General features: G+C 64.6%; 63 protein-coding genes and 1 riboswitch (1 of these 64 cut by a window edge). Of the genes, 20 read left to right on the top strand and 43 right to left on the bottom strand.

Translation table 11 applies throughout. The features are described from left to right. The 4 genes in view from IVB36_RS15195 to IVB36_RS15180 are tightly spaced (at most 38 nt apart) and all read right to left on the bottom strand, a layout consistent with a single transcriptional unit that may run on beyond the window. Positions 1–602: the start of a GMC family oxidoreductase gene (locus IVB36_RS15195; protein ID WP_085350087.1), read on the bottom strand. 967 nt of this gene lie to the left of the window's left edge; only the first 602 of its 1,569 coding nucleotides appear in the window; the start codon lies at positions 600–602; its stop codon lies beyond the left edge, outside the window. Between the two features lie 29 nt (positions 603–631). Beyond that, entirely contained in the window at positions 632–1,180 is a 549-nt protein-coding gene (locus IVB36_RS15190) for a hypothetical protein (protein ID WP_018453474.1), read from the bottom strand. 38 nt (positions 1,181–1,218) lie between these two features. Beyond that, the gene (locus IVB36_RS15185; RefSeq protein ID WP_018453475.1) at positions 1,219–1,614 is read right to left on the bottom strand and encodes a VOC family protein; all 396 of its coding nucleotides are present in this window, start codon (positions 1,612–1,614) and stop codon (positions 1,219–1,221) included. Beyond that, positions 1,615–2,001: a c-type cytochrome gene (locus IVB36_RS15180; protein ID WP_247392032.1), complete on the bottom strand. Its 387-nt coding sequence runs from the start codon at positions 1,999–2,001 to the stop codon at positions 1,615–1,617. It abuts the gene before it with no gap. Positions 2,002–2,426: 425 nt separating this feature from the next. Here IVB36_RS15180 and IVB36_RS15175 point away from each other — a divergent pair, with 425 nt between their 5' ends. Then, positions 2,427–2,615: a hypothetical protein gene (locus IVB36_RS15175; RefSeq protein WP_240544164.1), complete on the top strand. Its 189-nt coding sequence runs from the start codon at positions 2,427–2,429 to the stop codon at positions 2,613–2,615. Between the two features lie 62 nt (positions 2,616–2,677). On the opposite strand, the gene arfB is transcribed toward IVB36_RS15175, so the two are convergent. The 7 genes from arfB to IVB36_RS15140 all read right to left on the bottom strand — a co-directional run bounded on the left by arfB (position 2,678) and on the right by IVB36_RS15140 (position 11,822). Further along, complete coding sequence (gene arfB / locus IVB36_RS15170; RefSeq protein ID WP_018453479.1) at positions 2,678–3,094, bottom strand: alternative ribosome rescue aminoacyl-tRNA hydrolase ArfB; 417 nt, start codon at positions 3,092–3,094, stop codon at positions 2,678–2,680. Positions 3,095–3,207: 113 nt separating this feature from the next. Beyond that, on the bottom strand, positions 3,208–4,575 hold the full coding sequence (locus IVB36_RS15165) for a pitrilysin family protein (protein WP_247369078.1): 1,368 nt from the start codon (positions 4,573–4,575) through the stop codon (positions 3,208–3,210). Beyond that, a complete protein-coding gene (locus IVB36_RS15160; protein WP_018453481.1) occupies positions 4,572–5,966 on the bottom strand; it encodes a pitrilysin family protein in 1,395 nt (464 codons plus the stop codon). Before IVB36_RS15160 ends, IVB36_RS15165 begins: the two co-directional genes overlap by 4 nt. A gap of 199 nt (positions 5,967–6,165) precedes the next feature. Next, positions 6,166–6,891 (bottom strand): hypothetical protein, encoded by a 726-nt coding sequence (locus IVB36_RS15155; protein WP_018453482.1) that lies wholly within the window; start codon positions 6,889–6,891, stop codon positions 6,166–6,168. A gap of 97 nt (positions 6,892–6,988) precedes the next feature. Then, positions 6,989–7,483, bottom strand: coding sequence for a signal peptidase II (gene lspA / locus IVB36_RS15150; RefSeq protein WP_026232539.1), 495 nt, complete (start codon positions 7,481–7,483; stop codon positions 6,989–6,991). Positions 7,484–7,639: 156 nt separating this feature from the next. Beyond that, positions 7,640–10,648: an isoleucine--tRNA ligase gene (gene ileS / locus IVB36_RS15145; protein ID WP_247392031.1), complete on the bottom strand. Its 3,009-nt coding sequence runs from the start codon at positions 10,646–10,648 to the stop codon at positions 7,640–7,642. Between the two features lie 202 nt (positions 10,649–10,850). Then, positions 10,851–11,822, bottom strand: coding sequence for a bifunctional riboflavin kinase/FAD synthetase (locus tag IVB36_RS15140; protein WP_018453485.1), 972 nt, complete (start codon positions 11,820–11,822; stop codon positions 10,851–10,853). Positions 11,823–12,050: 228 nt separating this feature from the next. Between IVB36_RS15140 and IVB36_RS15135 the strand changes: the two genes are divergently transcribed. Then, complete coding sequence (locus IVB36_RS15135; RefSeq protein ID WP_007596883.1) at positions 12,051–12,446, top strand: response regulator; 396 nt, start codon at positions 12,051–12,053, stop codon at positions 12,444–12,446. Between the two features lie 120 nt (positions 12,447–12,566). Here the strand turns inward: IVB36_RS15135 and IVB36_RS15130 are convergent, their stop codons facing one another. The 9 genes from IVB36_RS15130 to uvrC all read right to left on the bottom strand — a co-directional run bounded on the left by IVB36_RS15130 (position 12,567) and on the right by uvrC (position 21,348). After that, positions 12,567–13,421, bottom strand: a complete 855-nt coding sequence (locus IVB36_RS15130) for a TIGR01459 family HAD-type hydrolase (protein ID WP_018453486.1) — start codon at positions 13,419–13,421, stop codon at positions 12,567–12,569. 15 nt (positions 13,422–13,436) lie between these two features. Next, positions 13,437–14,909 (bottom strand): EAL domain-containing protein, encoded by a 1,473-nt coding sequence (locus IVB36_RS15125; protein ID WP_247392029.1) that lies wholly within the window; start codon positions 14,907–14,909, stop codon positions 13,437–13,439. A gap of 142 nt (positions 14,910–15,051) precedes the next feature. Further along, entirely contained in the window at positions 15,052–16,182 is a 1,131-nt protein-coding gene (locus tag IVB36_RS15120) for a YihY/virulence factor BrkB family protein (RefSeq protein WP_026232540.1), read from the bottom strand. 2 nt (positions 16,183–16,184) lie between these two features. Further along, the gene (locus tag IVB36_RS15115; RefSeq protein WP_018453489.1) at positions 16,185–16,784 is read right to left on the bottom strand and encodes a hypothetical protein; all 600 of its coding nucleotides are present in this window, start codon (positions 16,782–16,784) and stop codon (positions 16,185–16,187) included. Positions 16,785–16,874: 90 nt separating this feature from the next. Then, entirely contained in the window at positions 16,875–17,834 is a 960-nt protein-coding gene (gene prmB / locus IVB36_RS15110) for a 50S ribosomal protein L3 N(5)-glutamine methyltransferase (RefSeq protein ID WP_018453490.1), read from the bottom strand. Next, positions 17,834–18,310 carry a molybdenum cofactor biosynthesis protein MoaE gene (locus IVB36_RS15105; protein ID WP_018453491.1) on the bottom strand — a complete coding sequence of 159 codons (477 nt, stop codon included), beginning with the start codon at positions 18,308–18,310 and terminating at the stop codon, positions 17,834–17,836. Before IVB36_RS15105 ends, prmB begins: the two co-directional genes overlap by 1 nt. 3 nt (positions 18,311–18,313) lie before the next feature. After that, the gene (moaD, locus tag IVB36_RS15100; protein WP_018453492.1) at positions 18,314–18,565 is read right to left on the bottom strand and encodes a molybdopterin converting factor subunit 1; all 252 of its coding nucleotides are present in this window, start codon (positions 18,563–18,565) and stop codon (positions 18,314–18,316) included. Then, positions 18,562–19,179, bottom strand: a complete 618-nt coding sequence (pgsA, locus tag IVB36_RS15095; protein WP_007596859.1) for a CDP-diacylglycerol--glycerol-3-phosphate 3-phosphatidyltransferase — start codon at positions 19,177–19,179, stop codon at positions 18,562–18,564. Before pgsA ends, moaD begins: the two co-directional genes overlap by 4 nt. A gap of 99 nt (positions 19,180–19,278) precedes the next feature. Next, positions 19,279–21,348: an excinuclease ABC subunit UvrC gene (gene uvrC, locus IVB36_RS15090; protein ID WP_018453494.1), complete on the bottom strand. Its 2,070-nt coding sequence runs from the start codon at positions 21,346–21,348 to the stop codon at positions 19,279–19,281. A 249-nt stretch (positions 21,349–21,597) separates the two neighbouring features. Between uvrC and IVB36_RS15085 the strand changes: the two genes are divergently transcribed. Continuing rightward, entirely contained in the window at positions 21,598–22,221 is a 624-nt protein-coding gene (locus tag IVB36_RS15085) for an outer membrane protein (protein WP_018453495.1), read from the top strand. A 71-nt stretch (positions 22,222–22,292) separates the two neighbouring features. On the opposite strand, the gene IVB36_RS15080 is transcribed toward IVB36_RS15085, so the two are convergent. The 4 genes from IVB36_RS15080 to IVB36_RS15065 all read right to left on the bottom strand — a co-directional run bounded on the left by IVB36_RS15080 (position 22,293) and on the right by IVB36_RS15065 (position 24,948). Further along, positions 22,293–22,508, bottom strand: a complete 216-nt coding sequence (locus IVB36_RS15080) for a cold-shock protein (protein ID WP_007614865.1) — start codon at positions 22,506–22,508, stop codon at positions 22,293–22,295. A gap of 250 nt (positions 22,509–22,758) precedes the next feature. Next, on the bottom strand, positions 22,759–23,619 hold the full coding sequence (rlmJ, locus tag IVB36_RS15075; RefSeq protein ID WP_018453496.1) for a 23S rRNA (adenine(2030)-N(6))-methyltransferase RlmJ: 861 nt from the start codon (positions 23,617–23,619) through the stop codon (positions 22,759–22,761). A gap of 52 nt (positions 23,620–23,671) precedes the next feature. Continuing rightward, positions 23,672–24,364: a ribonuclease T2 gene (locus IVB36_RS15070; RefSeq protein WP_026232541.1), complete on the bottom strand. Its 693-nt coding sequence runs from the start codon at positions 24,362–24,364 to the stop codon at positions 23,672–23,674. A gap of 119 nt (positions 24,365–24,483) precedes the next feature. Then, positions 24,484–24,948, bottom strand: coding sequence for a hypothetical protein (locus tag IVB36_RS15065; RefSeq protein WP_018453498.1), 465 nt, complete (start codon positions 24,946–24,948; stop codon positions 24,484–24,486). 182 nt (positions 24,949–25,130) lie between these two features. Here IVB36_RS15065 and IVB36_RS15060 point away from each other — a divergent pair, with 182 nt between their 5' ends. Then, positions 25,131–25,424, top strand: a complete 294-nt coding sequence (locus tag IVB36_RS15060) for a hypothetical protein (protein ID WP_026232542.1) — start codon at positions 25,131–25,133, stop codon at positions 25,422–25,424. A gap of 43 nt (positions 25,425–25,467) precedes the next feature. Then, entirely contained in the window at positions 25,468–25,998 is a 531-nt protein-coding gene (locus IVB36_RS15055; RefSeq protein ID WP_018453500.1) for a DUF3617 family protein, read from the top strand. Between the two features lie 169 nt (positions 25,999–26,167). Here IVB36_RS15055 and IVB36_RS15050 read toward each other — a convergent pair whose 3' ends face one another. From IVB36_RS15050 to IVB36_RS15040, 3 genes are read right to left on the bottom strand one after another with little or no spacing between them, the layout of a single operon-like run. Next, on the bottom strand, positions 26,168–27,556 hold the full coding sequence (locus IVB36_RS15050; RefSeq protein ID WP_018453501.1) for an ATP-binding protein: 1,389 nt from the start codon (positions 27,554–27,556) through the stop codon (positions 26,168–26,170). A 17-nt stretch (positions 27,557–27,573) separates the two neighbouring features. Continuing rightward, positions 27,574–28,305: a response regulator transcription factor gene (locus IVB36_RS15045; RefSeq protein WP_018453502.1), complete on the bottom strand. Its 732-nt coding sequence runs from the start codon at positions 28,303–28,305 to the stop codon at positions 27,574–27,576. Continuing rightward, positions 28,302–28,841, bottom strand: a complete 540-nt coding sequence (locus tag IVB36_RS15040; RefSeq protein ID WP_007596846.1) for a MarR family transcriptional regulator — start codon at positions 28,839–28,841, stop codon at positions 28,302–28,304. The genes IVB36_RS15045 and IVB36_RS15040 overlap by 4 nt, the downstream gene beginning before the upstream one ends. A gap of 338 nt (positions 28,842–29,179) precedes the next feature. On the opposite strand from IVB36_RS15040, the gene IVB36_RS15035 reads away from it, so the two are divergent. The 5 genes from IVB36_RS15035 (at position 29,180) to IVB36_RS15015 (ending at position 33,518) form a co-directional block, all read left to right on the top strand. Then, positions 29,180–30,262, top strand: a complete 1,083-nt coding sequence (locus IVB36_RS15035) for a branched-chain amino acid aminotransferase (RefSeq protein WP_026232543.1) — start codon at positions 29,180–29,182, stop codon at positions 30,260–30,262. Positions 30,263–30,530: 268 nt separating this feature from the next. After that, positions 30,531–31,055, top strand: a complete 525-nt coding sequence (locus IVB36_RS15030; protein ID WP_018453504.1) for a DUF2314 domain-containing protein — start codon at positions 30,531–30,533, stop codon at positions 31,053–31,055. A gap of 50 nt (positions 31,056–31,105) precedes the next feature. Continuing rightward, positions 31,106–32,626, top strand: coding sequence for a histidine--tRNA ligase (gene hisS, locus IVB36_RS15025; RefSeq protein ID WP_247392027.1), 1,521 nt, complete (start codon positions 31,106–31,108; stop codon positions 32,624–32,626). A gap of 55 nt (positions 32,627–32,681) precedes the next feature. Continuing rightward, positions 32,682–32,930, top strand: a complete 249-nt coding sequence (locus IVB36_RS15020) for a tautomerase family protein (RefSeq protein WP_083926322.1) — start codon at positions 32,682–32,684, stop codon at positions 32,928–32,930. Positions 32,931–33,113: 183 nt separating this feature from the next. After that, on the top strand, positions 33,114–33,518 hold the full coding sequence (locus IVB36_RS15015; RefSeq protein WP_018453507.1) for a hotdog domain-containing protein: 405 nt from the start codon (positions 33,114–33,116) through the stop codon (positions 33,516–33,518). A gap of 99 nt (positions 33,519–33,617) precedes the next feature. Here the strand turns inward: IVB36_RS15015 and proC are convergent, their stop codons facing one another. Beyond that, positions 33,618–34,445, bottom strand: a complete 828-nt coding sequence (proC, locus tag IVB36_RS15010) for a pyrroline-5-carboxylate reductase (protein ID WP_018453508.1) — start codon at positions 34,443–34,445, stop codon at positions 33,618–33,620. A gap of 193 nt (positions 34,446–34,638) precedes the next feature. After that, on the bottom strand, positions 34,639–35,139 hold the full coding sequence (locus IVB36_RS15005) for a YbjN domain-containing protein (protein WP_018453509.1): 501 nt from the start codon (positions 35,137–35,139) through the stop codon (positions 34,639–34,641). Positions 35,140–35,550: 411 nt separating this feature from the next. Then, positions 35,551–35,708: riboswitch (FMN riboswitch) on the top strand. A 76-nt stretch (positions 35,709–35,784) separates the two neighbouring features. Here IVB36_RS15005 and IVB36_RS15000 point away from each other — a divergent pair. Continuing rightward, positions 35,785–36,348 carry a 6,7-dimethyl-8-ribityllumazine synthase gene (locus IVB36_RS15000; protein ID WP_026232546.1) on the top strand — a complete coding sequence of 188 codons (564 nt, stop codon included), beginning with the start codon at positions 35,785–35,787 and terminating at the stop codon, positions 36,346–36,348. A 75-nt stretch (positions 36,349–36,423) separates the two neighbouring features. On the opposite strand, the gene IVB36_RS14995 is transcribed toward IVB36_RS15000, so the two are convergent. The 8 genes from IVB36_RS14995 to IVB36_RS14960 form a co-directional block, all read right to left on the bottom strand. Then, positions 36,424–37,458, bottom strand: a complete 1,035-nt coding sequence (locus IVB36_RS14995) for an ATP-grasp domain-containing protein (protein ID WP_018453512.1) — start codon at positions 37,456–37,458, stop codon at positions 36,424–36,426. Then, positions 37,455–38,483 carry a putative zinc-binding metallopeptidase gene (locus IVB36_RS14990; RefSeq protein WP_018453513.1) on the bottom strand — a complete coding sequence of 343 codons (1,029 nt, stop codon included), beginning with the start codon at positions 38,481–38,483 and terminating at the stop codon, positions 37,455–37,457. Before IVB36_RS14990 ends, IVB36_RS14995 begins: the two co-directional genes overlap by 4 nt. Positions 38,484–38,722: 239 nt before the next feature. Then, a complete protein-coding gene (locus tag IVB36_RS14985) occupies positions 38,723–39,676 on the bottom strand; it encodes a ribose-phosphate pyrophosphokinase (protein ID WP_007614838.1) in 954 nt (317 codons plus the stop codon). Positions 39,677–39,869: 193 nt separating this feature from the next. Continuing rightward, positions 39,870–40,478: a hypothetical protein gene (locus tag IVB36_RS14980; protein ID WP_018453515.1), complete on the bottom strand. Its 609-nt coding sequence runs from the start codon at positions 40,476–40,478 to the stop codon at positions 39,870–39,872. A 113-nt stretch (positions 40,479–40,591) separates the two neighbouring features. Continuing rightward, positions 40,592–41,359, bottom strand: coding sequence for a peptidoglycan editing factor PgeF (gene pgeF / locus IVB36_RS14975; protein ID WP_018453516.1), 768 nt, complete (start codon positions 41,357–41,359; stop codon positions 40,592–40,594). Then, the gene (locus IVB36_RS14970) at positions 41,356–42,474 is read right to left on the bottom strand and encodes an SAM-dependent methyltransferase (protein ID WP_018453517.1); all 1,119 of its coding nucleotides are present in this window, start codon (positions 42,472–42,474) and stop codon (positions 41,356–41,358) included. The genes pgeF and IVB36_RS14970 overlap by 4 nt, the downstream gene beginning before the upstream one ends. Before the next feature lie 21 nt (positions 42,475–42,495). Next, on the bottom strand, positions 42,496–43,341 hold the full coding sequence (lgt, locus tag IVB36_RS14965; RefSeq protein WP_018453518.1) for a prolipoprotein diacylglyceryl transferase: 846 nt from the start codon (positions 43,339–43,341) through the stop codon (positions 42,496–42,498). A gap of 8 nt (positions 43,342–43,349) precedes the next feature. Then, entirely contained in the window at positions 43,350–44,087 is a 738-nt protein-coding gene (locus IVB36_RS14960) for a dienelactone hydrolase family protein (RefSeq protein WP_018453519.1), read from the bottom strand. A gap of 169 nt (positions 44,088–44,256) precedes the next feature. Between IVB36_RS14960 and IVB36_RS14955 the strand changes: the two genes are divergently transcribed. From IVB36_RS14955 to ychF, 4 genes are all read left to right on the top strand, one after another. After that, on the top strand, positions 44,257–44,508 hold the full coding sequence (locus IVB36_RS14955) for an accessory factor UbiK family protein (RefSeq protein WP_007596812.1): 252 nt from the start codon (positions 44,257–44,259) through the stop codon (positions 44,506–44,508). Positions 44,509–44,691: 183 nt separating this feature from the next. Beyond that, positions 44,692–45,411, top strand: coding sequence for a 50S ribosomal protein L25/general stress protein Ctc (locus tag IVB36_RS14950; protein WP_018453521.1), 720 nt, complete (start codon positions 44,692–44,694; stop codon positions 45,409–45,411). Between the two features lie 58 nt (positions 45,412–45,469). Next, entirely contained in the window at positions 45,470–46,075 is a 606-nt protein-coding gene (gene pth, locus IVB36_RS14945) for an aminoacyl-tRNA hydrolase (RefSeq protein ID WP_018453522.1), read from the top strand. Positions 46,076–46,080: 5 nt separating this feature from the next. Then, positions 46,081–47,178, top strand: a complete 1,098-nt coding sequence (ychF, locus tag IVB36_RS14940; RefSeq protein WP_247392026.1) for a redox-regulated ATPase YchF — start codon at positions 46,081–46,083, stop codon at positions 47,176–47,178. 29 nt (positions 47,179–47,207) lie between these two features. Here ychF and IVB36_RS14935 read toward each other — a convergent pair whose 3' ends face one another. Further along, on the bottom strand, positions 47,208–47,504 hold the full coding sequence (locus IVB36_RS14935) for a DUF4282 domain-containing protein (protein WP_018453524.1): 297 nt from the start codon (positions 47,502–47,504) through the stop codon (positions 47,208–47,210). A 178-nt stretch (positions 47,505–47,682) separates the two neighbouring features. Between IVB36_RS14935 and IVB36_RS14930 the strand changes: the two genes are divergently transcribed. From IVB36_RS14930 to IVB36_RS14920, 3 genes are all read left to right on the top strand, one after another. Continuing rightward, positions 47,683–48,135 (top strand): MaoC family dehydratase, encoded by a 453-nt coding sequence (locus tag IVB36_RS14930; RefSeq protein WP_018453525.1) that lies wholly within the window; start codon positions 47,683–47,685, stop codon positions 48,133–48,135. Beyond that, entirely contained in the window at positions 48,135–48,617 is a 483-nt protein-coding gene (locus IVB36_RS14925; RefSeq protein WP_018453526.1) for a MaoC family dehydratase, read from the top strand. Before IVB36_RS14930 ends, IVB36_RS14925 begins: the two co-directional genes overlap by 1 nt. 198 nt (positions 48,618–48,815) lie before the next feature. Beyond that, the gene (locus IVB36_RS14920) at positions 48,816–48,962 is read left to right on the top strand and encodes a hypothetical protein (RefSeq protein WP_007596790.1); all 147 of its coding nucleotides are present in this window, start codon (positions 48,816–48,818) and stop codon (positions 48,960–48,962) included. A 28-nt stretch (positions 48,963–48,990) separates the two neighbouring features. Here IVB36_RS14920 and IVB36_RS14915 read toward each other — a convergent pair whose 3' ends face one another. The 5 genes from IVB36_RS14915 to IVB36_RS14895 form a co-directional block, all read right to left on the bottom strand. Then, positions 48,991–49,128: a hypothetical protein gene (locus IVB36_RS14915; RefSeq protein WP_018453527.1), complete on the bottom strand. Its 138-nt coding sequence runs from the start codon at positions 49,126–49,128 to the stop codon at positions 48,991–48,993. Positions 49,129–49,408: 280 nt separating this feature from the next. Next, on the bottom strand, positions 49,409–49,831 hold the full coding sequence (locus tag IVB36_RS14910; RefSeq protein WP_018453528.1) for a hypothetical protein: 423 nt from the start codon (positions 49,829–49,831) through the stop codon (positions 49,409–49,411). Between the two features lie 240 nt (positions 49,832–50,071). After that, a complete protein-coding gene (locus IVB36_RS14905) occupies positions 50,072–50,989 on the bottom strand; it encodes a hypothetical protein (RefSeq protein ID WP_026232548.1) in 918 nt (305 codons plus the stop codon). A 212-nt stretch (positions 50,990–51,201) separates the two neighbouring features. Further along, a complete protein-coding gene (locus IVB36_RS14900) occupies positions 51,202–51,639 on the bottom strand; it encodes a nuclear transport factor 2 family protein (protein ID WP_247392024.1) in 438 nt (145 codons plus the stop codon). 217 nt (positions 51,640–51,856) lie between these two features. Next, positions 51,857–52,309 carry a nuclear transport factor 2 family protein gene (locus IVB36_RS14895; protein ID WP_247299169.1) on the bottom strand — a complete coding sequence of 151 codons (453 nt, stop codon included), beginning with the start codon at positions 52,307–52,309 and terminating at the stop codon, positions 51,857–51,859. Between the two features lie 277 nt (positions 52,310–52,586). On the opposite strand from IVB36_RS14895, the gene IVB36_RS14890 reads away from it, so the two are divergent. Continuing rightward, entirely contained in the window at positions 52,587–52,826 is a 240-nt protein-coding gene (locus IVB36_RS14890; protein ID WP_018453532.1) for a hypothetical protein, read from the top strand. A 120-nt stretch (positions 52,827–52,946) separates the two neighbouring features. Further along, positions 52,947–53,264, top strand: a complete 318-nt coding sequence (locus IVB36_RS14885; RefSeq protein WP_245288369.1) for a hypothetical protein — start codon at positions 52,947–52,949, stop codon at positions 53,262–53,264. The last annotated feature ends 155 nt before the right edge of the window (positions 53,265–53,419 follow it).

The following is a 53,419-nucleotide window of genomic DNA, read 5'->3' as shown; positions in this document are numbered from 1 at the left end:
TGGAAGCAGAAGCCGATCTGCTGACAGGCGCCGCGTCCGTCGCGCGGCTGGCTGTTGATCGCCATGTTGCCGGTGTGCACCGTCTTGTAGCCGAGCTTCTTTGCGCCGGCCTCCATCACTCTGAAGTTATTGTTGCCGGGAAGTCCGGGAATGCCGTTGGTGCGGGTCACGCCCATCTTGTTCTCGGCCTTGGCGTACCACGGCTCCATCTCCGCGAGCGTGACCGGCCAGTCCAGCAGGTTGGCGCCGGGAATGTTGCCGTAGGTGCTCTTCACCTTGAACTCGTGCTCGTCGAACCGCAGCGACGCGCCAGCCCAGTGTGTGGTCGAGCCGCCGACCGCCTTGACGATCCAGGCGGGAAGACCCGAGAAGTCTTTTGCGACGCGCCATGATCCCGATGTGGTGCGCGCATCGGTCCAGGCGAGCTGCGAGAAACTCTCCCACTCGTCATTGACGAAGTCCTGATTCTCGATGCGGGGACCTGCTTCGAGAATCACGACCTTGACGCCCTTCTGTGCGAGCTCGTTACCCAGCGTGCCGCCGCCGGCACCGGAGCCGACGATCACCACAACGCTGGAGTCGTTCAGATCGAATTTTGCCATATGCGTTCTCCTGAACCGTTGGGTGAGCCTTAAGCCTTCGGCAGCCAGTCGATGTCGGCGAAGCCGCGGTTGATGTAGCCGCCGTGTTCGGCGGAGGAGCCCTCGTAGCCGAACCGCGGCCAGACCTCTTTCTGGTTGTAGAGAGAGACGACGAGGTCGCCGCGCACCTTCTGGAAGAAGTCGCTCTGCTCGATCTCCTTCAAAAGCACCACGCGGTCGGCTTCCCAGGGCACTTCGACATAGGGCGCCTTGTGGCGATCACGCGCGTTCTGATCGAGCCTGGTGATGCCGTCGCTGATTAGCGCCTTGACGGCGGGGTCCTTGGCGGCCTTTCCGTCCCACGGCTTGATCGCGGTGATGTAGTAGCTGTCGCCGAGGACGTCGTGTGGATAGATATCGCGCGCGACTTTCAGCAGCGTCTTCATCGTCGCGGGCGAAAGCGCGCTTGCCTCGTCGGCCCAGGCGCCCTCGATGCTGACGGCGACGCTGGTCGCGACTGCCGCGACCGGCACGGCGGCCGCGGCGCCCTTGAGAAAGATGCGGCGGCTGTGCCTGCTTCGACGATCGACTTCTCTCATGGCATTCCTCCTTTTATGATTTTGATTTTGTGGTTCGATCAGTTGAAACGTCCGCCGCGCTGGATCACCTCGATCTTGTAGCCGTCGGGATCGCTGACGAAGAAGAAGCGCGCCAGCGTTTTGCCGTCGTGCTTGAAGTCGCGCAGCGGACCCGGTGCGAGCTTCTCACGCTCGAAGCGGGCATGTTCGGCATCGAGATCCTCGACCACCACGGCGAGATGTCCGTAGCCGTCGCCGAGCGCATACGACTCCTTGCGATCGAAATTGACCGTCAGCTCCAACTCGAAGGGTGAGGAGGGGTGACGCAGATAGATCAGGGCAAAGTCTGCGAACTTCAGACGGTCGGTGACTTCCAGGCCAAAGGCCCGTCTGTAGAAGTCGAGCGAGCGCGCCTCGTCGAGTGCGCGGATCATGGAATGGACCGGCTTTGCCACTCAGTTCTGCTCCTTAAGAAAGGCGATGATGGCGGCGCGCGTCTCCGGCTTCGCCTGCCGGTAGACCATGACCACGCCGGGAATCACGGCTTGCGGATTGGTCGGCCATGCGTCGAGCTTCGTCTCGTCCCAGGCGAAGGCTGCTTTTGCGAGGGGCTCTGAATAGTGAAAGCCTTCGACCTTGCCGGCGGGCCGCCCGACGATCCCGACCAGCGGCGGACCCTGCCGCACCGGTTCTGACAGGTTCGTGGTGTGGCACACCGCGCATTGCTGCTTGAACAGTGTTGCGCCATCCGGCGGCTTTGCAGCCGGCAAGGGCATCTGCGCCTCGGCCACCCGCACCACCAGCACCACCGCGGTGCACAATCCCAGCACGATCGCGCGCATCGTCAAAAGTCCGCCCGTCGACGTCAATTCAGCGTGCGCAAACTCTAGGCGCGGCAAAACATGCGGTGGTAGTAGCGGGCTGTTTCGCTGCGTGCGGAGGTGCACGCGGGTGCGTTGTTCCGCGCTGCCGTATATGCGGAGGACAATTCCGCGAAACCGCCGTCAAATCCCTAAACGATCACCACACGAGACAGGTTGCATTGCGGTCGCGCCGTTCGAGCTCGTAACGCGATGGACTGGTTCGGCTCAGACGGACGGCGCATCAAGCCGCCGAACCGATCATCGCGAAAATCCAGGAGAAATGGATGAAGTTGGTGAAGACCTCCGCAATCGCATGCGCCGTCTCGGCTCTCATTGTGACACCGGTTCTCGCGCAAGGTACGTCGTCTGGCGCGAGGCCTAGCGGCGCCGTGCAAAGCAAACCCATGCAAGGCAGCACAATGGGCAGCGGCGACGAGGAGATGAGCGCCCAGCCGGGCGCGGCGGGCGAGACGACGGGCATGAAGCCGACGAAGGGCACCAGGGGCACGGTTGGCACCACGGGCAGTGCTGCACACAAAGGGACCGCCGACGATTCCGCGACGGGCGGTGCAGCCACGGGCAAGCGCTACTAGCCAATGGAGTGAGACGGCAGAACTCCGGTCGCCCTGCGGCCGGAGTTCTTTTGCAGTCTCTGCTAGTCGTCGAAACCGCGCCCGCGCTTCGACTTGATGTCGCTGCGGTGTTTCTTGCCCTCGAGCCGGCGCTGCTTGGAGCCAAAGGTCGGCTTTGTCGCGCGCCGCGGCTTCGGCCGGATCATGGCTTCGCCGAGCATCTCCGTAAGGCGGTCGATGGCGTCCTGGCGGTTGCGCTCCTGGGTGCGGAAGCGTTGGGCCTGGATCACGATGACGCCGTCCTTGGTCATGCGCTGCCCTGCGAGCCGGGCGAGGCGCAACGCGGCATCCTCCGGAAGCGTCAGCTTCCGGGTGTCGAAGCGCAATTGCGCCGAGGTCGCGACCTTGTTGACGTTCTGCCCGCCCGGGCCGGAGGCGCGGACAAAGCCGATCTCGATGTCGTCCTCGTCGATGACAAGATCGCGGGATATCCGCAGCATGGTGGCACCATTCGTGATGCCCGGACATATCCCGGACGCCCAAGTTCGGCAATGGCGCCCCCAAATGCAAATGGCCGGGCGAGCCCGGCCATTTCAGAAGGGTATGGAAGACGTCAGTTCGACTTCGTCGCCGGTGCGGCTGCCGGTTGCGCCGCGGCCTGCGGAGCGCGGCCGACGACGACGGTCAGGAGGCCCTGGCCCCAGAGGCGCTTTGCGGCCGCCTTGGCGTCGTCCATGGTGACCGCATCCACGACGGCGTTGCGCTTCTCGATATAGTCGATCGGCAGCTCGTCCTGCTGATATTGCAGCAGCGCCTGCGCGAGCTTCGAGGAGGTGTCGAGCGCCAGCATCTGCGAGCCCTTGAGGTAGGATTTGGCCTCGTCGAGCTCCTTCTGCGTCGGGCCTTCCTCGGCGATCCGGCGCACCTCCTTGTCGATGGCATCGATGGTGTCGCCGGCACGGTCGGCGCGGGTGCCGGTATTGCCGATGAAAACCGCCGAATGCTCCATCCAAAGCAGTGATTCGAACACCGAATAGGCGAGCCCGCGCTTCTCGCGCACCTCGCGATAGAGCCGCGAGGACAACCCGCCGCCGCCGAGGATGTGGTTGACGACATAGGCCGCCATGAAGTTCGGATCGCTGCGCTTCACCCCGGGACCGCCGAAGGTGATCACGGTCTGGGGCACGTCGAGCGTCACGAAGGCGCGTTGCGGCGGCTTGGCGGCCTCGACGTCGGGGACGGGCACGAGATTGGCCTTGGCCGGCAGGCTACCAAATGTGTGGTCGAGCAGCTTGCCGAGCGTATCGGGATCCACGTCGCCAACCACCGCGATCTTGAGCGTGTCCTTGGCGAGCACGCGGCCGACATAATCCTTCATGTCGGCAACCGTAATGGTCGGAACGCTGTCGAGGTTGCCGTTGGACTGCCGACTGTAGGGATGATCGCCAAAGGCAACCTCCAGGAATTTGCGGCTCGCGAGCGAGGTCGGGTTGGTTGTCTCGCGGCGCAGGCCCGAGATCACCTGCGAGCGAATGCGTTCGACGTCGGCAGTTTCGAAATGCGGCGAGGTCAGCGCGCTCCGCAGCAGGTCGAAGGCCTCGTCCTTGTTGTCGCGCAGCATGCGCAGGCTGCCGCGGAACGTGTCGCGGGTGGCGCTGAAAGAGAGCTCGATGGCACGGCGATCGAGCCGCTCATGGAAGGTCTTGGAATCGAGATCGCCGGAGCCTTCGTCGAGGAGATCGCCGACCAGATTGGCGACGCCCGATTTGTCCTTGGGATCCTGGGCCGAACCGCCGGCAAAGGAATATTCCATGGCGATCAGCGGCACGGTCGCATCCTGCACGAACCAGGCCTCGATGCCGCCCGGCGAGGTCAAATGCTGGATCTTCGCCGCCGCCTGTGACGGCGAGACGGTAGCGAGCGCGAGTGCCGCGCCGGTGGCAAAGGAGAATGCAACGCGTCGAAGGAAGGGATAGGTCACGAACGCTTCTCCTCGCGCTTGGTGGTCGCGGTGTCTTTGATCAGATAGCCCGTCACCGAGCGCTTCTTCTCGAGCCATTTCTGCGCGACGGTGCGGACCTGCTCGGCGGTGACGGCGCGGATGCGATCTGGCCAGCTCCGGATGTCCTCGATCGACAGGCCCGTGGTCAGTGCGCCGCCATACCAGCGCGCCAGCACCGCCTGGTTGTCCTGGGCGTAGATCGCCTCGGCGATGAGCTGGGTCTTGACCCGCTCGAGATCCTCGGCGCGGATCGGATTCTGCGCGATGTCGGCAATGACGCCGTCGACCACCTGCTCGACCTCGGCGAAGCTGACCCCGGATTTGGGCGAAGCCGAGATCGCGAACTGGGTCGGGTCGAGCGAGATGCTCGAATAGCTGGCGCTGGCGGAGACCGCGAGCGGCTTGTCCACCACGAGCGCGCGGTAGAGATAGGAATTGCTGCCGCTGCCCATCAGCTGCGCCAGCACGTCGAGGGCCGCGCTTTCGCCGGCCGCAGCCGTGGTCGCCGAGGGCACTAGGTAATAGCGTCGCAGGCCGGGTTGCTCGACGCGCGGATCGGCCAGGGTCACGGTGCGCGGCGCCGCGGGTTCCGGCTCCTGCGGGCGGACGCGGCGCGCCGGGATCGCGGGCTGCGCCGGGATGGCGCCGAAATTGCGCTCGACCAGCGGGCGGATGTCGGCGGGCTCGACGTCGCCGGCGATCACCAGGATCGCGTTGTTCGGCGCATAGAAGCGGCGGTAGAAGGCGAGCGCATCCTCGCGATCGAGCTTCTCGATCTCCTGGTGCCAGCCGATCACCGGCCGGCCGTAGGGATGGTTGAGATAGAGCGCGGCCATGATCTGCTCGTTCAGCCGCGCGTCCGGATTGTTGGCGACGCGCATGTTGTATTCTTCGAGCACGACGTCACGCTCGGGCAACACGTTCTCGTCCTTGAGGATCAGGCCGGTCATGCGGTCGGCCTCGAATTCCATCATGGTCGGCAACTGCTCGCGCGGCACGCGCTGGTAGTAGTTGGTGTAGTCGACCGAAGTCGAGGCGTTCTCGTTGCCGCCGACGCGGAGCACGGTCTGGGAGAATTCGCCGACCGCATGCTTCGATGTGCCCTTGAACATCAGGTGCTCGAGGAAGTGCGCGAGCCCGGACTTGCCGGGCGTCTCGTCCGCCGAGCCGACCTTGTACCAGATCATTTCCGTGACGACGGGCGTGCGGTGGTCGGGAATCACCACGACCTGCATGCCGTTTCCAAGCGTGAAGCTGGCGGGCGGAGCCGATGTCACCGTGGTCTGCGCAAGGGATGCGCCGGCCGTGAGGACACTCGTCGAAAGCAGCGCGGCAAGGAGGCGGGCAGCCGATCGGTAAGAGGACATCATGATCCTTATGAAAGGCCGAGCCCGGATGTCCGGCTCGGAGGCACGGCATGGTACACCGTGCGGCAAACGCTTCGCGTCACGAAGCAGAGAACTCAACTCGGGCGCAAGTTACTGATCAGCAATTAAAGACCGCGTCCGGCGCGCACGAGCCGCCGGCGCGGGACCGCGTCTGTCGCGATATCGCGAAGGGACAGGAGCGCTATTGTTCCTTGTCCTTGCCGGACATGATGTCGAAATAGGTCCGCCGGGTCTTGTCCTCTCCGGCGCCATAGGCATAGCTCGGTGACGGTGTCTGGTAGCCCGGCGGCGGCTCGACCAGCGACTGGCGCGGCGGCTCGGTCGTGAATTGCTTGGCCTCGCCTTTGTTGTTCGACATCATGCCCCACAGACCGCCGGAGAAACCGAGCTGGGCCGGGCTGAGCGACGGATTGCCGTTGGTGCCCGGCTGAATAGGATCATTGCTCGTGCGCTCGGGTGCGGCTGTCCTGCCGACCTCCATCTCGGCGGGCGACAACGCCCGGCCTGCCTGCCAGCTCTCCGTGGCCTTGACGGCCTTCTTCCGCTGCGCGATGGCCTCCTTGCGGCGTCTCTCGTCAGGGTCCTTCGGCCAGTTCGGCGCGTTCTTGGCTTCAACGCCGGCGGGCGGCGGCAGGTCGAGCTTGGGCGGCACCACCAGCGGCGACCGCTCGCGGTATTCGATACCCTTCTTCTCCATGCTCTTGGCGCCGATGCCCGACATCAGATTGTCGATGAGCTTCTCTTCGAAGGTCATGTCGTCGTCGTCCTCGCCGTCGTCACCGGCGCGAGCGACGCCAGCCGACATGACGAGACCGATGCCGAGCGCGACAGCGGACAATTTCAACGCCCGCCAGAACCCCTGCCGGGGGTCTTCAACCATCGAACCGCTGGTCTTCGAGCTGCGCATCACTGTACCTGTTCCAAAATGTGGCAGTTTGCCGCTCTCGCGCGGCATAATCCCTCGCAAAAGCAAGGTTCCGCCTGCCGGTCCGTATCGGCCGGGATCAGGGCGCTTTTGCGGCGGGTACCCCCAGGAAGGAATCATACAATAGCGCCGCCACGCCAGCAACGATGGCCACGTCCGCGAGGTTGAACACGTACCAATTATAGGTATTTTCGCCGATATTGATGTGAAACAGGGCGAAATCGACCACCGCGCCATAGGCGAGGCGATCGATCCCATTGCCGATGGCGCCGCCAATGATCAGGCCAAGCGCGATGGTTGCCAGCAGGGTGTGCGAGCGGGCCATCCAGATCGCCAGCGCAACCACCGCGACGACCTTCACGGCCATCAGCGCCATTTGCGCCGCCTGACCGTCGTTCTGGAGCCAGCCGAAGCTGATGCCGATGTTCCAGGCCAGCACCAGGTCGAAGAACGGGGTCACCTCGACCGCGCCGCGACGGGCGAGGTCGAACACGTTCAGCAGCCAGAGCTTTGAAGCCTGGTCGGCCACGAGCGTGAGCAGGGCCGCGAGGATGCCGGCGCGGAGCGGGGTCATGGGCAGTCGGCCACAACACGCTCCGTCGTCGTCCTGGCGAAAGCCAGGACCCATAGTCCGAGGCGGTCGTTGTTTGAAAGACTTGCGGTCATCAGCCTTCGTCGCAATTGGCGGCCGTGGAATGGGTCCTGGCTTTCGCCAGGACGACGGTGAGACCTAGATGCTGACCCCCAGCGCCTTCCATTCGCGCAGCGCCTTGGCGTCGCGCGGGGTGACGTCGGGATATTCGGGGTCTTCACCCACCGTCGGCGAAATCTTCCAGGAACGGGCGCATTTGGTGCCGACCGCCTTCTCCACCACGACAGCGACGCCTGGAACGGCATCGAGACGGAATGCGGAAGCCGGCACCTCGCCCTCGCGCACCTCGTAGTTCGAGGTGATGCAGATCTCGGCGAGATCGGTGTCGAACAGCGTCGCAAGCATGTCGCGGTCGGCGACATAGATGACCGGTGATGCCTCCAGCGACGAGCCGATGTTCTTGGCGGCGCGTTCGAGCTCCAGCGCACCGGTGACGACGCGGCGGACATTGCGGATCGCTTCCCACTTCGCGGCGAGCTTGTCGTCGCGCAGGCTTTCGAGGTCGTCGGGAAACTGCGTCAGGTGCACCGAGGGCTCGGCGTCGGGCCTGTACATCCGCCAGGCCTCCTCCGCGGTGAAGCTGAGGATAGGCGCCAGCCATTTCAGGATCGAGCTGCACAACAGGTCGATCGTGGTCAGCGCCGCCTTGCGCGTCGGCGAGGACGGCGGATCGCAATACAGCGTGTCCTTGCGGATGTCGAAATAGAACGCGGAGAGCTCACTGTTCAGGAACGCGGACAAGGTTGCGACCACGGTCTTGTAGTCGAACTCCTGATAGGCTTTGCGGACGACGGCAGCACGGACCGCGAGCTCGTGCAGCATCAGCCGTTCGAGTTCGGGCATGTCGGCGGGCGCGACTGCGTCGGCCGGCTTGTAGTGATCCAGCGTTCCCAGCATCCAGCGTACGGTGTTGCGCAGCTTGCGATAGGTCTCGATGGTGTTCTTCAGGATCTCCGGGCCGATGCGCTGGTCGTCGGCATAGTCGGTGGCGCAGACCCAGAGGCGCAGGATATCCGCGCCCGAATCCTTGATCACCTTCTGAGGCTCGACGGTGTTGCCGATCGACTTCGACATCTTGCGGCCGTTCTCGTCGAGCGTGAAGCCGTGGGTGAGCACGATGTCGTAGGGCGCGCGGCCGCGCGTGCCGGCGCTCTCCAGCAGCGACGAATGAAACCAGCCGCGATGCTGGTCGCTGCCTTCGAGATACATCACGGTGTCGTCGCCGCCGTCGACCTTGCGAACGATGTTGCCGAGCTGCGGGATGTTCTGGCGATCCTCGAGCACGAAGGCATGTGTGGAGCCGGAATCGAACCAGACGTCGCAGATGTCGTCGATCTTCTTCCAGTCTTCCTTCGCGCGGGATCCAAGGAAGCGCTCGCGGGCGCCTTCCATGTACCAGGCGTCGGCGCCTTCCTCCATGAAGGCCTCGGTGATGCGCTGGTTGACGATCTCGTCCTGCAGGATCTCGGCCGAGCCGTCGCTGTTCTCGCGCACGAAAACGGCGATGGGAACGCCCCAGGCGCGCTGGCGCGAGATCACCCAGTCCGGACGGTTGGCGATCATGCCGTTGATGCGGTTCTCACCTGACGGCGGCACCCATTGCGTGACCGAGATAGCATGCAGCGCGCGAGCCCGCAGCGTATCGCCCTTCCTGGCGTGGCCATCTTCGCTGATGTCCTTGTCCATCGCGATGAACCATTGCGGCGTGTTGCGGAAGATCACCGGCTTCTTCGATCGCCAGGAATGCGGGTACTGGTGCTTGAGGCGGCCGCGCGCGAGCAGCTTGCCGGCCTCGACCAACGCCTTGATCACGGCTTCATTGGCATCGCCCTTCTCGCCCTTGTCGTTGAGCACGCGCTTGCCGGTGAAGCCGGGGGCCTGCGCGGTATAGGCGCCGTTCTCGTCGACAGTGTAGGGGGTCGCGGTCGAGATGCCGCGCTCATCGAGCTCGCGGGTATTGGCCATCCAGACGTCGAAATCCTCGCGGCCGTGGCTCGGCGCGGTGTGCACGAAACCGGTGCCGGTATCGTCGGTGACATGCTCGCCGGCGAGCAGCGGCACGATAAACGCGTAACCGCCATCGAGGCCGCGCAAGGGATGGGCGCACTCCACGGCGTCCAGCGTATCGCCGGGAATGTCGCGCAGCTTCTCATAGGCCGTGACGCGCGCCTGCTTGAACACCTCTGCTGCAAGCGCATCGGCCAGGATCAGGAGATCGCCGGTCTTCGCCCAATTGTCCGCGGCCGCATCCGTCACCTTGTAGAGGCCGTAGGCGATCTTCGGTGAGAACGAGATCGCGCGATTGCCGGGCAGCGTCCAGGGCGTGGTGGTCCAGATCACGACCGATGCATTGGCGAGCGCACCATGTGCCGGGGACGTGACGGGAAACTTCACCCATACCATGTCGGATGTGTAGTCCTCGTACTCGACCTCGGCCTCGGCGAGGGCGGTCTTCTCGACCACGCTCCACATCACCGGCTTGGAGCCGCGATACAGCGTGCCGTTGGCGGCGAACTTCATCAGCTCGCGGGCGATCTGCGCTTCGGCGGGATAGCTCATCGTCTGATAGGGATGATCCCAGTCGCCGATGATGCCGAGCCGCTTGAATTCCTCGCGCTGCACGTTGATCCAGTGTGTCGCATAGGCGCGGCATTCCTTGCGGAACGCCACCATCGCAGCGGAGTCGCGGAAGTCGGGCTTCTGCTTGCCCTTGGAACGGTAGTTCTCTTCCTCGATCTTCCATTCGATCGGCAGGCCGTGGCAGTCCCAACCGGGCACGTAGTTGGAGTCGAAGCCGAGCATCTGCTGGCTCTTGGTCACGACGTCCTTGAGGATCTTGTTCAGCGCGTGCCCGATATGGATGTTGCCATTGGCGTAGGGCGGGCCGTCATGCAGCACGAATTTGGCGCGGCCCTGGGCTTCCTGGCGGAGCTTGTCGTAAAGGCCGATGTCGTTCCAGTATTTCAGCAGCTCCGGCTCGCGCTGCGGCAGGCCGGCCCGCATCGGGAATTCGGTCTGCGGCAGGAACAGGGTTTTCGAATAGTCTTTGGCTTCGGATTTTTGGGACTTTTGTGGCTTGTCGGACATGAGGCTGACTGGCTCGGAAGGGCGCGGGAACGGATGGCGATGCGGTATCGCGGGTGAAACGACGACATCCCGGTCTTGCGCCGAGCCGAAGGCTCAGGCGGAAGCCGGGCCGCTAATCCCTATGATGCGCCGCGCAAACATGGGCTCTCCATAGCAGGGGGGCGGGGGAAGCGCAAAAGGTTCGGCGGGCCGGTTTCCGGCCTCAATCGATGACGCCAAGCCGCGGAAACGCGTCCGGGGCGGCGGCGAGCATGGCGCGGGCGCGGGCGGAATCGTTGTCCATCTGGCGGATCAGGGCATCCAGGCCCTCGAATTTCAGCTCCTCGCGGATGAAGCCGATAAAGGCGCAGTCGAGCGTCTGCCCGTAGAGATCCCCCTTGAAGTCGAACAGGAAGATTTCCAGCAGCGGCGCACCATTGTCGAACGTCGGGCGGCGGCCGAAGCTTGCGACCCCATCCAGCCGCTCCGCGCCGCGGCCGACCCGCACCGCATAGATGCCGTGCTTGAGGCCGCAATTGGCATCAAGGCGGATATTGGCGGTGGGATAACCGAGGTCGCGGCCGCGCTTCTCTCCGTGGATGACCTCGCCGGTGATAAACCAGGGCGCGCCGAGCATGGCCGTGGCCTCGTCGAGTTGGCCTTCGGCGAGCGCGATTCGGATCGCGCTGGACGAGACCGGCCGCTCGTCGATATCGACATGCGGCTGCACGTCGACCTCGATGCCGAGCCGGGGCGCCTCGTTGACGAGGAGGCTCGGCGAGCCGACCCGACCCTTGCCGAAGTGGAAGTCGTAGCCGACGGCGATTCCGCCGATGCCCAGGCGCCCGATCAGGTCGTGGTGAATGAAGTCTTGCGCGCTGGTCCCGGCGCGGGACTTGTCGAAGGTCATGACCACGGCGCCGTCAAGTCCGGTGCCGGCCAGAAGCCGCAGCTTGGCACGCTCGTCCGTCAGGCGGAATTGCGGGGTGTTGGGGCTGAAAAACCGGCGCGGATGCGGCTCGAAGGTCAATGCCAGCGCAGGGCGGCCATGTAGCCGGCCCATTTCCAGCGCCGCAGCGATTACGGCGCGATGGCCGAGATGAACGCCGTCGAAATTGCCCATGGCGACCACGGCACCCCTTGCAATGGCGGAGTCCGGCGTGGTGTCGCGGATAACGGTAAAATGCGGGGCCATCAGGGGAATCTCGAACCGGCGGGACCGGCCGGGACCGTGGCGCGACGGGCCGGATGAAGTCAAGCAGGAGGGGGCGGCCGCATCGAGTGCGATTTCAGTCCACCGGGGGCGTTCCCAGTTAACGCGCTGTTTAACGCCTTGGTGCTAGTCCTTGGGCGTGGAACCGCGGGGCTCCGGCCCGGCAGGTCCGATCGTAATATTTCCTGGGTTTGCGTTGGGGGAGTCGAGATGGCGGTTGATTTGTCGATGTCGGTTCTGGTGGTTGACGACTACAGCACCATGATCCGTATCATCAGGAACCTCCTGAAGCAGCTTGGCTTCGAGAATATCGATGATGCAAGCGACGGTTCGGCAGCGCTGAACAAGATGCGTGGCAAGAAGTACGGGCTCGTGATTTCCGACTGGAACATGGAGCCGATGACGGGTTACGACCTGCTGCGCGAAGTGCGCGCGGATCCGAACCTCGCCACCACGCCCTTCATCATGATCACGGCCGAATCAAAGACCGAGAACGTGATCGCGGCCAAGAAGGCCGGCGTGAACAACTACATCGTCAAGCCGTTCAACGCGGCGACGCTGAAGACCAAGATCGAGGCGGTCTTCCCGGACATGGCGAGCGCGTAAGGCGCGATCGAAGCCATCAGTTGAATTCGGAAAGCCCGGGCGATTGTCCCGGGCTTTCTGCGTCGGGTTCGTCGTTCCGGAATCGACGCCCCACATCAACCGGGAATGACGATCAACTCGCTACCACTTCAGTTCGCGCATCAGCGCCTTCGGGGGATGGCCGAACAATTCCAGCACCGACGCCGGGTCGAGCTGGTCGAGACCCTCGAACTCCTCGGCATGGATGCCGCGGGTCACGAACAGGCAATCGATGCCGAACTCGCGCGCGCCGGTGAGGTCGGTCCGGACGGAATCGCCGATCGCGAGCACCTTTTTGCGGTCGATCTGGTGGCCTTGGCGTTCGCCGGCGAGCGCCATCGCGCGCTCGTAGATCGGCCGGTGCGGCTTGCCGTAGAAGATCACCTCGCCGCCGAGCTCGCGATAGAGCTCCGCGATCGCGCCGGCGCAATAGATCAGGCGGTCGCCGCGTTCCACCACGATGTCGGGGTTGGCACAAACCAGCGTCAGCTTGCGCTCGCGCGCCTTCAGCATCATGCCGCGATAGTCTTCCGCCGTCTCGGTCTCGTCGTCATAGAGGCCGGTGCAGACGATGTAATCCGCCTCTTCCAGCGGCGCGGTCACCGCATCGAGGCCGCGATAGATCGAGTTGTCGCGCTCGGGGCCGAGCCAGAACATCTTGCGGCCGGGATGGTCGGCGACATAGAGCCGCGTCAGGTCGCCTGAAGACACGATCGCGTCATAGGTCTCGTCGGCGACGCCGAGCTTGCGCAATTGCCGCTGCACGGAGTCGGCCGGGCGCGGCGCGTTGGTGATCAGGATGACCGTACCGCCGCGGCTGCGGTAGGTGTGCAGCGCCTCGCAGGCTTCGGGGAAGGATTCAAGACCGTTATGGACCACGCCCCAGATGTCGCTGAGCACGACGTCCACGCCCGCCACGAGTTCACGCAGGCTTTCGGCGAAATGCAGTGTGGTCATGATGCGTGCGGCCGATCAGATACGTCGCGCGAGCGCGGCGTTGCCGGTGACGCGCTGTGGCGCAGACGCAGCCGACGTCGCGCCTGAGCTGGATATGCCGGAGCCATTGGATCCCTGAATGTCCTGTGCCTGGTTCGGCGCGGCGGTAGCAGATGACCCCTCCGGCCGCAATGGCCGGGGCGGCGCGAACAGGAACCCCTGGCCGAACCGCACGTCATAATCGAGCAGGTCGATCACGGCGCGCTCGCCCTCGATTCGCTCGGCGATCAGATCGATGCCGAAGCGGCCGAGCAGGTCGGAGAGATCGGACGGGTGGATGTCCGAGGCCGAAGCCTGCCTGGGGTCGAGCAGGAGCGAGGCCGGCACCTTGATGAAGCGCACGCCGCGATCGGCGAGCTCGCGCGGTTCGATGCGCAAATCGGTGACATGGTCGATCGAGAAACGGAAGCCGCGCTGGGCGAGCGCCGCGAGATTCTCGGTTTCGGCCGGGCCGAGATTGCGGAAGGTGGATTGCTTGAATTCCAGCACCAGCGAGGGCGCCAGCGCCCGATTGGCTTCGAGGAAATCGAGGTATTGCGCGAAGGTCGTGGAATTGCCGAGCGTGGAAGCCGCGACGTTGCAGAACACGCCGACTTCCTTGTTGCGTACCATCAGGCGCCGCAGCACCTGCACGCAGCGCAGCATGACCATGTTGTCGATGCGCCCGATCAACCCGGAGGCCTCCGCGATGCTGATGAACTCCTCGGCCGCGACCAGCTGGTCACGCTCGTCGCGCAGGCGCGTCACGGCCTCGTAGAACCGGACCTTGCGCTGCGGCAGCGACACCATCGGCTGGAGGAAGATGTCGATGCGGTTCTCGTCGATCGCGTTGCGGAGCGTCGCCAGCAATTGGGTCTGGTTGCGGCCGTTGGCGGTCCGAACCGGATTGGCGGTCTGGGTCTGGATCGCCGGTGCTGCCGGCCGCATTGGCGGCGGCGCGGGCGCCGGGGCAGCCGGCCGTTCCTCCTCGAACGTGGCCATCAGGTCGAGCGGCGCGTCCGGCTCCTGCCTTGCGACCGGCGCGGGGGCCGACACTGGCGCGTTGCCGGCCATCAGATCCTCATGGGCCGACACGGTGGTGGCGAGTTGCCTGACCAGTCCGCCGAGTTCGTTGATCTCGCCGACCACCGACTGGATGCGGTCGGAGTTGGCCGAATTGGAAGAGGCGATGCGTGCTTCGATCGTGGCGAGCCGGCGGCCGAATTCGGCGACCTGACGGGCGAGGTCGGCGGTGCCGCGCGAAAGATCGGCGATCTGGCCGCCGACGTCGCTGCGGTCGCGCAGTCGCATCGACACTGCATTGTAGAGGATCAGGAAGGTCAGCGCCGTCAGCGCCACGATCGCGGATTCGGTTCCGCTGATGCCGGCGACCGCGTAGAGCAGGAGCCCGAGCGAGGCGGCGACCAGAACCATGCAGATCGCGATGAAGATCGTCGAAATACGAATCATGCCGCGCGTTACGCCTCAAGAGCTGACTGCCTGACCGGGAAAACACGGGTGGCGTTTCGAACCCGTCACGCCGCATGCTCCCCCAAGCGGCATGACCTTAACATCATTGTTGATTCGAGGGGATAGCGGCCCAATCGCAGAGTCAGGACGGCGCCGCGGCGCCGACCGTGTCGGCCGAGACGGCCTCGCGGGTGCCTAGCGGCTTGGGCGGCCCGGTGGTCGTGTCGCGCAAGGTCTGCCGTTCGATCTCCGAATTCAGCTCAGCCCCGAACATGATGACGATGGCCGACATCCACATCCACATCATCAAGCCGATCGCAGCGCCGAGCGAGCCGTAGGTCGCGTTGTAATTTGCGAATTCGGACAGATACCAGGACAGCAGCGCCGAGCCGGCGATCCAGAGGATCGCGGCCGTCACAGCGCCGGGGCTCAGCCATTGCCAGCGCGGGGCGTCGCGGCTGGGCGCGAAGCGGTAGAGGACGGCGAGCGCCGCAAGGAGAATGACGAACAGCACCGGCCATCGCGCCAGCGCCACGATCAGCTTGCTTTCGGGCGCCATGCCGAGGTGGTTGAGCGCGAGCGGGAAGGCGACGACGGCGCCCACCATCAGCAGCAGGGCAACGATGCCACCGACCGTGAAAGCCAGCGAGACCGTGTTCAGCCGGATGAAGCTGCGCTTTTCACGCTCCTCATAGGCGACGTTGAGGGCGTCGAAGATGGCTTTGACGCCGGCATTGGCGCTCCAGATCGCGAGCACGAGTCCAAACAGGAAAGTGAAACCAAGGGTCGCGCCGCCGTTCGACACGACGCGCGCCACCTGGTCCTCGACGATCTGGAACGCGCCCTCGGGCAGCATCATCGCGAGCGATTGCAGGTTGGAACTGATCGTCGAGGGATCGGCGAACAGGCCATAGAATGAAACCAGCGCCGTGATAGCGGGAAAGATCGCGAGCAGTCCGAAAAAGACGACGCCGCCGGCGGTCGCGAGCAGGCGATCCTCGTCGATGCGCTGATAGGTGCGCCAGAGGATGTCCTTCCAGCCTGCCCACGGGATCGCGAACGGGCTTTTCGCGCGGCGGCCGCGGCCGGGCTGCGAGGCTGCGCCCGTCGGGCTCGTTTCCGGCGAATTCGCCTCGCCGTTGCGGTGGTCTTGCGGAGGTCCCGGCCGGATCAGGCCAGAATCCTGGAAATACCGTTCCGCGGTGAGCACGAACACGGTCGTGGCTGCGACTAACAGCCAGCTGTCGAATTGCTCGGCGCGCCGCATACGCATTTTCAGGTATCCGCTCCGTGGCCGTGACGCCGCCTGCGCGCGGCCGTGATCCCGACCAGCCCAACGGCCGCGAGCATCAGCCCGAGTTGCACGGGCCGGTTGGACCGAGCCGGCCACGTGCTGCCGCCATGTCCTGACTCATGTCCTCGTTCGCCCGGCGCGAGCGGCGCCAGGGGAATTGTCGTCGCGACCTCTTTCACCGCCTCCTTCACCGTTCCGCGCGGGATGCGCGGGGTGGCGATAGCCACCCGTAGGCGGCTGGCGAGCGGCACGATCGGCTTGGTCTTGCGCTTCATCTGGGCCATGGCCACGCCGGCGCAGGCGGCGGCCAGGACCAGGAGCACAGCGCCGACGGCGCCGAACCCCCAGAATTGCCCGTAATGGATTGCAATCCAGCGGTACAGGGCGATCAGGCCGACGAAGAAGGCTGCGACGACGAACAAGCCCGCAACCGCGAGCAGTCCGGCCGCAGCCGCGTACGACGTCATGCGCCCTGTGGCCTGGTTGCTCCGGTCGCGGGCATAGGACTGGGCGGCGCGCTTGAGATGGTTGAGCTTGAGCGCGACGCCGGCGCGCAGCAATTCGCCCGATGGCGCAAGCATGCAGTTATCCTCCGAGTGCGAGAAAATTCGTCGGGGGATGAACGTGGCGGTATTTGACTTGTTCCGACGAGGTCTGCCCGCCGTGATGGATCAGCCGAGATCGGCTGCCGCGATCCAGAACACTTCGCCCTCGGAGTCCTCGGTGTCGAGCCAGAGCAGCGGCAATTCAGGAAAGGCCTCGTCAACCAATTCGCGGCCGCGGCCGATCTCGCAGATCAGCCCGCCATGCGGCGTCAAATGGCCGGGCGCATCGCGCAGGATCCGGCGCACCACATCGAGACCGTCGGCGCCGCCGTCGAAGGCGAGCTTCGGCTCGGCCCGGCACTCGGGCGGCAGCGCCGCCATGCCTTCGGCGTCGACATAAGGCGGGTTGGTGATGATCAGGTCGTATTTGGTGTTACCGAGTGGGGCGAACAGGTCGCCGCGATGCAGGCTGATCCGGCCATCGAGCCCGTATTCGCCGACATTTCGTCTGGCGACGTCGATCGCGCCCTTCGAGATATCGACGGCATCGATCGTGGCGTTCGGGAAATGATGCGCGGCGAGGATCGCGAGGCATCCCGATCCCGTGCAGAGATCGAGCACGCGCTCGACGGCGCTGGAATCGTCGATCAGCGAGCCGGCTTCGCCGTCGCCGCCGAAATGCGACTCCAAGAGTTCACCGATGAAGGAGCGCGGAACGATGACGCGCTCGTCGACATAAAACGGCAGGCCGCGCATGTAGATCTTGTTGACGAGATACGCGGCCGGTTTGCGCGTGGTGACGCGCTGATGAACGAGATCGATGATGGTCCTGCCCTCGGCGGTCGTGACGCGCGCGTTGGCAAAAATCTCGAACTGCTCGGGATGCAGATGCAGGGCTTCACAGACCAGGAAAGCCGCTTCCGCGACCGGATCGGGCGTGCCATGGGCAAAGGCGAGCTTGGCCTCATTGAAGCGGCTCACTGCATAGCGGACGAAATCGATCAGCGTGAGAAGCTCGCCGCGGCCCACCTTCGCGAGCTTTGGCGCGGCGTGGCCGCGCACGGCCTTTTTGGATGTTGTTGCCATCAGGATCGGGTCCAGCGTGCGGCGGCTTCGTCGTCGCGGGCCTGGGCCTCGACCCAGCCGGTGCCGGTGGCGCTCTCTTCCTTCTTCCAGAACGGCGCGTTGGTCTTGAGATAATCCATCAGGAACTCGGCTGCCTGGAACGCTGCCTGGCGGTGCTGCGAGGCGGTCAGCACCAGCACGATGTTCTGGCCGGGCATGAAACGGCCGACGCGATGGATCACCGTGACGCCGCTGAGAGGCCAGCGCGAGATGGCCTCGTCGGCATGGCGCCTGATCTCTTCCTCGGCCATGCCGGGATAATGCTCCAGCGAGAGCGCGGCGATCTTCGCGCTGTCTTCGTCGCTGCGGCAGATGCCGGAAAAACTCACGACCGCACCGATGTCGGTGCGGTTCCCGGTCAGCACCGCGATCTCGCGTGCGATGTCGAAATCGTCTTGCTGGATACGGATGGTGACGGGGCAGGTGGTGACGGGCATGGCCTAGCCGCCGGTCATCGGCGGGAAGAACGCGATCTCGCGAGCGCCCGCGATCGCGGCGTCCGACTTGACGTGGGCATGGTCGATCGCGGTGCGGATCACCTTCGGCTTCTCGAACGCATAGGCGTAGGCTTCGCCTTGGCCGGACAGCCAGGCGATCAGCTCTTCCACGGTGCGCACGGTCGCAGGCGGCTCGATCGTCTCCTCGGCCTTGCCGATGCGCTCGCGCACCCAGGCGAAGTACTTCACCTTCATCCCTCATCCTCCTTGATGAGGTGATGGATGCCGGCGCCGAAATAGTCGTAGCCGGTGTACATGGTGAGGATCGCCGAGGCCCAGAGCAGCGCCAGCCCGATCATCGAGACCATGGGCACGACCTCATCGCCGGCCGGACCAGCCAGCAGGAAGCCGATGGCGATGAGCTGAACCGTCGTCTTCCATTTCGCAAGCTTGGTCACGGGCACGCTGACACGCAGCGCGGCAAGATATTCGCGCAGGCCCGAGACCAGGATCTCGCGGCACAGGATCACGATGGCGGCCCACAGCGACCAGCCGTGAATGATGCCGTCGGCGGCCAGCATCAGCAGGCACGAGGCGACCAGAAGCTTATCGGCGATCGGATCGAGCATGCGGCCGAACGCCGATTGCTGATTCCAGATCCGTGCGTAATAGCCGTCGAGGTAATCGGTGACCGCAGCCGCGATAAAAATGGCGACGGCGACCCAGCGCAGCCACAGCGGGCCGTCCATGATCGACTGTGCGTAGATGCACCCGACCACGACCGGGATCGCGGCGATCCGGCCGTAGGTCAGGATGTTCGGGAGGGACATCGCGCGGCTGGTCGTCCCTCGTGTCGTGGCGATGTTCATCCGTCCTACCAATACCGCTGCAGCCTGAAGGTCAACCGTTCCGCTCCCCAAATGGGGTGCGGGATGCGACGACCATATGACCGCGGCCCCCCTTTTATTTCACCCCGGCTGGGGATGGAAATACTCGAAAATCCTGCGGGCGCTCTCGGCGCTCACCCCCGGAACCTTACCGAGATCGGTGATCGAGGCCCGTTCGATCTCCTTCAGGGTTCCGAAATGATGCAGCAAGGCACGTTTGCGTGACGGACCGATGCCAGGAATCTCCTGCAAGCCGGCCTCGCGGATGTCCTTCTTGCGCAGCTTGCGGTGCGAGCCGATGACGAAACGGTGCGCCTCGTCCCGCAGCCGCTGGATGAAATAGAGCACGGGGTCGCGCGGCTCCAGCTTGATCGCCTCGCGCTCCGGCATGAACAGGGTCTCGCGGCCGGCATCCCGGTCCGGCCCCTTGGCCACCGACATCAGCGCCACCTGGGTCAGGCCGAGATTTGCAAAGATGTCCCGGACCGCGTTGAGCTGGCCGCGGCCGCCATCGATGATCACGAGATCGGGCCATTGCGGGAAGTCGTCGTCCTTGGCTTTGGCCGCATTGTCCTCGGGTGGATTGATCAAGCGCTTGAAACGGCGTTCGAGCACCTCGCGCATCATCCCGTAATCGTCGCCGGGCGTCAGGCCCTCCGACTTGATGTTGAACTTGCGGTACTGGTTTTTCACAAAACCGTCCGGGCCGGCGACGATCATGGCGCCGACTGCGTTGGTGCCCTGGATGTGGCTGTTGTCGTAGACCTCGATCCGCTTCGGCGCATGCGTCAGGCTCAGGGTCGTGGCCATGGCGTCCAACAGGCGGCTCTGCGTCGCGGTGTCCGCGAGCTTGCGGCCCAGGGCCTCGCGCGCGTTGGTGAGCGCGTGGGTGACGAGCTCCTTCTTCTCGCCACGCTTCGGCATGGACACTTCGACCTTGCGGCCGGCCTTGATCGACAGCGCGTTGGCGAGCAGCTCGCTCTCCTCGATCTCGTGCGAGAGCAGGATATTCCTCGGCGGCGGCTTGTCGTCATAGAACTGGGCGAGGAAGGAGCCGAGCACCTCTTCCGGCGTATAGGTCTTCTCCGCGCGCGGGAAATAGGCGCGGTTGCCCCAGTTCTGCCCGGTGCGGAAGAAGAACACCTCGACGCAGGAGAAGCCGCCCTCCTGGTGGATGGCGAACACGTCGGCTTCTTCCACCGTGCGCGGATTGATGCCCTGCTGCGACTGGATCGCGGACAGCGCAGCGAGGCGGTCGCGGTAGAGCGCGGCGCTCTCGAATTCGAGCTCGCCGGAGGCCTTCTCCATCTCCGCGGCAAGCTCCTGCTTCACCGCATGGCTCCTGCCGGACAGGAAGTCGCTCGCCTCGCGCACCAGGGTCGTGTAGCCGGGGAAGTCGATCTCGCGGGTGCAGGGGCCGGCGCAACGGCGGATCTGGTAGAGCAGGCAGGGCCGCGAGCGACTCTCGAAGAAGGAATCCGTGCAGGAGCGGATCAGGAACGCGCGCTGAAGTGCGGTGATGGTGCGGTTGACGGCGCCGGCGGAGGCGAACGGGCCGAAATAGCGACCCGGCCGCGTCTGCGCGCCGCGATGCTTCAGGATCTGCGGCGCCCAATGGTCGCCCGTGATCAGGATATAGGGAAACGACTTGTCGTCGCGCAGCTGCACGTTGAAGCGCGGCCGAAGCTGCTTGATGAGGTTGGCCTCCAGCAGCAGGGCTTCGGTCTCGGTGTGGGTCGAGATGATTTCCACGGTCACCGTGGCGGCGATCATGCGCAGGATGCGCGCCGGCTGCGGCGCACTCTGGCGCGCATAGTTCGACAGGCGCTTTTTGACGTTCTTGGCCTTGCCGACATAGAGCACGTCGGCATTCGCATTGAGCATGCGGTAGACGCCGGGCGAGGTGGGGGCGAGGCGCACCGCGCGTTCGATCGCCTCGTGGCCGGTCGCCAGCGGCTCTTCGCCGACGGTGCCGCTCTCTTCCAGGATGTCCGGCAGCCGCGCATCGTCCTCGTCGTCGCCATTCGCAGTGGCGGGATCGAGGTCCGGCGGCGCGGCTTCCGTTTCCTGGGGAGGGACGTCGGGTGCGTTGCCGCGCACGGGTTTGCGTACGCGTGCGTCGTCCGGATTGTCGGGGGAATCGTGAACCATGGTGCGAATTTAAGCGCTGCGGGTGTCGATTTGAAGTTCCGGCCGAGCGGCACGCACAGGATGGCGGCGCAGTTCCCGGTAACGCTTGCTTAAGCCTGTTAACAGCGCAGTAACCCGGCTTAACAGGCCTTTAACTTAAAACTCTCGATAAATCTTACGCGAAAAATGGTGGTTCCGTAACCATGCGGTTTTGCCTCGCGCGGCGACGCGGGCATCGCAGCGGTGACGGGAGTTGCGTTGGAGTGTGTGATGAAGAGGCTCGTTGTGGGCGCAGCCGCATTGGCTGCAGTCGGCTGGACGGCTTCGGCAGAGGCCGCCGATCTCAATTACGGGCAGCGAGCGCCCTACACGGTCAATCAGCCGCTCAACGCCTATAGCTGGGCCGGTCCGTATCTCGGTGGCAATCTTGGCTATGAATGGGGTTCGGTGAACAACAATCCCGCAAAACCGTCGGGCTTCGTCGGCGGCGTTCAGGCCGGCTACAATTTCCAGAACGGCCCATGGGTGTTCGGCGTCGAGGGCGACATCCAGGCCGCCGGTGCCGACGACACCTTCGCGCCGTGGAAGTTCTCCAATCCGTGGTTCGGAACCCTGCGCGGCCGCGCCGGCTACGCCTTCAGCAACGTGCTGTTCTACGGCACGGCGGGCCTCGCCTTCGGCGAGCTGCGCGCGCAGACGTTCGGCTGGACCGAGTCGCACACCAGCGCCGGCTGGACCATCGGTGCCGGCGCGGAAGTTATGTTCGCGCCGAACTGGAGCGCCAAGCTCGAATATCTCTATATCGATCTCTCGACGAGTCAGTTCGCGATTACGGGCGTGTCAAACGGCTATAGCGCCAGCGTTGTGCGCGCAGGCGTGAACTATCACTTCTGATAGCTAAAGAAGAAAATACCGGACCAACCTCCCGGCCGCTTGCGGCCGGGATTTTTTTGACGCTTGGCTCGCTAGGGAAGGATGACCAAATCGACCGCCTTCGGCCCCTTGCCCTTCTTGTCCGGTTCGACTTCGAAAGTAATACGCTGTCCTTCGGCAAGGTCCTTCAGTCCGGCCCGCTCCACAGCAGTAATATGTACGAAGACGTCGCGGCCCCCGTCGTCCGGTTTGATGAATCCGTAGCCGCGCTCACCGTTGAAAAACTTGACCGTTCCCGTCATGGCCATCGGGAAACTCCCCCTCATTGCTCCTCCGTCGTGACGCAGACGCGCGTCACGACATGACCGGGCCTTACGAAGCCCGGGAGCTGGCCATCCTTCGGCAGACCATTCGGTCCGACTGGATCTTTCTTAGGCCTTCACTCCGCCGCAACCATTCGCGGAAGCGGAACGTAAAGCCAGTCACTGCAACAGCATAATACGGTTCTCTGCAGATTGACTACCGCTCCTGCATATTTTTCCCAAGAATGCCGGAGTGTTACGGTCTCGGCACCTCTAACCGGAATCTGGCAGCGCCACCCTGGCCGAGCGGCATTTCCAGCTCCGGCAGGATCGTCTTGAGTTCGCCGTGCAGCGTGTAAGGAGGATTGACGATCAAGAGCCCGCTGGAGGTGAGGGCTGCGCCGTCGGCTTGCGGCGCCACGCTGAATTCGAGGCGCAGGCATTTTCCCGGCGGTTTTGCTGCGGCTGCGAGCCGCGCCACTGATTGCACCAGCGTGTCGGTGGCGCGTCGGCTCTTGGCGGGATACCAGATTACATAGATACCGGTCGGCCATTTCGCGAAAGCCGCCGAGAAGGCCTCTGCGAGCTTTTCGAACTCGTCCTTTGCCTCGAAGGGCGGGTCGATCAGAACGAGCCCACGCCGTTCCTTCGGCGGCACGAAAGCCGGCAGCGCCATCCAGCCGTCGAGGTCGACCACGCGGGCCTGTTCGTCGCGGCGCAGTACGCCGATCAGCGCCTTGCGCGCCTTCGGCTCGAGCTCGCAGAGCAAGAGGCGGTCCTGCGGCCTCAGCAGGCCGCGTGCGATCAGCGGCGAGCCCGGATAGGCCTTGAGCTCGCCCTTCGGATTGAAGGCGCGGACGATGTCGAGATAGGGCTTGGTCAGCGCCATGGCGTCGTTCGACAACCGCGCCTGCATCAGCCGCGCAATGCCCGTCAGCCACTCGCCGCCCCGGCGCGCTTCGTCGCTTTCGAGATCGTAGAGGCCAGCGCCGGCATGGGTGTCGATGACGCGGAACGCACCCGGCTTGTCCTGGAGATAGGTGATGATGCGCGTCAGCACGATGTGCTTGATGACATCGGCGAAGTTGCCGGCATGGAAGGCGTGGCGGTAATTCATGCAAGAGCACTACGCCACGTGACGGCCCGAGCAAAGAGGCACGACGCCTGGGCTAGCCACCCCGGATCGGCGGCATCGTCACCTGGTCGCGGCGGCAGGCGCGGCGGTCGATCTCCTCGCAGGCGCGGAATTGCAGGTCCTTGCTGAGGCAGATGCGGACTTCCGATAGCCGCGTCCGGTTGCAGGTGATCGAGACGGCGGCATTGCTGAGGCCCGGATTGGCCTTGATGAAGGCTTCCTCCACCTCCGCCGGCGCCACGGTCTTGGCCTGCGATAGATCGAGATATTCGGCTGGAATCTTGATCGCGGCGCGCGCCTTGCGGATCGTCTCGAAATAGCTGCGGTCAGCGAGCCCCGAGCAGGTGCCGTGCTTGTCCCACTCATTGAAGATCAGCCCCGGCGCCGGCATCAGATCGAGCATGGAGGAGACGATGCTGCGGTTCAGCCGCGGCGAGGGCCGCTGGCAATATTCCGGAAATCCGCTCTCATATTGCGGCCACAAACCATGCACCACGAAAGCGTAGGGCCGTCCGCTGCACTGGGTCTGCGAGCGGCCGCCGCGCTCCGCCGCCTCCTCGCAGAAAGAGGGCGACCAAGACAGTGACAGCACATAAAAATCGAATTCGCCGGGCGTGTTCTGCCGCTTGTCCTGGGCCTTTGCGCCATCGGCCAGCGCAGCCAGCCCGGCCGCAAGCGTCAGCGAGATCATCAGGCGGGAGAACGAATGCAATCTGGAATGAAACATGGCGACGCCCCTCAACTAGACTGTGCAGACAAGCCTAGCAGGCGATAAGAACATTTCAAGAACAAAATGCGGGTGACCGTCGTTCGGCCGCCTGATCGGTCCGGATCAGAACGTTTCAATTACTGTTTGGCGGCGCGGCAGGCCGGGTTGTAGGCCCAGTTGCGGTCGAGCCCGACCACGCACCATTCGACGCCTTGGCCGTAGCCGGCGAAGCCGCCATCCTCCACGATCGAGAAATGCACCTTGCGCATCTTGCCGTCCGTGAGCATGGCCTCGCCGGTGCAATAGCGGCGCGGGATGTTGTCGGATGCCCAAGGCCGGAACGCGGTCTCGTGAACTGCGGCGAAGCCGGTGATCTTCAACGAAGAATTCCAGAACGCGCTTTCTTTCTCCCAGAACTGGGTCGCGATCGTCGGCAGCGCCCTGTCGCACTCGGAGACGTTGCCGTCATAGCGCGGCCCGCTCAGCCAGAAATTCAGCTCCAGCGGATTGGCGGCCCTGGCCTCGCCGAGCGACAGCGCCCCGAACAGGAGGCCGAGCACGGCGGCAAAGCGGAGCGATTTCAGGAAGGTCGAGGCGCGCATGGATGATCCAGACAGCATGATCTGCAAGGGTCGGACGGTGCCGTGAAGGCCGGGGGAGGTCAAGTGCAGCGCGGCAACACTTGCCGACGAGTTGACCGCAATGCTGCGTTGGACCGGCCATCCGTTCTTTCCACCGCCGCGCCGACACCGTAAACTGCCGCCAACCAATCGGAGTGACGGGAATGCGAATCATTGCGGCCGCGGGCCTACTTGCCTTGGGTATGATGGCGAGCCAGTCGGCGCATGCCGATCTGCTTCCGGTGCCTCCGTTCAAGGGCAACGACACCGGCGGCATCATCGCCTATTCGATGGCAACCCAGGTCGATGCGCGGCAGGTCGCGGTCGATCACTGCGCGCGCTATGGCAAAGTCGCCAAATTCCTGGCGGTGCAGGCCTATGAGGGCGGCTACATCTCGTTCTCCTGCCGCTGGGTGCCCTATGGCGCCGCCGACCAGCCGATCCGCACGCTCTACTGAGGCGCTTTCGCACGCCGCTACCTCTCAGCCGGGAACTTCCCACATGACGCGCAAACTCGCTTTGCTCGGCTCCGCCCTTTGCCTCGTGTTGTCGGCAGGCAGCGCTCGCGCTGACGACCTGCCGGTGCGTAAGGCAGGGCTGTGGGAATTGAAGATGGTCCGGACCGGCACGCCGGTGCCCGAGATGACCATGCAGCACTGCACCGACGAGACCGTCGACAAGGAAATGAACAACAACGTCTCGCCGATGGCCAAGCAGATCTGCGCCAAGCAGGACATCAAGAAGACCGCGACCGGCTATGTCAGCGATTCCGAGTGCAATGTCGCCGGCATCAGCACGACTTCGCATGCTGAGATCACCGGCGATTTCAATTCGGCCTATACGGTGAAGACGTCGTCGCACGCGCAAGGCGGCGCCGCCGGCGCGGCAGGCCGCGACACGACCGTGCAGCTCGAAGCGAAATGGCTGGGAGCCTGCAAGCCGGACCAGAAGCCCGGCGACATCGTGATGCCCGGCGGCTTCAAGATGAACGTGCGTGACATGGACAAGCTGAAGGCGCTGCTGCCGAAGTAAGGCTCTTCCCCTCTCCCCTTGTGGGAGAGGGTGGCTCGCCGCGCAGCGGCGAGACGGGTGAGGGGTTTGTCTCCGCGTGTGACTCTTTTCGCTTTGAATTCGCGGAGAGAGACCCCTCATCCGGCGCTTCGCGCCACCTTCTCCCACAGGGGGAGAAGGGAAGAGGCAGCTACACCGGTATCCGCACGCTCGCCCTTAATCCGCCCATCGGACTGTCGCCAAGCGTGATGTCGCCGCCGTGCGAGCGGGCGATGTCGCGGGCGATCGCGAGGCCAAGACCTGTGCCGCCTTCGTCCTGGTTGCGGGCGTTGTCGAGCCGCAGGAACGGCTTGAACACCTCTTCGCGCAGATGGGCGGGAATGCCCGGCCCGTCATCGTCCACCGTCACGGTCAAATAACGGTGATCGCGCTGGCCGGTGATGGCGATGCTCTTGCCGTAGCGGGCGGCGTTGGTGACGAGGTTGGCGAGGCAGCGCTTGAATGAGGCCGGCTTCACCGTGACCACGGGCAGCCCGTTGAACGCAACGGTCGCCGTGTGGCCGTGGCGCTCGGCGTCGCTGCGCAGCTCCTCGAGCGCCTGGGCCATGTCGGTCGGCTGCGACTGCTCGCCGGAATCGCCGCGGGCAAACGCGAGGTAGTCCTCGAGCATCATCGACATCTCGTCGACGTCCTTGCGCATGCCCTCCATTTCGGGGCTGTCGCCGATCAACGCCAGCTCGAGCTTGAACCGCGTCAGGATCGTGCGCAGATCATGGCTGACGCCGGCTAGCATCGCGGTGCGTTGCTCCATCGTTCGCTCGATGCGCGACTTCATTTCGAGGAAGGCGACCGACGCGCGCCGCACCTCGCGCGCGCCACGCGGGCGGAAATTCGGCGCCTCGCGGCCCTTGCCAAAACTTTCGGCGGCGTCGGCAAGTCGCAGGATCGGCTTGATCTGGTTGCGCAGGAATAGCACCGCGACGATCAGCAGGATCGAGGACGTGCCGACCATCCAGAACAGGAAGATCTCCGAGTTCGAGGCATAGGCGGCGCTGCGCTGCGCGAACACGCGCATCACGGCGTCGTCGAGCTGGATCCGGATCTCGACGAGGTTGGAGCGGCCGACCGTGTCGATCCAGAAGGAGCGCCCGATCTGGCGGCCGAGCTGCACCGACAGCGTCTGGTCGAGCAGCGAGAAGAACGGCTTTGGTCCCGGCGGCGGCATGTCGCCGGCCGGGAGGAAATCGACGACGAGGCCCAGGCGCTGCTGCGCGATGCGGCGGATCTGGTCGCGATCCTTGTCTTGCGGGTAGCCCTTGTAGACGTCGATCAGCGCGGCGATGTCCTGCACCACCGCGGCCGACAGGCGGCGTGTCACCGTGTTCCAGTGCCGCTCCATGAACACGAAGGCGACCACCGATTGCAGGATCACCATCGGCACGATCATGATCAGCAGCGCACGCGCATAAAGGCCGGTCGGCATCCAGCCCTTGAACGCATTGCCCATCCAGCCATTGGCGGCGGAGACGCGGCCGGCGGCGCTCTTCAAAAGCGTCAGGCCGGTATCGATCGTGCTCATCGGTGGCGGTTCACTCTTTATGGCGAGGCTACCAGCCGGTAGCCGATGCCGCGCACGGCCTGGAGGAACAGCGGATTGGCGGGATCGGTCTCGATCTTGCGCCGCAGGCGGTTGATCTGCACGTCGACGGCGCGCTCGTTGACGCTGCCATTGCCGGTCAGCGCGCTGCGCGGCACGGTCTCGCCCGGTGTCTCCGACAAAATCCGCAGCATCTCGCGCTCGCGGTCGGTGAGGTGAATGACGTCTTCGCCCTGGCGCAATTCGCCGCGGTCGAGGTGATAGATGTACGGGCCAAACGCGATCTTCTCGACCGCAGCGGCCTGTGGCGGCGGCGCGGCGCGCTTGAGGATGTTGTTGATGCGCAGCGCAAGCTCGCGCGGCTCGAACGGCTTTGCGACGTAATCGTCGGCACCGATCTGCAGGCCCTCGATGCGCGCTTCGGCTTCATGCCGCGCCGTCAGCATCACGATCGGCACCGAGGACGAGGTCCGGATGAAACGGGCGAGATCGAAGCCGGTCTCGCCGGGCATCATGACATCCAGGATCAAGAGGTCGAAGTGCAGGCCCAAAAGCTTGGAACGGGCATCGCTAGCGCTCGCGGCGGTCGAGACGCGATAACCTTCGCCGGCAAGGAAGCGCGAGAGCAGATCGCGGATGCGGCGGTCGTCATCGACCAGCAGGAGATGCGGGGCATCGTCTGCGGGACGTGCCGGCGGGCGTGCGAGCGTGGCAGCGAGCGGCACGGTCACTCCTTGTCCTGATTGACGGTGGCAAAGATCGTCTCGAGCACCTTGTCCGGATCGTCGCGGTCGATCATCGCGCGCAGGAAGCGCTTGACGGTCTCGGCATCCTGCGGCGCCATCTCGGCAAGCGCCTTGGTGATGCGCGTGGTCTGGAGGCCGGCGAGCTTCTGCACCAGCGCCTCGCCCTTCGGTGTCGCAAACAGCAGGCGTTGGCGGCGATCATTGTCGCCGGTCTTCTGCACGATATAGCCCTCGTCCAGGAGCTGCTTGAGCACCCGGCCGAGCGATTGCTTGGTGATGCGCAGGACGTCGAGGAGGTCGGCGACCTTGAGGCCGGGATAACGATAGACAAAGTGCATGACGCGGTGATGGGCCCGGCCGAAGCCGAACGCCTCCAGCTCCTGGTCGGGATCGCCGACAAAATCGCGATAGGCGAAGAACAGCAGTTCGATGATATCCCAGCGCAAATTGCCTCCGTCGTCTGCGGCCGGCCGCGGCCCGGCTGCGTCTTGAGAAGGAGTCGCGAAATTTATGTCAGGCATATTGACGTATCTTGGTCTCAATGTTACAAAACGATCAGCCCGCACGAAATTTTAGATCGTTTCGCGTCGGGTGGGCGTCGAAGCAAGGCGGCCGCAGTGGGCCGGACAGGCGGCAACGGCCGGAGCAGATCTACCGTGCGATGTCGAACGGCATTTCGGCAAAACATACTGGACTTCCGTCTTCCGCAAAAGCATGTCCTCCGTGACATGCTGGCCACGGAAACCGGCCGTAACAAGGCTGGCGGCGGTCCGGCCAGAAACCAATCGAGCCAGCCGGGCCCAAATCGGGGCAGGCGGGTGCCACAACGGCGCCGCTACCGGCAGCGGGAGGCAAGGACATGAGCATGAAATTCGACATCCAGCCCGCATCCAATCCGACCTCCGAGAAGGATCGGGTCGCCAAGCTGGTCGACCCCGGTTTCGGGCGGGTCTTCACCGACCACATGGCAGTGGTCCGCTACAACCAGGCCAAGGGTGGCTGGTACGAGGCGCGTGTCGAGGCCCGCGCCAATTTCCAGCTCGATCCGGCCGGCGCCGTCCTGCACTACGCCCAGGAAATTTTTGAAGGCCTCAAGGCCTACAAGCGCGACGACGGCGGCGTGAACCTGTTTCGCCCCGATGCCAATGCCCGGCGCTTCAAGGACTCGGCGGACCGCATGGCGATGGCGCAGCTCCCTGAAGACGTCTTCATCGAGGCGGTCGAGCAAATCGTGCGCATCGATCGCGCCTGGATGCCGGGCGGCGAGGGCAGCCTTTACCTGCGCCCCTTCATGATCGCGAGCGAGACCTTCCTCGGCGTCAAGCCGTCGTCCGAATACATTTTCGCGGTGATCGCCTCGCCGGTCGGCTCCTACTTCAAGGGCGGCCCCGCGCCGGTCTCGATCTGGGTGTCGGAGAATTACACGCGCGCTGCCGTCGGCGGCACCGGCGCCGTCAAATGCGGCGGCAACTATGCCGCAAGCCTGCGTGCGCAGGCCGAGGCGATCCAGCACGGCTGCGACCAGGTCGTCTTTCTCGATGCAATCGAGCGCCGCTACATCGAAGAGCTCGGCGGCATGAATGTGTTCTTCGTGTTCGACGACGGGTCGCTCTCGACGCCGCCGCTGGGCACCATCCTGCCCGGCATCACCCGCGACTCCATCATTGCGCTGGCCAAAGACGCCGGCAAGACCGTGCGTGAGGAGCCGTACTCGCTCGACCAGTGGCGCAAGGATGCGGCCAGCGGCAAGCTGAAGGAAGCGTTTGCCTGCGGCACCGCCGCCGTGATCTCGCCGATCGGCACGGTGCGCTCGGTGAGCGGCGATTTCGAGATCAGCGGCGGTGCCGCGGGCCCCGTCGCCATGGGCCTGCGCAAGCAGCTCGTCGACATCCAGTACGGCCGCACCAACGATCCGCACAACTGGATCCGGAAGGTGGATTGAGGCCCTTCTTCCTTCTCCCCTTGTGGGAGAAGGTGGCGCGAAGCGCCGGATGAGGGGTTCTATCCGCGAGTTCAAGGGTCAGTTGGACTCGCGGATAGAACCCCTCACCCGTCTCGCCGCTACGCGGCGAGCCACCCTCTCCCACAAGGGGAGAGGGGAAAAGGGCATCGCTGGTTGGCTTTTCTCGCCATGAACGCGACACCATGATCGTGCGACAAAGTCCAAGACCTCGCATACCCAGACATCGAGTCATCCGGACATCGCGATCATGACATCCACTCTTCCCCAGTCCCTGAAATGGGTCGTTCTTGCCGCGGTCACCGGCATCACCGTATTCGGCATTCTGACCATCGGCCCCAAGCCGGACGTCTCCGCTGAGGGCCGTTCGCCCGTCGTCGACGTGCGCACCACCGATCCGGAGATGAACACCGCGATCGCGCGCGCCCGCGGCACGCTGCCGACCTTTTGGGCCTCCTACGAGGCGCCGAAGCCGTCGGAGACAGGGCATGCCCTGAAGGTGCACTTTTCGACCCGCAAAGGCGGTGAGCACATCTGGATGGCCGAGGTGAAGAAGCTACCCAATGGGGCCTATTCCGGCCTCTTCGCCAACGAGCCACGCGATCTGGCCGGCAAGCGGGCAGGCGATAAGGTCGAATTCACTGAAGCCGACATCTCGGACTGGATGTTCATGCGCAACGGCAAGATCGTCGGCGGCGAAACCATCAAGCCAACGCTGAAGTCGCTGCCGAAAGCGGATGCCGACGCGCTCCGGGCGCGGATGGAGCAGCCGTAAGCGATTACCCGGCAGTTGCCGCATCACGCGTCGGCTGGTAAATGCCGCGCATGGCCGAAAAACCCAAAAAATCCCAGAAACTGAAGGCGCGCCTGCCGCGCGGGCTCGAGGATCGCGATCCCGCCGCGATCCGGGCGACGCGCGAGATGGTGGAAAAGATCCGGACCGTGTACGAACTCTACGGGTTCGAGCCGGTGGAAACGCCGGCGATGGAATACACCGACGCGCTCGGCAAGTTCCTGCCCGACCAGGATCGTCCGAACGAGGGCGTGTTCTCGTTCCAGGACGACGACGAGCAGTGGATCAGCCTCCGCTATGATTTGACCGCGCCGCTCGCCCGCTATGTCGGCGAGCGATACGGGACCGACGGTCTTGTGTTGCCCTACCGCAGCTACCGCGTCGGCTACGTCTTCCGCAACGAGAAGCCCGGCCCCGGCCGCTTCCGCCAGTTCATGCAGTTCGATGCGGATACGGTGGGATCGGCCACGCCGGCGGCGGACGCGGAGATCTGCATGATGGCCGCGGACACGATGGAAGCGCTAGGCATTGCGCGCGGCTCGTATGTCGTCAAGGTGAACAATCGCAAGGTGCTCGACGGCGTTCTGGAAGCCATCGGGCTCGGCGGCGAAGAGAACGCAGCACGCAGACTGACGGTGCTGCGCGCGATCGACAAGCTCGACAAATTTCCCGCCGAGGAAGTTCGCAAACTGCTCGGTCCCGGTAGATGGGATGGCGGCGAAGAAGGCATGGGCGACTTCACGAAGGGCGCCAATTTGAGCGCGTCGGAGGCTGACGTCGTTCTCGCCATCACCAAACCGCGCGACGATTGGAAAGAGGCGATCGCCGCGGCGGAGGTCTATCTCGCCAAGAGCGAAGTCGGTCAGGCCGGCGTGAGCGAGCTGGAAGAGATCGCGAAACTGGTGACGGCGTCGGGGTACGGCGCGGACCGCATCAAGATCGATCCCTCCGTGGTGCGCGGTCTCGAATATTACACGGGCCCCGTCTACGAGGTCGAATTGCTGCTCGAGACCAAGGATGACAAGGGCCGCCCGGTCCGCTTCGGCTCGGTCGGCGGTGGTGGCCGCTATGATGGTCTCGTCTCGCGCTTTCGCGGCGAGCCGGTGCCGGCGACCGGATTCTCGATCGGCGTGTCGCGGCTTCAGGCCGCGCTGACTCTGCTTGGCAAGCTCGACACGCGGCCCGAGTTCGGCCCCGTCGTCGTCACCGTGTTCGACCGCGACCGCGTCGCCGACTATCAGAAGATGGTCGCATCGTTGCGAACCGCCGGCATTCGCGCCGAACTCTATCTCGGCAATCCCAAGAACATGGGCAACCAGCTCAAATATGCCGATCGCCGCAATGCGCCCTGCGTCATCATCCAGGGCTCGGATGAAAAAGCGCGTGGCGAGGTGCAGATCAAGGATCTGATCGAGGGCGCGAAGGCGGCGGCCGCGATCGCTTCCAACCAGGAATGGCGCGAGAGCCGCCCGGCGCAGTTCTCGTGCAGCGAGGCCGACCTCGTCGCCAAAGTGCGCGAGGTGTTGGCGCGGCATGACGTGAGCTGGGGCTAGCCATTCGCTGACGTCGCCATGCCCGGGCTTGTCCCGGACATCTACCTCCTGTTTGATGGCGCCCGTCAATGGCCGGTGTCCGGCCCCAAGGGAGAGAAAAATGCCTGAGATCACTGTCAGCATGGCCGAAGGCCGCACCGACGAACAAAAGGCCGGCATGATGCGCGACATCACCCAGGCACTGGTGAAGAATCTCGGCGTCGATGCCGACGCCGTCGTCATCCAGATCAATGAAGCCCCGCTCCGCCACAAGATGAAGGGCGGCAAGACGTTCGTGGAGCGCGCGGCGGCTGCGAAGAAGTAGCCGGCGCTGGTTCGGCAACCACAAAGGTCGTCCTGGCGAAAGCCAAGGACCCATTACCCCAAGCGGCAGTTGTCGCAGCAGGTCGTGGTTTAGACCGCGCATGACAATGTTGGGTCGGGGTAATGGGTCCTGGATCGGCGCTCCGCTTCGCTGCGCTTGTCCAGGACGACGGGGGGAGGCCCCATGGACGCACGCGACTTCATCAAGGTCGGCATGAGCGCCGAGCGCACGCTGGTGGTGCCGGTGGAGCGCACGGTCGGGCATTTCGTGCCCGGCATGCCGATGGTCTATGCGACGCCGATGATGATCCTGGAAATGGAGATGACGTCGGGCGATGCGATTCGTGCGGCGCTTCAGCCGGGCTGGGTCACCGTCGGCACCGAGGTCGATATCCGCCATCTTGCAGCAGCCCTCGTCGGTGCGACGGTGCGGACCACTGCGAAGGTTTTCGCGGTCGAGCGCCGCGTCATCCGCTTCGAGGTCGAGGCCTTCGAAGGCCCGCGAAAACTCGGCGAAGGGCGCCACGCGCGCGGGCTCGTCAATGTCGAGATGTTCAACAAGCGGCTAGCCGCAGGCTCGAAATCGTAGGGTGGGCAAAGGCGCGCAGCGCCGTGCCCACCATCTTTCCGCGATTGCATTCGAATGGGTGGGGCACGCTTCGCTTTGCCCACCCTACGGCACACTTTCTTACTTCGCCAATTCCTTCGACCGCTTCGTCGCCGCCGCGATGGCGCGGATCATCAGATCGCGCAGGCCGGGCTCGCCCATCAGCACGCCGAGTGCCGCGGCCGTGGTACCGCCGGGCGAGGTGACGTTCTGGCGCAGCGTGCCGGAGGCAAGCTCCGACTGGTGGAGAAGTTCACCCGAGCCGGCGACGGTTTCGCGCGCGAGTTTTGTCGCGAGCGCCTCGGGCAATCCCGCCTCGACACCGGCGCGCGCGAGTTCCTCGGCCAGCAAAAACACATAGGCCGGACCCGAGCCGGACACCGCAGTGACCGCGTCCATCAGGCTCTCATCGTTGACCCATTCGACCGAGCCGGTGGCGCGTAGCAGCGCATCGGCCACCGCGCGTTGCTGTGCGCTGACATTGTTCGCGGCGACAGCCACCGTGATGCCGCGACCGATCGCGGCCGGCGTGTTCGGCATCGCGCGCACCACCGCGCCGCCGCAGACCTCCTCGAGCGAGGCGATCGTGGTTCCCGCCATGATCGACACCACCGCGGTCTTGTCGGAGACGAATGGCTTCAGCTTGGCGCCGGCCTCGCGGAACATTTGCGGCTTCACCGCGACGACGAGCGTCTCGACCTGGCCTGCCGTCGTCACATCAGGATTGAGCGCAATCCCCTTGGCGGCAAGTGCGGTGATCTCGGCCGAGATGTGCGGATCGATCACCGCGACGCGGCGCGGATCGAGCCCGCCCGAAAGCCATCCGGTCAGCATCGCGCCGCCCATCTTGCCGGCACCGGCGAGCAGGATGGTGCCGGTGATGTTCTCGAGAGTGTTGTTGCTCGTCATAGCCGTTGCCACAAACTCAGTGTCGTCCCGGCGAAGGCCGGGACCCATAACCACAACTGGTTTTAATGGATGGAGGTGTTGGCAACAAGCAGCGTGCCACAAGCGAAATCACGCGGTATGGGTCCCGGCCTTCGCCGGGACGACGGCGAGCAGGGAGCGACGCCTTCCTCACGCGCTGGAGAGCTGAGTGCGCTTACGCCTCGCCCACCGTGTCGAACATGGCCGCGTCCATGGCTTCCGTCGTGGACTTGCCTGCCCACACCACGAACTGGAACGCCGGGAAATAGCGTTCGCAGGCGTGGATGGCGCCTGCGAGCATGGCTTCGCACTGGCCGGTGGAGGCGATGAGCCCGCCCGGCAGCACCAGGGCCTGCCGGTGCATGATCATGCCGGTGGTGGTCCACAGGTCGAAGTGCCCGACCCACAATTGCTCGTTGACCGCGGCCACGAGCCGCTGGACCTCCGGTCGCCGCGCAACCGGGATCTTCATGTCAAACGCGCAGGCCAGATGCAGCGCCTCGATCTCGCCCATCCAGGTGAAGGAGATCTGGTAGTCGGTCCATTGTCCCTTGGAGACAATCGTGAGTTCGTCTTCGCCGGAGCGTTCGAACGGCCAGTTGTTGCTGGCAGCGATATCCTCGACCACCGCGAGCGGATGGTTTTTGGAATCGATGGTGCCTTCGAGCAGGGACATGCCGTCTCGACCTCTTGCCTTTTTGTTGTCTTTGATACGCACGCGGTTGGTCCGGCGCGCGCTCCCTTAAATCTTGCTAAGGCGATCCATTCGGATCAGCGCGGGCTTGTCGCGGATCAACTGATGTGATTTGCGGAATCTGCGCAACTGGCTGCCGAGTCCGTCCACAAGTCAGGACTCGTTCGTCCACAGCTCATCTCCGCCACAATTATTAACGCCGGTGAGGCCGAACCGGATGGAGAAGAACAAACCGGAATCGGATTCGCCAAAGGCCTGCCAATCGCTAATTCCGTCGCGTGCCCCCTGGACCGCCATGGCGGCATGGGACCATGCGGTTTTCCCATGCGGAACCCGCTTGCCGCGGCCCCGAACCGGCGTCATATTCCGGTCAGGCCGTTCATCCCGGGCGGCCGATGTTCTCAGGGCGGGGTGAAAGTCCCCACCGGCGGTAAGGGCCGTAAGGCCTAAGCCCGCGAGCGCCTTCCTCAAAGCCTTGCTGAGGGGAAGGGTCAGCAGATTCGGTGCAACTCCGAAGCCGACGGTTAAAGTCCGGATGAAAGAGAACGGTCGGTGGCAGACGCATCGCAGGATGCGGCTGTTTGTCGTTCCGTGTGCCCTGATTCTGGTCCTTAACTGAGGAAAGCCATGAATCAGATGTTGCAAGATCCCCAAGCCGAAACGTCCCAACCAACTCAAACGCCACCGCCGGTTCCGCAAGATCCGGTGCCCGACCATCCGCGCTTCGCGAAACCGCAGCGGGTGGCCTTCGTGCAGGCCTGCTGGCACCGCGACGTGGTCGAGGAGGCCCGCATCGCCTTCGCGAAGGAGGCAGAAGCGCGCCACCTCAATCATGTCGACGTGTTCGAGGTGCCGGGCTCGTTCGAGATCCCGCTGCATGCGCAGATCCTGGCCAAGACACGACGCTACACCGCGATCGTCGCGGCCGGCCTCGTCGTCGACGGCGGCATCTACCGCCATGAGTTCGTCGCCGATACCGTGATCAAGGCGTTGATGGACGTGCAGCTGCGCACCGAGGTGCCCGTGTTCTCCGCGGTGCTGACGCCGCAGCAATTCCACGAGACCGAGGTGCACTACGATTTCTTCCGCAAGCATTTTGCCATCAAGGGCGTCGAAGTGGCAGCCGCCTGCGCGGAGACACTGCTCGGGCTCGAACGCCTGCGCGGCCAGGTCGCCGCGGGAATCGTGTAACGCAGCGCAACGACCATCCCTCATCCCGAGGGGCGCGAAACGCGTCTCGAAGGATGAGGGCGATCGCCGCCGTCATCACCCCAGTGACACCCCCGCTTTGGCGCGGCTGATCCCAAGCGTCAGGATGCGCTGCAGGAGAGCCGGATATTTCAGTCCGTCATGTAGAGCGGCCGTGGCGAACTCCTGGCTCTTGGCGATCTCGGGATTGGGATTGGCTTCGATGAAATATGGCGTGCCGTCGGCAGTGAGACGAAAATCGATGCGCGCATAGCCGTCGAGGCCGAGCACCCGGTAGATGCGTTTCGCGGCCCGCTGGATCCTGGCGGTCACTTCCGGCGCCAGATCCTTCGCAGGCCCGTCGACGATGCCGACCTTCTCCTGATAGTCGGTGTCGTGCTTGGCCTTCTCCGTGGCGATATGCCGTGACGAGCGGCCACCCATGCTGCCGAATTTCAGCTCCCAGACCGGCAGAACGCGCAAGCGATTGTTGCCGAGCACGCCGACGTAAAGCTCTCGCCCCTCGATGAACTGCTCGGCGATGGCGGCGGATTCGACCCGCTCGTGGATGAAGGCAACCCGCTCGGCCAGCTTCTCGTCGGTGTCGACGATGGAGGCTTGCGAGATGCCGAACGAGCCATCCATGTTCAGGCTCTTGACGATCAGCGGCAGCGCAAGGCGTGTCGGGCGTTTCACCTTGCGGCGCATCGGGAAGACCGCAAAGGCCGGCGCAGCGATCCGGCGGTGATGCACCAGCGTCTTGGACAAATCCTTGCCGCGGGCCAGGGTCAGGCCGCGCGGATTGCACCCGGTATAAGGGACCTTCATCAGCTCGAGATAGCTCGCGATGTGCTGGTCGAAGGCGACGTTGTTGTGGAATTCCTCCAGCAGCGTGAACACCACGTGCGGCTTGAACTCCTCGATCGCCTCGCGCACCGGCTTGATTTCCTCCTGCGCGCCGAGTGGTCGAACCTCGTGGCCGGCTGCGCGCAAGGTACTCACGACGTCGTATTCGGTTTTCCACGCGTTGATCTCCTGCACGGTGTGTCCGTCGCTGGAGTCCGGCGGCACGAAGTCCGGATGCATGAGCACCAGAATGCGCAGACGTCTCATAGCGCGATCCATTTTCGTTGAGACGGGCCAAACATCGTGTGCATCGTCTTGGCGGTCACGAGGACGATGAAGTCGAGAACGAGCTTCTGTTCGGGGCCGACGGCACGCAGATCGAGCTCGCGGCAGCGAGAGATCATCTCGTCGAGCACGGCATCGAGTGTAAGCTGATTCTCGCCCGTCCATCGCGCCACCAGCTGCCTGATATGGGCGCGGTGCCGCCGGATCAGGGCCGAAGCCGGCTTCGAGCGGTGATGCCGTGGATCGGCTGAAAACAGCCGGGACAGATCGCGGTCGTAGGTCTTGGGGGGCGTGAAGGCGTAGAACGCCTGCTTCTTCTTGTAGTGCTCTTCGAGCGTCTGGCTCAGCCGACCCAGCGTATCGACACGCTCCCGCGTCGTGATCAGCGGTCGCTTGCCCGCGATCTCGCCCATCAGTTCGTCGACATATTCGAGCTTCTTCAGCGCCGGCCAGCCGGCGTATCGTGTCCGCCAGTTCGAACGGGGCCGCAGCCACACCGCAAAGGTCTCGGCGAAATCCTCGTCCGGATGGCTCTGCGCGTACCAGAGCCGCAGATGCTGGACATAGCGCCGGCTGGCCGGATTGGGCCGGTAATAGCGCGGATAATGTTTCGACGACGGGCCGAACAGTTGCTGCCAGCGCCGGCGGCGCTGCAACTGGTAGCCGTGCTGTATGGCGTGGCCCGCTTCGTGACGGAGGATGGCCATGCATTCACGCCAGGTTCCGCCCTCGACGTCGAACATCATCTTCTTCTCGAGCTTCATCAGGCGGGGATGAGCGAGATAGAACGGAATGGCGATGCCGGGAACGCCGCCCGGACTGAACCATTCGCTCGACATCCAGGTGTGCGGCCGCAGCCGGATGCCGCGCTCCTGGAGCTCCTCGTACAGCGCGCTGACGCAATCCTCGAGCCAGGTGCCTTCGACCGTAACCCTCAGGCTGGAGAGGCGTTGCTTGAGCAACTCATCATCCGACAGCTTCTCCCAGGCAAATTTCCGGCGTGGCATCGGGCATCCAGAGGGCAGAGATGACTCGGGATTCGGATGATGTCATGGGCGCTCGTTGGCAACAACCCGGGGGGCGGCGGCGCGTGAGGCCGTAGGGGGCAAAGCGACTTGTCCGCCGGAACTCGACGAGCGAAGGCGGAAGCGTGCTCACCGTCTTCATGGCCACAAAAAAGGTGGGCACGGCGCGTTGCGCCTTTGCCCACCCTACGATTTTCCGCAAGCGGCCAGAGGCGAAAACCTCAGTCAAACAGGCTCGACACCGACTCTTCCGCCGCGGTGCGCGCGATCGCGTCGGAGATCAGGCTGGCGATCGGCAGCGTGCGGATGTTCGGGGCCTTGCTCACCGCATCCGTCGGCAGGATCGAGTCGGTGATCACCAGCTCCTTCAGCCTGGAGTTCGTGATCCGGGCCGCCGCGCCGCCGGAGAGCACGCCGTGGGTGATGTAGGCGTAGACGTCCTTGGCGCCCTTGGCGATCAGCGCGTCAGCGGCGTTCACCAGCGTGCCGCCGGAATCCACGATGTCGTCGATCAGGATGCAGGTGTAGCCGGCGACGTCGCCGATGACGTTCATGACCTCGGATTCACCCGCCCTCTCGCGGCGCTTGTCGACGATCGCGAGCGGGGTGTTGATGCGCTTGGCGAGGCCGCGTGCGCGCGCCACGCCGCCGACGTCGGGCGAGATCACCATTGTCCTGGAGAGGTCGAACTTGTCCTTGATGTCGCGCACCATCAGCGGCGCTGCGTAGAGATTGTCGGTCGGGATGTCGAAGAAGCCCTGGATCTGGCCGGCATGCAGGTCGAGCGTCATGACGCGGTCGACGCCAGCCTGGGTGATCAAATTGGCGACGAGTTTTGCCGAGATCGGCGTGCGCGAACCCGACTTGCGGTCCTGCCGGGCGTAGCCGAAATAGGGCAACACCGCGGTGATGCGGCGCGCCGAGGAGCGGCGCAGTGCGTCGGTGATGATCAGCAATTCCATCAGATGGTCGTTCGCCGGAAACGAGGTCGACTGGATGACGAAGGCATCCGAGCCCCGCACGTTCTCCTGGATCTCGACGAAGATCTCCATGTCGGCGAAGCGCCGTACCACCGCCTTGGTCAGCGGCAGGTCGAGACCTTGCGCGATGGCCTGAGCGAGAGCCGGATTGGAGTTGCCGGCGACGAGCTTGATGGAGCCGTTCTTGGCCGACATGGACGCTTCCTCCCGCGCTTTGCTGGACACGATGTTCAACATCAAACAATACCCACTGGAAGCACGGTTACGACGGGCGAGGAAATATCAGGCCGGGGGCTGCAATGGCAACCCGGGGCACTACGTTTTCCCTGCGAAATCCCGAGTCCGGCCAACGGTTTGGCCGGAAAACGGGGCCGTGGTTTCGCGGGGGTTAGCGCTCGGCATAGCCCAGCGCCGAGGCCGGCATGTCGGCCAATGGAGCCTCCGGGATCACGCTCGCCACGGCCGGCCCGCGCAAGCCGGGCGCCGAGTTCGGCGCATCCGGTGTACCGTTGATCATGTTGGAAAGTCCGCTGAATCCGGCCTGGGCGATCTTCCGCAGCACGAGGTCGTCGGCAGCGCCCCAAGGATCCCGGCCGCCCTTGGCCGCGGTCGGTTCCTCGCCGGAAAGGCGCAGCGCCCGCTGCTGGTTGGCGTCGTAGACGTCCCAGACCCAGGCGATCACGGTCTTGCCACGAACGATCTGGGCGGAGAGGTAGCTGCGCACGCGGTAGGCAGCCGTCCCCTCGCGGGAGACCACGGACAGGCTGCGCAGCTTGGATTCGCTGTCGAGCACGCCGACCATGCGGTCGAACACTTGCGGCGGCGGCCCGTCGATCGATTCGAACGCGACTGTCGCCCCCGAGCCGGCGCTCGGCGCCATCGCATAGGAGTTCGCGGCGCCACCGCCACCGGCACAGCCGCCAAGCGCGGCCGTCAGCAGCATGACCGCGAGCACGCGCGAACCCGCGCGGCGCAAGATGAATGACGCGTCCCTCATTATGGAGGGCAGCGATATCGTTAAAACGCATTAACGTCTAGGGCGGGGGCGCCACAGGCCACTATCATCGCGCGCAGGCATCGCCCCGGAATGACACGGGGTTGCCTTTGTGTTCACGCTTCGAGCGCGATCGCGTGAACGTGGCGGCCGTAATCCGGCTCCTTGCGATGTACCGAGCGGCGGTAGCTGAAGAAGCGTTCGTCGGCGTAGGTGTCCAGACCGAGATCGTCGATCATCAGGATGCCCGCGGCTTCCAGACGCTTGCGGATGAAGCCGGCGAGGTCGAACATCGCGTGTCCCTCGCGCACCGACGGGATGAAGAACATGGCGTTGTCTCCATCCGCCTCGATGAAGCGCGCCACGAACTCGTTGCCGACTTCATAACTGTCCTGGCGGATCAGCGGGCCGATCGCGGCGATGATGCGGCTCCGCGAGGCGCCGAGTTTTTCCATCGCCGAAATGGTCTGCTCCAGCACGCCGGTGAGCGCACCCTTCCAGCCGGCATGCGCGCCGCCGATCACGCCCGCATTGGGATCGACGAACAGCACCGGTCCGCAATCGGCGGTGGAGACGCCGAGCGCGATGCCGGGCACCTTCGTCACCAGCGCATCGCCCTTCGGCCGCGGCCCGCTCGGCCACCGAGCTTCGGCCACGAGCACGTCGGGCGAATGGATCTGGTGCAGGCTGAGAAAGCGTTCGGGTGCGACGCCGACATGCTCGGCCATGCGGCGGCGGTTCTCCGCAACAAGGGCCTGGTCGTCATTGGAGCCGAGCCCGCCGTTCAGCGCGGAATAGATGCCGCCCGAGACGCCGCCCTCGCGGGTGAAGAAGGCGTGGCGCAGGCCGGGCACCGCGGACAGCAGCGAGGAGGCAAGCGTCATGAATCGTCTCCGGCGCGTTCGAGATCGCTGAGTCCCGCAAGGCCCGTCAGCCGCGGCTCGGAGATGCCGAGCACCTTGAACATCGAACCCATGCCGCTGCGCCCGGTTTCGGTCAGGCGCTTGAGCGCGATCGAAATGTCGGTGGCGACGTCAGGCGCCGCCTTCTGCATCAAGGCGGCTGCACGGGTCTCGATGCCGACGCGTTTGAGGAAATCGCCCTGCGTCACCGGCCCGTGCACGCGGGCGCCGACGTCCTCCGCCCCGCGCGCGAGCGCCTGGAAGTCGACATGGGCTGTGACGTCGGCCTGGCCCGGCGCCTTCAGGGGATCGGTGAAGGTGTGGCGCGCGATCGCCTGGAAGGTGTCGCCGGCATCGCTGCGCAGATGACCGTAATCGATGATCAGCGCCGCGCCGTCCTGGTCGCGCACGCGGCTGGCGAGCTTCATGATCTCGGCATCGGGCCGCCATTCGAACACGGCCCCGACGGGCGCGGCGCGCACCAGAGGCGGCAGCAACACCTCGAAGCGCGGCGTCGGCTCGGCCGCCGCGCCGAATTGAAGTTTTCCGTTGGCGTCGACCTCGATCACGCGCTCGTGCCAGCCGTTCTCGTGTCGGACCATCTGGTGGATCGGCAGCACGTCGAAATATTCGTTGGCGAGGATGATGCTCGGTCCCTCGGGCACGTCGTCGATGCTGTCGTGCCAGGCGATGTTGCGCACGCCCGACAGCGTCGCACTCTGCCGCTCGCGGAGGACGGGATTGACCTCGACCATGTGGATGTGGAGCGCCTGGTAGAGCGGCGGCAGCACGCGGAGCGCGCGCAGGGCGTCGGCCATCATGGTGCCGCGGCCGGGGCCGAGCTCGATCAGCCGCAGGAATTGCGGCGAGCCCATCTGCTTCCACACCGAGGCGGTCCACAGGCCCAAGAGCTCGCCGAACATCTGGCTGACCTCCGGCGCAGTGGTGAAGTCGCCTTCTCGTCCCAACGGATCGCGCGAGACGTAGTAGCCATAGCGCGGATGCATCAGGCACAGTTCCATGTACCGCCAGACCGGCATGGGGCCCGAGGATTTGATCAGCGCCTTGATCTCGTCGAGTAACGGCTGGTCGGTCACGGCCTATCTTCTCAAAAGGAATTAACGAATAGCCCCTACGGGCTCGGGCGCACCGCGCCTCACTGCCAATACAATAAGTATGAGGCCTACAATAAGCATCGGGATCGACAACAGCATGCCCATGGTTAATCCGCCCCAGAGGAAGCCGAGCTGGACGTCCGGTTCGCGGAAATGCTCGCCGGCGATCCGGCTCAAACCATAGATCAGGATGAAGGCGCCGAGGATCATGCCCGGCCGTTTCAGGGCGCCGAAGCGGATCATGATCGCGAGGGCGGCAAACAGCAAAATGCCCTCCATGCCGGCCTCGTAGAGCTGGCTCGGATGGCGTGGCAGCTGGGTGGGATCATTGGGGAAGATCATCGCCCAGGGCAGCTCCGGGTCGGCGGCGCGGCCCCACAATTCGCCGTTGATGAAATTGGCGATGCGGCCGAGCAGCAGCCCGACCGGAGCGACGGCGGTGGTGATGTCGCCGAGCGACAGGATCGAGATGCGGTTGCGATAGGCGAACCACATCACCGCGACGACGCAGCCGAGGAAGCCGCCGTGGAAGGACATGCCGCCTTCCCACAGCCTGAAAATCGCGGCGGGATGGTCGATGAAGAAGGGCAGGTTGTAGAACAGCACATAACCGGTGCGGCCGCCGAGGATGATGCCGAGCGTGACCCACAGAATGAAGTCGTCGATCTGCACCAGCGACATCGGCGCCGGGCCGCCCCACAGCCGCTCCCTTTTCAGGAGCGAGCGCGCATAGAGCCAGCCGAACACGATGCCGCAGATATAGGCCAGGGCATACCAGCGGATCGCGAACGGGCCGATCTCGATCGCGATCGGCTTGAAGGCGGGAAAGTCGATGAGCAGAAGTTGCATCGCGCCTTCTATGTCTGGACGAGATTGCGGCGATAGAGCGCCAGCAGACGCTCCCAATGCCGCTCGGCGGCGTCGCGGTGATAGGCCGGACGCTTGGGGAAGGCGAAGCCGTGATGGGTGCCGGGATAGATCTCGACTTCGGCTTTGGCGCCGCTCATGCCCTGCTTCACCTTCTCGATGATCTCGGCGGGCGCGTAGATGTCGGTCTCGGCGCAGGCGAAGTAGAGTTCGGCCTTGGTCTTGGCTGCCGCCAGATGCGGGCTGTCGTCCTGGTCGGTTGCGAGCTGGGTGCCGTAGACCGAAGCGGCGGCCTTGACGCGATCGGGAAAATGCGTGGCGGCGTTGACGGCGTAGCGGCCGCTCATGCAGTAGCCGACTGTACCGATCAGTTTGGTGTTCGCGGCCGCCTGGCCCTCGGCATAGGTGAGCAACGCCCGCGTGTCGTCCATGATCATGGGGATCGTGAGCGATCCCATCAGCGCGAACATGCGCTTGCGTTCCGGGGCGTTCGGATCGGCCGGCAGCGCGCCGAGCTCCATCACGCCGGAGCGGTAATAGAGGTTCGGCAGCATCACGTAATAGCCCGATGTTGCGAGCCGGCGCGCCATGTCGCGCAGCTCTTCGCGGATCGCCGGCGCGTCCATGTAGAACAGGATGACCGGAAACGGCCCGCCGCGTTCGGGATGGCTGATGAAGGTTGCGGTGTGACCGTCCTTGGTGGGGATCGCGATCTGCTGATCGATCATCTCGAGCGCCTTTTGTGATTCTTCTTATGCAGGGACGTTGAATACGATTGCAAGGAAACCGGGGCATGACAAGGATACCGCCGATCGGCCCTTGAACCCGCCCAATCGGATTGCCATTGTCTCCCCGCGCGTTCGCGCAGAGTTCATCGAAAGCCGCCAGGAGACCGACATGACCCAGACCAACAACCGGTTTTTCGACGAGATCGGCCGCCTGATGAACGATGCCGCCGGCGCCGCGCAGGGCGTCAAGCGCGAGTTCGACACGGTGATGCGCACCCAAGCCGAAAAATTCCTGCGCGACATGGACCTGGTCAAGCGCGAGGAGTTTGAGGCGGTCAAGGATATGGCGCGCCTGGCGCGCGAGGAGAACGAGGCCCTGAAGGCGCGCATCGCGGCGCTGGAGGCCAAGCTCGGCGGGTAACTCCGCCGGCTCCTTCCGGGCGATCCGGTTCCTTCCGGCCGCCCATTCTCCTTGTTATTTCCGCGTCTTCCGGGTAAAAGCCCGCCACGTCCGCAGCCCCCGCACCCCTGGAGGCTTGCTGCGGCGTATGCCATGGGCCGCGTTGCGGCCCATTAACTTTTGCAAAAACAAGGACTTAACGTTATGGCGACCGTCAAGGAATTGAAGGCGACCGCACGTCCGAAGAGCGGCAAGGGGGCCGCCCGGGCTGAGCGTCGCGCCGGGAGAGTGCCCGGAGTGATCTACGGCAACAACCAGCCCCCGCTGACCATCTCGGTGGACGATCGCGAACTGCGCTCGCGCATCCTCGCCGGCCGGTTCCTGACCACGCTGGTCGACATCGACCTCGAAGGCAACAAGCACCGCGTGATTCCGCGCGACTACCACCTCGATCCGGTCAAGGACTTCCCGATCCACGTCGACTTCATGCGGCTCGGCGAAGGCGCCACCATCCGCATCAGCGTTCCCTTGCACGTGGTGAAGGCCGAAGGTTCGCCCGGCGTGAAGCGCGGCGGCGCCGTGAACATCGTTGCGCATGCGATCGAGCTCGAGTGCGGCGTGGAGAACATCCCGCAGTTCATCGAGGCCGACGTGGGTTCGCTCGAAATCGGCCACTCGCTGCATCTCTCCGACATCAAGCTGCCGGCCGGCGTGAAGGCGCTGACCTCCGAGGACGCGACCCTCGTCACCATCGTGCCGCCGTCCGGCTACGCCGAAGAGCTGAAGGCTGCTGCTGCTGCTCCTGCCGCGGGTGCTGCTGCTCCGGCGGCTGGTGCTGCTCCGGCTGCGGGTGCTGCTGCTCCGGCAGCGGCTGCCAAGGCCCCGGCTGCCAAGGCTCCCGCCGGCGGCGACAAGAAGAAGTAATCTCTCAAAGCTGGCGCGCGGTCCCTGATCGCGCGCCGAGCGAGGGGCGCGCCGCGTCATGCGACTGTTTGTTGGGCTCGGCAATCCCGGCCCGAAATTCGCACGTAACCGGCACAATGTCGGCTTCATGGCCGTCGACGAGATCGCGCGGCGTCATGGTTTCGCACCCTGGCGCCGCAGGTTTCAGGGCGAGACCTCGGAAGGCACGCTCGGCACCGAGCGCGTGATCCTGCTCAAGCCGATGACCTACATGAATGATTCCGGCCGCAGCGTTCAGGAAGCGGCAAGCTTCTTCAAGATCGCGCCGGGCGACGTCACCGTATTCCATGACGAACTCGAACTGCCGCCGGGCAAGGTGCGGGTGAAGATCGGCGGCGGCATCGCCGGCCACAACGGCCTGCGCTCGATCTCCGCCCATATCGGCAACGAGTACCGCCGGGTGCGGCTCGGCATCGGTCATCCCGGCGTCAAGGAATTGGTGCACGGCCATGTGCTGTCGGACTTCGCCAAAGCGGACAACGACTGGGTGGCGACGCTCTGCGACGCGGTGGCCGAGCACGCGGCATTGGTTGCCAAAGGCACGGACGCGACCTTCGCCAACAGGGTGCACCTCGCCATGCAGGCGAAGGGATTTTTGACCAAGGACGACAACGGCAAGGAATAACGCTCGTGGGATTTAAATGCGGGATCGTCGGGTTGCCCAATGTCGGCAAGTCGACCTTGTTCAACGCGCTGACCGAGACGGCCGCGGCGCAGGCGGCGAACTATCCGTTCTGCACGATCGAGCCGAATGTCGGCGAGGTCGCGGTGCCGGATCCGCGGCTCGATAAGCTCGCAGCGATCGCCAAGTCGGGCCAGATCATCTCGACCCGGCTGACCTTCGTTGACATCGCCGGCCTCGTGCGCGGCGCGTCCAAGGGTGAAGGCCTCGGCAACCAGTTCCTCGCCAACATCCGTGAGGTCGACGCCATCGCGCATGTCGTGCGCTGCTTCGAGGACTCCGACATTACCCATGTCGAAGGCAAGATCGCCCCGCTCGCCGATATCGAGACCATCGAGACCGAGCTGATGCTCGCCGATCTCGACAGCCTCGAGAAGCGCGTCGACAATTTGTCCAAGAAGGCCAAGGGCAACGACAAGGACGCCAAGGAGCAGCTCGACCTCGTCAATCGCACGCTGGTGCTGCTGCGCGAAGGCAAGCCCGCGCGCCTCGTCGAGCGCAAGGCGGAGGAGGAGCGCGCCTTCGGGATGCTCGGCCTGCTGTCGTCCAAGCCCGTGCTCTACGTCTGCAACGTCGAGGAAGGCTCGGCCGCATCAGGCAATTCGTTCTCGAAGGCGGTGCAGGACCAGGCTGCCAAGGAAGGCGCCATTGCGGTCGTCATCTCGGCAAAAATCGAATCCGAGATCGCCACCATTTCGCGCGACGAACGCGCCGACTTCCTGGAGACGCTGGGTCTCGAAGAGGCCGGCCTCGATCGCCTGATCCGCGCCGGCTACACGCTGCTCGACCTCATCACCTATTTCACGGTGGGCCCGAAGGAAGCGCGCGCCTGGACCATCTATCGCGGCACCAAGGCGCCGGGCGCGGCCGGCGTGATCCACACCGACTTCGAGAAGGGTTTTATCCGCGCCGAGACCATCGCGTATGAGGACTACGTCGCGCTGAACGGCGAAGCCGGCGCCCGCGATGCCGGCAAGCTCCGCCTCGAAGGCAAGGAATACGTCGTCGCCGACGGCGACGTGATGCATTTCAGGTTCAACACGTAAGACGCTGGAGTTCGTGCCCCGGAAGCGCCCTACCGCACCCCGCCGCCTTGATCCCTGATCGCGCCAAGATGCTCGTTGATGCGGAAGATGATCAGGATCAGCTCGGCGAGAATGCGCGAGAACACGATTCCGACGACGACGCTCGCGATCGACGACAGCAGCATCAGGAAGCCGCCGAACGGGCTGATCGCCATCATTGCGAGGCCGGAGAAGATGCCGGAGAGGCCGAACAGGCAGATCAGCGCGATCACCAGCCAGTAGAAGGTCTTGATGATCGTCGGCGTGATAAAGCGGTCCCATTGAAACAGGTCGCTGAATGAAAACATTGCTCTCCCCAGGGCAATTCAGGTGTTGTCGGGCCTTGCAAATGGATCGTGGCCCCTGCTCGATCCGACTCAAGACCGACGCCGGCGCGCCGAATGTAGCACGAGCCATGCGGGCCGGCGGGTTGAGATTGCCGCAAAGTGCGGCCACAATCTGTCGTTCCCTCAAACCTTTCCCAAGATGACCCTGACCTTCGAAGATTTCCCGCCCGGCCGGTTCGGAACATTCGGCCCGCGCCATGTCACGCGCGACGAGATCGTGGCCTTTGCCGCCGAGTTCGATCCGCAGCCGATGCACCTCGACGAGGACGCCGCCAGCAAAAGCATGCTGCGCGGCCTGTCCGGCTCGGGCTGGCATCTCTGTTCGCTGATGATGCGGATGATGGCCGACGGTTTCATCACCCGCGCCGCTTCGCTGGGATCTCCCGGCGTCGACGAAGTGCGGTGGCTGTCGCCGCTCAGACCCGGCGACGATCTCATGCTCGAAGTCGACGTCGTGGAGGCCCGCACCTCGAAGAGCCGCCCGGAGCTCGGCATCGTCAAATTCAAATGCACCGTGCGCAACGCCGGGGGTGATGCGCTGTGCGAGATGACGTCGCCGATCCTGATCAAGCGGCGCGAAGGGGCGGTCTGATGCCGTTTTTCGAGGAGATCGAGATTGGGCATCGCCGTGAGATCGGCGCCTATACGTTCACGGCCGAGTCGATCAAGACATTCGCCGCAAAGTTCGATCCGCAGCGTTTTCACCTCGACGAGGAGGAGGGCAAGAACTCCTTGTTTGGCGGGCTCGCGGCCTCGGGCTGGCACGTCGGGTCGGCCTGCATGAGCCTGCTTGTCGCCGACGGCCAGCGCCTGGCGCGGGAAGCCGCTTCGCGCGGCGAGGAGGTCGCGGTGTGGGGCCCGTCGCCGGGCTTTCGCGACCTGCGCTGGATCAGGCCGGTGCTCGCCGGCGACATCGTCACCTACGTCAACGTCGTCATCGACAAGCGCAGCTCCGCCTCGCGACCCGGTTGGGGCATCCTGACCGCGCGCACCACCGGCACCAACCAGCGCGGCGAGGACGTCTACGCCATCACCGCAACCGCCTTCGTGCCGATGCGTGTGAACGGCGGTTAGATTCGTTCCAGGATGAACGGCGAAAACAGCGCGCGAGTGTTGCCCCCGCGCTATGGACGCGATTCCGGGTGGCTGCCATAAGCCTGCGCAACATGGTTTTCCCGCGAAGCAATGCGCGGAACCATCGAGTTGCTAACCAATTATGAACCTGTCGCTGTCTATTTGAACGAACTGGGCAGAGTACAGGGGACGAGGACCATGGCAGACCGCGGCGCACTCAAGCTGGTCGGATTCATCTTTGCTACCGCGACGCTGGCCGTGATGCTGGTGGCCGGCATGGTGGTGAAGGGCTATGCCGACGGCGCCTACACCCTGGAAGCTTCGACCGTGGAAGCCGCCCGGTAAGATTTCGTTAACTCCGCGGCCTCCGCCCTCAGCGGCTATAGACGAACGCCAATGTCGCGATCGCAACCGCCAGCAAACCGACAAAACGCAGCATGATCGTGCCGAACTGGTTCGGCGCGGGCCGCAGCGGTATCGGGTCGGTGGTGTCGGGCCGAATGCTTTCCATGAAAAGTCCCCAGGCCCGGCCGCGATGGCAAGAGCGCTTGGCGTTAGTCGCCGGATGGATGCGGGAAGTTCAAACCCCTCCGCTGTTATGCCCCGCCAAAGCGGGGCATCCGGTACGCCGCGCGTCACAGTTCTAGCCTCGCTGCCTCTGGAATACTGGATCACCCGCTTTCGCGTGATGACACTTTTCGTGGGGCGCGTGCGCACCGTCACACACCCCACGAATCAAAACCGCCGCGCCCCTTTCGGAACGCGGCGGCTGGTGATGCGGGATGCAGCGATCAACTGTTGCGCAGGCCGTCGGCGGCGCGCTTCCACTGCGAGACGTTGTCGGCGATCATGCGGGTCGACTTCATCGCGGCCTGGCTGAGCTGGGCGTAGCCGGAGATCTCGCGCTGGACGCGCTGGCCTTCGGCGTGGAGCAGGTCGCGCAGGCTCTCGAGCTCGGAGATCAAATTCTCGATCTCGGCGAGGGAGGTGCCGGCGACGCGCTGGATCAGCGAGTTGACGTTGGTGACGGTGGCCTCCGCGCTCGGATCGAGCGGCGGCGCGTCCGCGGCGGTCGCTGCCGGACGGCGCAGATAGGCGATGTCGTTGCGGACGAAGTCACGGATGCCGGCTTCGACTTCCGTCACTGCGGCAAGGTTGGTGTCGATGGTCTCGGTCTCGGTGGCTTCGGTCTTTTCCGGACGCATGGCGTTCATCGTTATTCCCCTGTTCGCGTTGAGCGCAGCGCGAGTGTCCCCCGCACGACGACGTCGGTCTGGGACTAGGGCGCCGGATTTTGGCCGCAACTTGGCCGAGGTGCGGCAAGGGCGGTCCATTCGGGGGCTTTGCCGTGGCGTATGGTTACCGGAGTCTGAACGCGGCCGCCGCGCCGAAGTGAATGCGCGGCCGGTCGGTGCTCGACTCCCTCGCCCCGCAGGGGGGAGAGGCGAAAACAGCTACCAGCTCTTCTTGAAACCCGCCGTCAGGCTCTTGTTGATCGCCCCTTGCGAGGTTTCGCCGACGGAACCGGAGACGGTGACGTTGTCGAACAGCTTCTGTTCCGCGCCGACCTTGCGCAGCCATTTGTCGTCCGTGGTCGACAGCGACTGGCCCGCGGTGATGCTGGTGCCGGTATCGGTGAGAGTGACCTTGGCCGACTGCTCGGTCTCGTAATTGCGCGTGACGTGACCGCCGACGCCGGGGAGCGCCGTGGTGCCCTGCTGGTTGACGCTGTAGCCGTTCTGCAGCGTCAGCGACGTGTCGCCCGACAGCGGCACCGACTTGATCAGCGAGGCCCCGAGCTTGCTCTGCTCCGCGCCGGGATCGACGCGAGCCTCCACCGCGGTCTTGTCCCAGATCGCGCCGGCGCCCGGCGCGGTCGCGGCCGCCCAGGCGCTGCCGGACGATTGAGGCACGCTGCCGCCATTGCTGGCCTTCTGTGCCAGCAGCTCGGACATCGTCCGCGGCTCGCTCGTCACCGTCATGTCGGCGCCGATGCGGGCGTCCCAGAATGAGGATACCGACTGCTTCACCGTCACCGCCGAGGAGCCGTTGGCGTTGGCGTTCGTCGCCCAGTTCAGCCCGTCCTTGGCGGCGGCCTGCGCGCGCTTCTTGGCGGCGATGATGTCGTTGAGCGTGCCGGCGTCGATCGCGAGCTGGCCCCAGTCGAGCTTGTCAACGTCGATGCCGCTCAGCACGTCGGGGTCGTTGACGTCGGGGGCCTCCGCCGCTTCGGCGTCGTCGTCGGGCGCTGCGGCCGGGCCGGGGGAGAAGGGCGGAATGATCTGCGCCGAAACCGTCAGCACCGATCCCAAGATCAAAGCGGCCGCCAGCATCGGCAGCCTGGTCCAGCCAAACCCTGTCGCGAATTCCATCGTCCTGCCCGTCAGCCCAGTTCCCGCCGAGGATGCGGAACCATCATTGCGAAATTGTGGCGGTTCCATCAGACGCGAACCAACGGGCCGCGCGAAAGGCGCGCGCCCGATGACGAGCTTCTCCACGATTGCATCGGCGGGGCTGGAGGCCAGGACGCGTCGTGGGGTGCTCAGCCATCGGTCCCGAAGTGCGGGGCCCGTTGGTGTTCCGTTCAGCCGACGCTGGTCATCTTCGGCAGATGAATGGCGCGGCCAGCCTGCTCGACCAGATCAAACGTGTCGATCAGCACGCGCATGCTGGTGAGCTTGCCCGCCCTGAACTGGGCAAACTGCGCCACCCGCAAGCTGATCGGCTTGCTGGAATCCAGTGCGGTCAGCGAATAGCGCAGCATCGAGGCGGCGGAATCGACACCGAGCATGATGCTCTCGCGGTCGAAGCGGCGGACCTGGAAATTGTCGGCGAATTGGCGGATGACGTCGAGCACGGCGTCCTTGCCCTGGCGCGCGCCGAGGAACGGAAACATGTCGATCGGCCCATTGAGCGCCCACTCGACGTCCTCGTCGATCAGGGCCTCGATGTCCTCGAAATGCCGGTCGTTGATCGCGCGGTGCAACGCACGCGAGAAACGCCAGAGGCTGTGCTCTGTCATCTTGGGCAGTCCTGAAGCTGGCTTGCGAAAAAGCGAAAAACAACCCCAAGCGCACAGGAAAGATGCCGCGGGGTCGCTCAACTCATTTGTATACGAACAAAATACGTCAATTCGGCCAAAACGCAATTCACGTTTTCGCAATGCACAATTGATTCCGGCGTGTGAGATTTACAATAGAACCCCGTATTTTCCCGGTCCGGGCCGGTTTGGGAGAGAGCTAGCCCCCGTCCACCCGCTCGCCCACGATCAGGGGGCCGATCTCACGTTCCAGCACCTGCTGCACCAGGTCGTAGGAATCGATGATCTCGCGGATCTGCGCCACCTTGCCGCGGCGAAAAGTGTAGAAGACGGCCATGTCGACCTGAATGATGCGGTCGTTGCTGCGCTTCCTGAAGAACACGCGCAGATAGGCCGCGACCGTGTCCCCCTCGGCGACGATCTGCGGCACCTCGTAGCGGATCTCGGCGTATCGCTCCTGCACGGTGCGCCAGAATTCGCCGAGCTCCTGCTTGCCGTGGCAGGGGCCCATGTGCGGCAGCACATCGATCGGCGCGTGGGTGAGGAAGTCGACGTCGTCGGTGCAGCACGACAGCGCGGCAGCGAGATCGCTGCGCGAGATGGCGTCGAGCAGATGCAGCACGCGCTGGCGATTGAGCTTCTCGACCGTCATTCCGCCCGCCCTCATCGGCCGTGTGGAGTTCGCGCAAGGCTAACGCGCTGCCTCGGACACCGGCAATCCGCAAACCACAGGGGATATTGCTGACGTATGACGCGCCAGCGTAATGCCAGGTTCATGACTGCAATTTATGGTTGAGCAAGCGCGAGCCTTCACGAATTCGTGCAGGCGTTCGGCTGCATGGTCTAGCGAAGCATCGCGTGCGCGCGCGGGAACCGGGACGGGCCCGTGCCTGTTGAGAGTGCGACACCGCATCCGGAGACATTGATCCATGAAATCCCTCGCCGCCATCGCCGTACTTCTCATCTGTGGCGCGACGTCCGCCGCCAACGCCAAGGGCTGCATCAAGGGCGCCGTCGTCGGCGGCGTCGCCGGCCACTATGCTGGCCATCACGGCGTCCTCGGCGCCGCCGCCGGCTGCCTCTACGGCCGCCACCATGCCAAGGAACAGCAAGAGCAGGAGAGACAGCGGCAACAGCAGAGCCAGGTGAACGGGCAGGGCAAGCTGTAACCCCTGGTCATTCGGGGGGCGCGCGCCTTGTTCCCGCAGAGGAAATGGGCGTGACGCATCTCACATCAGGTCCCCCTGATGGCGGCTGGATTCATCCGCATGTCCTCAGGGAGACGTGCCATGGCCGCCATCGCCAGAGTCAGAAAGTCCAGCCTGCATAACGCGCTCGAAGGCCTCGCGCTGACCGCGACGCTGCAGAGCTTCCCGACCTTCGCCGCCGCCGCATTCCTGCTCAAGCTGGTCGGCAATCACGACCTGGTCGGCGATCCCGGCGTCGCCATCTTCGTCGCCATCGCCTCGCTCGCCCATGCGCTGCTTGCGGTGAGCTTCCCGCATTTGTTCAAGACCGTCTACGAACCGAAGTTCTTCGAGGCCCATCTGTCGCTCGCCGACAAGATCACGGCATGGCGCACCCAGCGGTCGCCTCGCTGCAACTGATGACCACCGTGCTGCTGCTGTCGGTGATGGCGGTGGTGACGGCGAGCCTGGGGTGAGTTCGCGTTCTCATGATTCTCCGACGCCGCCATGAACAACCATGGGCGGCGCCGGCGCTCCGCGCCCCCTTACCTCTTCTTCCACCCACCCCTATGCCC

The organism is Bradyrhizobium sp. 35 (assembly GCF_023073215.1).
Lineage (GTDB): Bacteria > Pseudomonadota > Alphaproteobacteria > Rhizobiales > Xanthobacteraceae > Bradyrhizobium > Bradyrhizobium canariense_D.
Note: the sequence above shows the minus strand (reverse complement) of the source record. Positions and strands in the feature narration are given on the sequence as shown.

Excerpts from the sequence above, each read along its gene's own strand:
- IVB36_RS15120 (WP_026232540.1), bottom strand. The coding sequence starts at position 16,182 with ATGCGTATGCGGCGCGCCGAGCAATTCGACAGCTGGCTGTTAGTCGCA.
- proC (WP_018453508.1), bottom strand. The coding sequence starts at position 34,445 with ATGACGAGCAACAACACTCTCGAGAACATCACCGGCACCATCCTGCTC.
- IVB36_RS15155 (WP_018453482.1), bottom strand. The coding sequence starts at position 6,891 with ATGCGCAGCTCGAAGACCAGCGGTTCGATGGTTGAAGACCCCCGGCAG.
- IVB36_RS14885 (WP_245288369.1), top strand. The coding sequence starts at position 52,947 with ATGGCCGCCATCGCCAGAGTCAGAAAGTCCAGCCTGCATAACGCGCTC.
- IVB36_RS14960 (WP_018453519.1), bottom strand. The coding sequence starts at position 44,087 with ATGATCGATCAGCAGATCGCGATCCCCACCAAGGACGGTCACACCGCA.
- rlmJ (WP_018453496.1), bottom strand. The coding sequence starts at position 23,619 with ATGAATTACCGCCACGCCTTCCATGCCGGCAACTTCGCCGATGTCATC.
- IVB36_RS14950 (WP_018453521.1), top strand. The coding sequence starts at position 44,692 with ATGGCGACCGTCAAGGAATTGAAGGCGACCGCACGTCCGAAGAGCGGC.
- IVB36_RS15065 (WP_018453498.1), bottom strand. The coding sequence starts at position 24,948 with ATGCGCGCCTCGACCTTCCTGAAATCGCTCCGCTTTGCCGCCGTGCTC.
- IVB36_RS14935 (WP_018453524.1), bottom strand. The coding sequence starts at position 47,504 with ATGTTTTCATTCAGCGACCTGTTTCAATGGGACCGCTTTATCACGCCG.
- hisS (WP_247392027.1), top strand. The coding sequence starts at position 31,106 with ATGGCCGAAAAACCCAAAAAATCCCAGAAACTGAAGGCGCGCCTGCCG.
- IVB36_RS15015 (WP_018453507.1), top strand. The coding sequence starts at position 33,114 with ATGGACGCACGCGACTTCATCAAGGTCGGCATGAGCGCCGAGCGCACG.
- pgsA (WP_007596859.1), bottom strand. The coding sequence starts at position 19,179 with ATGAACATCGCCACGACACGAGGGACGACCAGCCGCGCGATGTCCCTC.
- IVB36_RS15020 (WP_083926322.1), top strand. The coding sequence starts at position 32,682 with ATGGCGCCCGTCAATGGCCGGTGTCCGGCCCCAAGGGAGAGAAAAATG.
- IVB36_RS14930 (WP_018453525.1), top strand. The coding sequence starts at position 47,683 with ATGACCCTGACCTTCGAAGATTTCCCGCCCGGCCGGTTCGGAACATTC.
- IVB36_RS15130 (WP_018453486.1), bottom strand. The coding sequence starts at position 13,421 with ATGACCACACTGCATTTCGCCGAAAGCCTGCGTGAACTCGTGGCGGGC.
- IVB36_RS14925 (WP_018453526.1), top strand. The coding sequence starts at position 48,135 with ATGCCGTTTTTCGAGGAGATCGAGATTGGGCATCGCCGTGAGATCGGC.
- lspA (WP_026232539.1), bottom strand. The coding sequence starts at position 7,483 with ATGACCCCGCTCCGCGCCGGCATCCTCGCGGCCCTGCTCACGCTCGTG.
- prmB (WP_018453490.1), bottom strand. The coding sequence starts at position 17,834 with ATGGCAACAACATCCAAAAAGGCCGTGCGCGGCCACGCCGCGCCAAAG.
- IVB36_RS15135 (WP_007596883.1), top strand. The coding sequence starts at position 12,051 with ATGGCGGTTGATTTGTCGATGTCGGTTCTGGTGGTTGACGACTACAGC.
- IVB36_RS14980 (WP_018453515.1), bottom strand. The coding sequence starts at position 40,478 with ATGAGGGACGCGTCATTCATCTTGCGCCGCGCGGGTTCGCGCGTGCTC.
- IVB36_RS15180 (WP_247392032.1), bottom strand. The coding sequence starts at position 2,001 with ATGCGCGCGATCGTGCTGGGATTGTGCACCGCGGTGGTGCTGGTGGTG.
- IVB36_RS14995 (WP_018453512.1), bottom strand. The coding sequence starts at position 37,458 with ATGAGACGTCTGCGCATTCTGGTGCTCATGCATCCGGACTTCGTGCCG.
- IVB36_RS14920 (WP_007596790.1), top strand. The coding sequence starts at position 48,816 with ATGGCAGACCGCGGCGCACTCAAGCTGGTCGGATTCATCTTTGCTACC.
- IVB36_RS15140 (WP_018453485.1), bottom strand. The coding sequence starts at position 11,822 with ATGGCCCCGCATTTTACCGTTATCCGCGACACCACGCCGGACTCCGCC.
- pgeF (WP_018453516.1), bottom strand. The coding sequence starts at position 41,359 with ATGACGCTTGCCTCCTCGCTGCTGTCCGCGGTGCCCGGCCTGCGCCAC.
- IVB36_RS14890 (WP_018453532.1), top strand. The coding sequence starts at position 52,587 with ATGAAATCCCTCGCCGCCATCGCCGTACTTCTCATCTGTGGCGCGACG.
- IVB36_RS14895 (WP_247299169.1), bottom strand. The coding sequence starts at position 52,309 with ATGACGGTCGAGAAGCTCAATCGCCAGCGCGTGCTGCATCTGCTCGAC.
- IVB36_RS14910 (WP_018453528.1), bottom strand. The coding sequence starts at position 49,831 with ATGAACGCCATGCGTCCGGAAAAGACCGAAGCCACCGAGACCGAGACC.
- moaD (WP_018453492.1), bottom strand. The coding sequence starts at position 18,565 with ATGAAGGTGAAGTACTTCGCCTGGGTGCGCGAGCGCATCGGCAAGGCC.
- IVB36_RS15060 (WP_026232542.1), top strand. The coding sequence starts at position 25,131 with ATGCGAATCATTGCGGCCGCGGGCCTACTTGCCTTGGGTATGATGGCG.
- pth (WP_018453522.1), top strand. The coding sequence starts at position 45,470 with ATGCGACTGTTTGTTGGGCTCGGCAATCCCGGCCCGAAATTCGCACGT.
- IVB36_RS15105 (WP_018453491.1), bottom strand. The coding sequence starts at position 18,310 with ATGCCCGTCACCACCTGCCCCGTCACCATCCGTATCCAGCAAGACGAT.
- IVB36_RS15055 (WP_018453500.1), top strand. The coding sequence starts at position 25,468 with ATGACGCGCAAACTCGCTTTGCTCGGCTCCGCCCTTTGCCTCGTGTTG.
- arfB (WP_018453479.1), bottom strand. The coding sequence starts at position 3,094 with ATGCTGCGGATATCCCGCGATCTTGTCATCGACGAGGACGACATCGAG.
- IVB36_RS14915 (WP_018453527.1), bottom strand. The coding sequence starts at position 49,128 with ATGGAAAGCATTCGGCCCGACACCACCGACCCGATACCGCTGCGGCCC.
- IVB36_RS15160 (WP_018453481.1), bottom strand. The coding sequence starts at position 5,966 with ATGATGTCCTCTTACCGATCGGCTGCCCGCCTCCTTGCCGCGCTGCTT.
- IVB36_RS15030 (WP_018453504.1), top strand. The coding sequence starts at position 30,531 with ATGACATCCACTCTTCCCCAGTCCCTGAAATGGGTCGTTCTTGCCGCG.
- IVB36_RS14990 (WP_018453513.1), bottom strand. The coding sequence starts at position 38,483 with ATGCCACGCCGGAAATTTGCCTGGGAGAAGCTGTCGGATGATGAGTTG.
- lgt (WP_018453518.1), bottom strand. The coding sequence starts at position 43,341 with ATGCAACTTCTGCTCATCGACTTTCCCGCCTTCAAGCCGATCGCGATC.
- IVB36_RS15175 (WP_240544164.1), top strand. The coding sequence starts at position 2,427 with ATGCAAGGCAGCACAATGGGCAGCGGCGACGAGGAGATGAGCGCCCAG.
- IVB36_RS15035 (WP_026232543.1), top strand. The coding sequence starts at position 29,180 with ATGAGCATGAAATTCGACATCCAGCCCGCATCCAATCCGACCTCCGAG.
- IVB36_RS14900 (WP_247392024.1), bottom strand. The coding sequence starts at position 51,639 with ATGACAGAGCACAGCCTCTGGCGTTTCTCGCGTGCGTTGCACCGCGCG.
- IVB36_RS15040 (WP_007596846.1), bottom strand. The coding sequence starts at position 28,841 with ATGCCTGACATAAATTTCGCGACTCCTTCTCAAGACGCAGCCGGGCCG.
- IVB36_RS15125 (WP_247392029.1), bottom strand. The coding sequence starts at position 14,909 with ATGATTCGTATTTCGACGATCTTCATCGCGATCTGCATGGTTCTGGTC.
- IVB36_RS15080 (WP_007614865.1), bottom strand. The coding sequence starts at position 22,508 with ATGGCCATGACGGGAACGGTCAAGTTTTTCAACGGTGAGCGCGGCTAC.
- IVB36_RS15000 (WP_026232546.1), top strand. The coding sequence starts at position 35,785 with ATGAATCAGATGTTGCAAGATCCCCAAGCCGAAACGTCCCAACCAACT.
- IVB36_RS14955 (WP_007596812.1), top strand. The coding sequence starts at position 44,257 with ATGACCCAGACCAACAACCGGTTTTTCGACGAGATCGGCCGCCTGATG.
- IVB36_RS15115 (WP_018453489.1), bottom strand. The coding sequence starts at position 16,784 with ATGCTTGCGCCATCGGGCGAATTGCTGCGCGCCGGCGTCGCGCTCAAG.
- IVB36_RS15050 (WP_018453501.1), bottom strand. The coding sequence starts at position 27,556 with ATGAGCACGATCGATACCGGCCTGACGCTTTTGAAGAGCGCCGCCGGC.
- ileS (WP_247392031.1), bottom strand. The coding sequence starts at position 10,648 with ATGTCCGACAAGCCACAAAAGTCCCAAAAATCCGAAGCCAAAGACTAT.
- IVB36_RS14905 (WP_026232548.1), bottom strand. The coding sequence starts at position 50,989 with ATGGAATTCGCGACAGGGTTTGGCTGGACCAGGCTGCCGATGCTGGCG.
- IVB36_RS14985 (WP_007614838.1), bottom strand. The coding sequence starts at position 39,676 with ATGTCGGCCAAGAACGGCTCCATCAAGCTCGTCGCCGGCAACTCCAAT.
- IVB36_RS15085 (WP_018453495.1), top strand. The coding sequence starts at position 21,598 with ATGAAGAGGCTCGTTGTGGGCGCAGCCGCATTGGCTGCAGTCGGCTGG.
- IVB36_RS15190 (WP_018453474.1), bottom strand. The coding sequence starts at position 1,180 with ATGAGAGAAGTCGATCGTCGAAGCAGGCACAGCCGCCGCATCTTTCTC.
- uvrC (WP_018453494.1), bottom strand. The coding sequence starts at position 21,348 with ATGGTTCACGATTCCCCCGACAATCCGGACGACGCACGCGTACGCAAA.
- IVB36_RS15070 (WP_026232541.1), bottom strand. The coding sequence starts at position 24,364 with ATGTTTCATTCCAGATTGCATTCGTTCTCCCGCCTGATGATCTCGCTG.
- IVB36_RS15005 (WP_018453509.1), bottom strand. The coding sequence starts at position 35,139 with ATGTCCCTGCTCGAAGGCACCATCGATTCCAAAAACCATCCGCTCGCG.